Source organism: Anabaena sp. UHCC 0253 (genome assembly GCF_009712085.1).
Taxonomy (GTDB): domain Bacteria; phylum Cyanobacteriota; class Cyanobacteriia; order Cyanobacteriales; family Nostocaceae; genus Dolichospermum.
In genome coordinates, this window is record NZ_VILD01000004.1 from 379,274 (window position 1) to 436,944 (window position 57,671).

A 57,671-nucleotide genomic window follows, 5' to 3' on the forward strand; every position below is an offset into this window, starting at 1 on the left:
TCGTTACTAAAGCTACTAAGCAGGATATAGCTAAAAGACTCTAGCTATATCAATGCTAAATAATAAAAATTACTTATTCCGTTCGCGGGATAGGTAATTTTTTTTGGGTTTGTAGTCAGGACTTTAGTCCTAATTTAAGGGCTGAAGCCCTTACTACCAAATCATCTCAAGATATTTTTACTTTACTTAATCTATCAAAAACCTTGCACTCTTTGAACATCAAAAATTTTAGGGCTATTCAAGTTTATTAATAAGGGTTTTGTTGAATTTCTTTGACAACTATAAGTAGGCAGGTAAAATTAATTATATAAAAGATTTGGATTTAATGTAGGGGTAGCGCCCCTGTGCCTACCCCGGTATTTGGGGCAACCACAGGGGGTTTGCCCCTACAAAATTGATTGGTTTAGGGATTTTTAAAATGTTCAATTTATTTTGCACTACTACTTATTTAAATTTTTGATCATATTAATGCTGAAATAAAATTCAGAGTATACCAAATAAAAAAAATACTGAAAAAAAGATTACATTTGAATAGTTACAGAAAATTCAAATAATAAGACTTACTATATACAACAATTTTTAGCTAATAAGTCTCTACAAGGTTTACACCATCAAGAGAGTTGTAAGATAGAAGAAGTAACATAGCTCTTCACTCACCACCAATGACATCAACTCTGCTGAAATTTCCACTCCTGAATGCTCCCACGCTGCACCGTTTACCCAACGGTTTGACCATTATCGCCGAACAAATGCCCATAGACGCGGTTAATCTCAACTTATGGGTGAAAACAGGTTCAGCCATGGAGTCAGATGCTATCAATGGCATGGCTCACTTCTTAGAACACATGATTTTTAAAGGAACAGAGAAACTAATTAGTGGTGAATTTGAACGCCGGATTGAAGAGCGCGGTGCGGTAACTAATGCTGCTACCAGCCAAGATTATACTCACTATTATACCACAACTGCTCCTAAAGATTTTGCAGAATTAGCACCATTACAAATAGATGTTGTCTGTAATCCTAGTATTCCTGATGATGCTTTTGAGAGAGAACGGTTAGTAGTTTTAGAAGAAATTAGACGTTCTGAAGATAATCCCCGAAGACGGATTTATCGTCACATTATGGAAACCGCTTTTGATACCTTACCCTATCGTCGTGCTGTACTAGGACCAGAAGCAGTTATTTCTCAAGTTAAACCGCAACAAATGCGAGACTTTCATGCTCATTGGTATCAGCCTCAGTCAATTACAGCAGTAGCTGTGGGTAATTTACCAGTAGAAGAATTAGTAGAAATTATCGCCGAGGAATTTAATAAAAATCATCAACAAACAACAAGCAAGTTAACGCAAACAACAGTAATTCCTGAACCAGCATTTACGGAAATTGTGCGCCGAGAATTTGTTGATGAAACTCTCCAACAAGCAAGATTAGTGATGATTTGGCGAGTTCCTGGATTGATGGAATTAAATGAAACTTATGCACTTGATGTTGTAGCTGGAATTTTAGGACATGGAAGAACATCTAGATTAGTGCAGGACTTACGGGAAGAACGGGGATTAGTATCTTCAATTTCTGTGAGTAATATGAATAATGTGTTGCAAGGTGTATTTTCGATTTCTGCTAAATGTGATGTAGAAAATTTAGCTGCTGTAGAAGAAGCGATCGCTCAACATCTTCGCATATTACAAACAGAATTAGTCAAAGAATCAGAAATTGCTCGTGTTCGACAACGGGTAGCCAATCGGTTTATATTTGGGAATGAAACACCAAGCGATCGCGCGGGGTTGTATGGTTATTATCAGTCATTAATTGGTGACTTAGAACCAGCATTTAATTATCCCCAATATATTCAAGCACAAGAAGCAACTGATTTAATGCAAGCTGCTGCATACTATCTTTCTCCAGATGCTTACGCTGTCGTTGTCATCAAACCAGCCTAGTAGACGCGGGGTTTCCTCTTATTAGTCAGTTGTATAACCATCAACTGACAACTGACCACTAACAACTGACAAACCATGATTTGGACTGAAATTGATACCCATATTAGCCAGATTACTGGCGAAAAATTTTTAAGCCAGCAGCATTTATCTATCAGTGGCGGATGTATTAACCAAGGGTATGCTGTTAGTGATGGTAAATTGACTTACTTTGTTAAACTCAACCAAGCTACCAAAGCGGAGATGTTTGCCGCAGAAATGTTAGGTTTACAACAAATGTATACCACAGGAACTATCCGCGTTCCCAAACCCCTTTGTTGGGGAACTACAGGCAATTCTAGCTACATTGTTCTAGAATGGCTAGAAATGACAACTGGTAATAACAAATCGTGGCAAGAAATGGGGCGCAAATTAGCAGCCATGCACAAAATAACCAGTAATCAAGGTTTTGGCTGGGATATGAACAATACTATCGGTTCTACACCCCAAATCAACAATTTATCTAACTCTTGGATTGAATTTTATACTCAACACCGTTTAGGTTATCAATTTAAATTAGCAAAAAGACGTGGTGGCAATTTTCCTTTAGAAGATAAATTATTAACAGCTATTCCTGAATTATTAGCAAATCATCAAATCAAACCCTCATTAGTACATGGAGATTTATGGGGAGGAAATGCAGGTTTTACAGTTGAAAGTGAACCAGTAATTTTTGATCCAGCAACTTATTTTGGAGATAGAGAAGTTGATATTGCCATGACAGAATTATTTGGAGGTTTTCCGCCAACTTTCTATCAAGGTTACGAAGAAATATTTCCCTTAGATACAGGATATGAAAACAGGAAAATCCTATATAATCTATATCACGTTTTAAATCATTTTAACTTATTTGGTGGTAGTTATGGTTCTCAAGCAAATCGCATGATTGAGAAAATTTTAACTAAATCTAACTCTTAAATTCCTCTCTGCGACTCTGCGTCTCTGCGTGCAAAAAATAGTTCATTTATTCAGAACTTGCAGTAAATATTGTGTCAGTGTAAAAGCATCAACTCCTAATTCTGTTCTTGCTTGTGCTGCTAAAATTCCACCTTGAGAATGCCACCAAACCGCAGTTGCAACTATATCTTCTATCGCAATTTCTTGATTAGTAACTTGCGCTAATAATCCACCCAATAAGCCAGTTAACACATCACCACTGCCACCACGGGCTAAAGCTGGGGTACTTTCGGGATTTATCCAAACACCACCTTGAGGATTAGATATAGCCGTTCTTGCCCCTTTTAATAGGACTACAGCCCCACTTTCTTGGGCTGCTTTTTGTACTGCTTTAACTTTATCTGTATATTCAATATTCGGAAATAACCGTTTAAATTCTCCAGTATGAGGTGTGAGAATTGTGGTTGATTTGCGCTGTTTTAAGGTAGGGATAGTTCCCAATTGTGCCAAAATATTTAAAGCATCAGCATCAAGAACTAGAGGACATTCACATTTAATTATTTCGGGAATAATAGAAATATTATCTTTAGTTAAACCAGGTCCGCAAGCAATTGTGGTAAATGAATTTAAATCTGTATTTTCCGGTAATTGTAAATGAGAAATTGCTCCTGTTTCCGTTTCGGGACAACCAATAATTAAGGCTTCTGGTAAATGGGAAACTAACAACATCTTTAGAGATTCTGGTACAGCAATTGATAGCATTCCCACACCAGAAGCCCGCGCACCCAAACCTGTTAAAATTGCTCCACCTGCGTAACGTTTTGAACCACAAATTAATAATAAATGTCCTTGTTTATATTTGTGAGTAATTAGGGGACGGGGTAAAGGTAAAGTAGATAATGCTGTTGTTTTAGTAATGCGTTTTATTTGGGGAATATCACCTAAAACAGCATGAATATCTGCTAAGGGAATATCAAAATCAATTAATTCAGTTTTACCAACATAAGCTAATGCTTGTTCTTGCAATAAACCTTGTTTCCACAAACCTAAACACAATGTATAATTAGCCTGAATAGCTGTTCCTAAAACTTCTCCTGTATCTGTATGTAAACCTGAAGGTATATCAATACTAATAATGGGCTGATTTTTGGCATTAAAATGATTAATTGCAGCAGCAATAGAATCAGTTATTTCTCTCTCTAAACCAAAACCAAATAAACCATCAATTAAAAAATCACAATTTGGTAATTCGGAAATATCTTGATAACAAGGAATTCCCAAACTTTGAATATATCGAAAGTGTTGTGACGTTAATTCTTTTAACTTAGAAAAAGGTTGATAAATCCAAACTTCATAACCGCGAAAATGCAATTCACGAGCTACTACTAAAGCATCTCCACCATTATGACCGGGACCAACTAAAATTCCCACACTTTGCTTTTGAGAAATAATAGCCTGTAACCGTTGGGAAACTAATCCCGCTACCTTTTCCATTAAAGCAGCTACAGGCATTCCCGCAATAAATATCCGGGCTTCAATCTCCCGCATTTGGGCTGCGGTAACAACAAATTGTTCTTTAGTCATTAGGAAAATTTTACTCTATTACCTATTACCTTATCTTCCATAATAAATCCTCGCATTACCATAACCTGAATTCTTTAAATAGCTATTCCATTGTTCTGCTTCAGAGCGATCGCTAAATGGTCCTACAGCTATATGCGCTCCTCGTGGTTGATTTCTCCTAAATACATTAATATTACTGTTTACTTTTTGCCGAATTTCTGTACCCAAAGCAACTAAATTATTAGTATGATTGGGAATAACTACATAATAGAATTTTCCTCTTACCTGTTGATTATTAATTGGAGAGGATTGCTGATTATATTCATAAGGATTATAAGAAGCTACCTGCGTAGAATTATTAACTCTTACTTCTCCATTAGAAGAGTTAACAATACGAGCGCCATAAATACCTTGTGATTCTAATTCTCTCACTCGTCTTAGAGCATTTACTTGTCCATTGAAAACGCCAGATTGAATAATTTTACGTCCCTCATAATTGCGGATATAGGCACTACTTTCTATTTGCTTAACTCGCTGCAAGGTTTGGGAATCACTACTATCAACATAGACAAAATAGCGTTCAAAATTTTGGTTATTTGGATTATTATATTCTACTGGTTGCATTGGTTGTACCAGTGGTAATGACTGCTGACTGGTGGGAATCTCATAGATATATGGCTGCACCACTTGTGCTAAGAATAGACTATTGTTGGGTATTTGTGCTTGCACTTGACTATATTCAGACATCAAACCCCAAGATCCACTGATAAGTAAGGAAAATACAGATACAGTAGCAACCTGACTAACTCTTAAAGTAGGCATATTTGTAACCAGCTTTTTTGTGTTTTTACTAGATATTATTGTAATCAGTAAATTGAAAATTACGGTTATATATTCAAACTCCTCCAAGGTAAATTCTGGAAACAACTATTTCGTAGGTATGCTACAATTGGACAGTCTCGCACCTTGTGGTAAAATAAAAAGCTGCTTTGTCGCCAAAATAAGCCGCAAGCACTTTAAAAAGTGTGAATTATGAAAAAAGTTGTCGTTGGTCTTTCTGGTGGCGTTGATAGTTCCGTAGCCGCCGCTATCCTGCATAATCAGGGCTATGATGTAATTGGTTTAACCCTTTGGCTGATGAAAGGCAAAGGGCAATGTTGCTCTGAAGGAATGATCGACGCGGCTGATATTTGTGAACAATTGGGTATTCCCCATGAAGTTGTTGATATTCGGGATGTCTTTCAAACAGAAATTGTTGATTTTTTAGTAACTGGTTATAGTGTGGGAATTACGCCGTTGCCTTGTTCTCAGTGTAACAAGACGGTGAAGTTTGGTCCAATGGTGCAGTATGCACGGGAAAAATTGGAATGCGATAGCGCAAGCGCTGACTCGTCAGTTCGCATCGCTACAGGTCATTATGCCCAAGTTCGCTACGATGACGCTACTAATCGTTACCAATTGTTACGAGCCGTTGACCGCAACAAAGATCAATCTTATTTTCTCTATGACTTGTCTCAAGAATTATTAGGGGCTTCCATTTTTCCCCTTGGAGAACTAAATAAAACTGATACTCGCAGAATTGCCAGTGAATACAATTTGAAAACCGCCGATAAACCGGAAAGTCAAGATTTATGCTTAGTAGAAAGTAACGGCTCAATGCGGGCATTTTTAGATAAATATTTAGCTCCCAAACCCGGTGATATTGTTGATGCAACTGGTAAAGTGTTGGGACAACATGATGGTGTCCATCATTACACTATTGGTCAGCGAAAAGGCTTAGGAATTGCGGCGGCTGAACCCTTGTATGTGATTGAACTAGATGCAGCTAATAACAGGGTAATTGTAGGCGATCGCACCAAAGGAACTCAATCAGAATGTACAGTAAATCGGATCAATTGGGTTTCCATAGCTGAACCTATTACCCCCATTCGCGCCGAAGTCCAAATTCGTTATCGTTCTCAACCCGTACCCGTGACAGTAATTCCCTTAGAAGATTCCCGTGTGCGTTTAGTATTTGATGAACCCCAATTCAGCATCACACCTGGACAAGCTGCGGTTTGGTACGACGGAGATTACGTATTAGGTGGAGGAATTATTGAACAATTTAATTAAATTTAGTCGTATTCCTACGCACTAAATCCCAACCTGTGTTATGAGTTGTAAAGCATATCATGGTAAATGTACTGGGGCATCTCCAAAAATCCGTATGAAAAAACAACTTGTAACAGCAGGGTTTGTTCTCTTCTCTTTCATGCTACCTGCAAAAGCTTCCGCAATTAGTCAAGTTTATGTTTTCGGTGACAGCCTTGTTGACAATAGTAATGTCTTTACCGTCTCTGGTGGCACTTTTCCCCCATTTCCCTACTTTCCAGGACGTTTTTCCAATGGACCTGTCTGGACGGAATCTCTAGCAGATGATTTAGGATTAGGTAAAAAACTCAACAATTTCGCATTTGGTGGTGCTACTACAGGTGACACCAATAATATAAACGCTGCATACCCACAATTTCCACAATTACCTAATCTACCAGGACTAACTCAGCAAATTCAAGGTTTTGCAGGACTTAACCCCCAAGCGGATAAAAATGCAAATGCCCTTTACATAATATCAGCGGGGGCTAATGATTATTTGAGTATTCCAGATTTTACCAATAATGCCCTTATTGGACAAACAATTAATCATGCAGTTAGCAATTTAGCAAATGCAATATTATCTCTCTCTGTTGTCGGTGCTAAAAACTTCTTAATAGCTAATTTACCTAACTTAGGAGATATTCCTGCTAATAACAAGACTCCTCTAGCTAATAGTCTCAACTCTTTAACTGCATTTCATAATTCCAAATTGAGTCAAACTATCAATGGTTTGAATCAAGAAAAACCAAACCTCAATATCAAAATTTTCGATGTTAATTCTGTTGTCAATCAGATCATAGCATCACCAACAACATTCGGTTTCACAAATGTAACTGATGCTTGTTTAAACATTGTTGAAGAAACTATGTGTTCTAATCCCGATAAATATTTATTTTGGGATAACTTGCATCCCACAACTTATGCTCATAGTATAGTTGCCGAATCAGCACGAGCAATGATTCCTGAACCTTCAACTACCTTGAGTCTGTTAGGAATGGCTGCTTTAGGTGCAACAGGAGTTATCAAACGTAAACGCAAAACCCTTAATTCAGCAAATCTGGTTCTTGCTGGACAATCATCTCATACAAAGGTTGAAAGCTAAACCAACCCAACTCATGAGAACCAACTTGATCATGAGCTATCTTTGCATATTCCGGTTTAATCGGGCTAGGTGTTCCCGCGGCTTCCGCTAACAATTGGGCTTGACAAGAACGCTCCATTGTGATAAACCACCAAACAGCCTCATCAATAGTATTACCTACTGTCAGTAAGCCGTGATTTTTGAGAATAACGGCTTTATTTTTTCCCAGAGTTTGAGCAATGCGCTTTCCTTCTTCAGGGTCAAGAACAACCCCCGTATAATCAGTAAATATACTATGGTCTTCGTAAAAACTACAAGCATCTTGAGTCAGGGGGTCAAGGAGACGGCCAAGACTAGACCAGCTTTTACCATAGATAGAATGGGCGTGGGCTGCGGCTACCACGTCAGGACGGGCTGCATGAACTTGAGAATGAATAGCAAAAGCAGCACGATTTACTGGACGATTACCGTAAATTACATCACCTTGCTGATTAACTAATATTAGATCACTGACTCGAATTAAACCAAAGTGCATTCCAAAGGGATTTACCCAAAAATGTTCAGGATTTTCTGGGTCACGGGCTGTAATGTGTCCAGCGACACCTTCATCAAATCCAAATCGGGAAAATAGCCGTAATGCTGCTGCTAGTCGCTGTTGACGATGTAATCTCTCTTCGGTAATCGAAGTAAATGTGGGAATTTGGGGACTATTTGGTTTTGTTATCGGTTTTTCTGTCATAATTATACCCTTGCTTAGAATATTCTTTAAACAGGGAACAAGGTTGAAAGTCTTTTTGCAATCGTTTTATCATCTGACTGCCTAAAAGTCAGTTTAGGAATAGCTTTAACCGTTTTCACGAGATTTTTAATCGTTAGACTGACAACTGTAAGTATAACCTTAGGTTACAAAGCTAGTCGTATCAAGAATCATTATTCTTACATCAATCAACATGATTACTTCCCAAATTGATAAGCAAAAAAAAATATATTTTTATGCGCCCGATAAAAATACACATAGTTTATTTGAGCAAGAACGGGAAGAAATTATAAAAGCGCGTAGCGATAACTTTACAGCTTGGATTGTTAGTACGTATTTACAAATGAAAAAAGCAGGTATTGCTTGTGAAATTATAGATCATATCCCGCAAGAAGGAATAGTAATTGCCGATAGAGATACTTTAGGCAATAAGTACCCATATTTGGGTAAAGTAATGCTAATTTGCACAAAGGGTGATAGAGAGTTTCATCCATCAGCGCATTTACATATTGTTCATAATGCTGCAAATATCCAAAATACACAAAATTCTCTTTGGAAACCCTATCATATTCCTCATTGGTCGCAGGGGAAACGCATCTTATCAATAAGGACAATTGAATCTCAATAATGACCAAAATATTCGCATTAATGCTTACTTATTGACAATACTCTAGTCCATCACTATGACGCTAAAAAAATCAATCAAACGATAAATTGGATTTCTTTGTTTATACATTAAAACGGTATTTTGTCAATAAAATTTAGATGCGTTTCCCCTGCAACAAATCTTCATCAACGACGAATGATTTGTCAGTATACACAAAGAAAAAACCGCAAAATATTACATTTCACGGTTTTTAGTATGGTGTGAGGAGTTTAACTCCCTATCATCATAAAGTATCAGCAAGATAAAAACTCTCTCGTAACAGTTTTGGTAACAACATTTTTTATTTCCTCAGTTTCGTGACATACTCCACACACTCCCCTTCGGGTGAGTGTGAGCTTCTCAGCGACTCTTCTTTGAAGACATTGACTGAGCTTTAAGACCGTGTGTCCCACGGTTCTTTAGTTCTTTTAAAACAATTGATTTCTATTTAAATAGGCTGCTTTTCAGCATTTAATTGGACTACACCTATTCGATTGAATTCTATCATAAATTAGAAGAATCAGAAAATGTTCATTCGTCCCACGCTCCGTCTAGTGAGACGTGGGGCTTCTTGCTGTTAAGCTAAATTAATTTTTGCACTTGTTCCCACTCCTCTACACTTACCTTAAAATTAGTGGAATTGGGAGCGCGAAGTACCAATAAGTTTTTAACTATAGAGTCTTGTTGTAACCTGTTTTTTAGTAAAGCAGATTCTATCAGTTTATTCGTAAATCTAATTATCGCTTGTTGTTTTCCCAAAGCCCTTGTAGAGTCTACCCAATATTTCTTATCTGGTATTTGAGTCAAAAATTGAGCAGGTTCTATAACTTCTGCTGTTGCATAAATTCCTGCTTGCTTACCGGATATCCAAAGCATAACACCATCACCAGGTGCGATATCTTTAGTATAACGAGTTACTAACCAAGGTATTTGCTCTAATTCTTTAATAGCATCTAAAACTCGATAATACTTGGGATTACCCTGAAATAACCAGTAAGCCATATACGTTTACTTATAATTACCAAACTAAATTATACCATTATTGAGACGATTGATCTTACTGACATAATTAATTGTTATAACAATAGCTATAAAAATAAAAACCGTGAAAATAAATTCACGGCTTTAACAAAAATGTGGTGTGAGGAGACTTAACTTCCTTTATCATACTTCATCTCAAAAATAGAACTTAAATTACCGTAAATTTCTTTACAAAATAGTTATTTGATGACATATATATATTCTTAATATTTGTGACTTTATACCAAATTGTCACCGATTAAATCAACAATTGTAATTTTCGGAAATCAAAATCAATTCATTTTAATAGCCCTGTTTCTGGTTTAACTGTCACTTCACTGTAATCAAAAATGCCAAAAAGTTTCATCATTTTGAATTTTTAATTCCCAACGGGCTTGACTCGTACTGTCAGACATAGTATTATACATAACTAATAGAAGGGGAGTAGCTGCTGGCAGTAAATCAAGATTTTCTGCTCAGTATATCTAAGTCAACATACTGGTGATGAACCTGGTTTAGATAGCGAATAAATAAAGTATTTGAAAGCGAGACCTTCACTGACTACACATTTAAAAGTGTGGAGTTCAGTGAGGTTTTATGGCTCTCATTGATACTCCACACAGGTAAAAAATCCTTCAGGAGTTTAAGAGAGTGCTAACAGCTTTTACCGCAGGTTTATTACTAATTACCATTTCCGAACTAGGCGATAAAACATTTTTTATTGCTGTGATATTATCCATGCACCACTCGCGGCGCTTGGTATTTACAGGTGTCGTAGCTGCTTTAGCGGCTATGACTATTCTTTCTGTAATGTTTGGACAGGTAGTATCTTTTTTGCCCAAACAAATCATTCATTACGGCGAAATAACTTTATTTATTGCCTTTGGTTTGAAGTTAATTTATGATGCCAGTAAAATGCCTGTATCTGCGACTGAAGAAGTAGTAGAAGAGGCCAAAGAGGCGGTAGAAAAAGCCCATTTAGATAACTCCCAGCAAAAAAGTGTTTGGTCAATTTTACTCAAGTCCTTCATACTAACATTTATAGCAGAATGGGGCGATCGCACACAAATAGCTACCATAGCCCTAGCATCCAACAATAACCCCATTGGTGTGACACTGGGAGCAATATTAGGACACGCCATTTGTGCAGCGATCGCCGTTATCGGTGGTAAATTAATTTCAGGTAAAATTTCCGAACGGCAAATTACCTTCCTCGGCGGTTTCCTCTTCATCATCTTTGGTATAATCGCCGCCATAAAAGGAAAATGAACTGTAAACTACTGAGGTTAAAATAGCCTTTTCCTGTCAGTGAGGGTTGAGTTTGACGTTTATTCAATATCATTCCAAAACCCTCCGACATTCCAAACTTTATCAAAGTTTTCATTTTTAGCAGATGCTATACAAGGTGGCATTATAAAATTTTTAATAACAGCAACGACTTCATCAAACGTAAGTTGCGGTTTTCCTATGTTTGATTTCTTTAAAAAGGCTTTCCATTGTGTTTGTTTCTCTGGAGCATTACTAAATTCTTGGGTAAAAGCTAAAGGTTCTTTTGCTGGTATTTCTGTTTTGCGTCGTTTAAAAGTATTTCCTATAGCTTGGCAAAGTAAATCCCCTTGAAATTCAAAATCTTTACAAAGAAACCAAATATCATAAAAATCTTTCATGCGACTATTTTTTATACCTAAATCAACCATAGCTTGAAATTTCTCAGCTATTGCTGTTTCACGAGGATAGATTCTCAATATTGGCTTGGGAACATTTAGAATAGTATCAATTATCTGTTCTTTCGCATCGGGTGTAACAACATCACCAAATCCAATATCAACTTGAAGCGGACGGTGAATATTATTTAATTTTCCTATAATTTCAATTCTTACTCCTTCATACTGTTGATCTTCTTTTATGACTTGAGCTTTGATAGATTCTGGTAAGAAAATAATGCCATCTTCTTCACACTCTATTAAGCAAATTTCTTGAAAAACTTTTTCTATATGTTCGACTTCATTATTACCAAAACTCAGAAAATCTAAATCTTTCGTCGCTCTATGCGGTTCACCATTCCATACCTTAAAAAGTGTAGCTCCTTTCAAAATGAATTGTTGTTGATAGAGAGATTGACTAAGCCTATATAGTAGCCTTTCACCAAGATAAAGAATTAGTAAATAATTATAGTCTTCCCCTCTTTTTTTAGATAAGTTTAACAATCTAGAACGGATAGATGCTGCTATATTAGTAGACTTTTTCGATGTCATGGGAGTGATTCTAGATAAGGGCGCATTACATTATGAACTCGACAAATTTTAGCGTAATGCCATAGTTCATCCATTGAGCATCTTCTTTCTCTCCAACATTCTCTTAGTGCTTCAAGTGCTACATCTAGACCAATTTTGTTGCGAAATTTAAAACAATCCACAACTGTTTTAGCCAAAGAATATACCCGTACATTAACACCCTCTATTTGATGGTCTTCAATACCTTCTTCTAGAGATTGACCAGACATATAAACAATTCTCAGAGGTAGAAGATTATCTTTTGGTGGACGATGTTTGTGAGGAATAGCAAGCCATACTTCAAAAGGTGATTGCGTAGTTAGCTCATAAAAACTGAGTGCTGATAGAAGACAAACTACCCCACTAGGAACTCGTTTAGCAGTTTCAGCCAAAGTATGACTTTCTGTAATTTCAGCATCTGCAAAAGTATAAATACCACGAGCAGAATGTATGAGTAGTCCTTGCTGTTCAAGGCGTTTAATATACTCTCGGTGAATGCCTTGTTTTTCTATGTCTTTAGCTGTAATTATGCCTTTTTCACGAGCATAATCTAGCACTTGTTGTGTTTTTGACATAATTAAATCAATGGACTTAACTCCAACACTTTTGTTATCAAATGTGATAAAGTGCCAGCAGTAGTTAACAATTGCCTACAGTTTATCACAAATTTTTCTGTAACGCATCGTTAAAACTGAAAAGGTAAGTAAAAATAGAAGGAAAATAAATTCAGTAGGACTTACGCACAAGCAACGGAAAAACGAACCACGGAAACACGAAGGAAAGAGAGTTTGAAAGGTATTTTGCGTAAGTCCTATTCATGACTCGTAGGGGCGCAGAGTCCGCGCCCTTATCTTACGGAGTAGCCACAGGTGACGGCGTAGGTGACGAAGTAGCAGGAGGATTAGATACTGCTGCTGCCTTATTAATTTCGTCTTTATACTGAGCCGGCGCTAAAGCTGTGGCACTATCAAATAAAGGTTTTGCTTCATCAACCTTCCCTTGTTGCTTAAACAGCATTGCCTTTGCTAATACAGGACGAAAATCTTGAGGATCTTTCTTAATCGCTTGATCATATATAGAAACAGCCTGAGTATCGTTTTTTTGGAAAGCGTACACACTACCTAAAAGCACTTGTACAGCAACTACATCCACACTACCAGGCTGAATAGTATTAGCCTGATTAGCAGCAGCTAGACTTTCTTGTAATAAACCAATAGCTGCTTCCGGGCGCTTTTCACTTAATTGTAAATTCACCATTCCCTGTAAAGCCTTTAAATCACCGGGTTTTGTAGTTAAAATAGAGCGGTAAGTTTGGGCTGCTCCCTCCTTATCGCCAATTTGTTGTTTTGCTTGTGCTAATAAAACCCCATACTCTGACTGTTGAGGATTGAGTTTAGAGAGTTTTTCCAAAGGTTCAATCACACCTTGAATATCCGCCGGTTTAACTTCACCTTGGCTTTTTTGACTCAACAACTCCAGACGCGCTTGCAAAAGTCCTTTTAATGCAGTTTGATTTTCTGCATCTTTTTGTAAAACTAATTCATAACCCCGGACTTGATCTTCCAGTTTTGACTTTTGTTCGGGTGAAGATACATTATTGTCACCATTGCCCTGATTTTGTGGTGATGATTGGGGATTATTAAACGCTGTCAGTATAGGCATCACAGAAACACCCACAAAAGCCACAACAGCAAAAGCTAACACCACTCGAACTATCCACCGATTACGTGATTCAGACACAATATTATTTTGCTCCTAAATGGTCATGAGATGAATGGCAAAGTTAAAAATTTCCAAAACTTTGCGGAATACGGTCATTTGTCTGTGAATTTTATAACAAATAAATATCTATCCTGCTAAAGTAAGTGATGACTTTAGGAAGACCCGTCAGAATTATCGCTATGCTATGCTTCCGTTAGCGTAGCGTGGCGTTAGCCATAACTGGATTAAAGACGCTAAATTACACATTTAGTGTATAAATGTGATGTTTTGCGTCTTTATGTTCGTACAGGGCATTCTAAAGTGGCTAGATTAAAAGTGAATATACTTTGATCAACCATACACTTGCTCTTTTCATCTGTCTTTGTCAAATCCCACAATGGGATATGTCTTGTGCCGCAAGGAGTTTTTATGAATTCCGACCTGATGCCGTCTTCTGAATCTTCAAATTCTACCGCCTCTAAACCAGGTATAAAAGAGATTGAATCCGCTGTTAATGCTAATACATTAGCAGACCAATCCTCTAAACTGGAAAATTCTGTCATTGACCTGAACAAGCCTGAGTCTAATGGACATTTGGCTAATCGAGAACAACCAATTCCACCCCCCAGCGAACCCACTCAGTACCGAGCTATTGGGTTAATTAGGGGATGTTACCAAGCTAGTAGTGAACAGTTTACCCAAGGAACGCTGCTTACTACCGATGGGGTTGAACTCAACGCCGTCCTTTTAGGTCGGATTATGAGTTTGGTCAAAAATCACTTAGACCTAGAAAAAGAACATCTATGGGTAGTTTATCCCCGCACCAGACAAGAAAATGACGCATTGCATCTGCAAATTGTTGGCGTTTGGGAACCAGAAAATCTAGCGAAACATGAGCTAGATGATGACAGCCCAGATTCAACTACGCAAAAGTTACATAACTCCGAAGTAGTTGCTGATAGCGGTAGCGTAGCGTTAGCCATTCATCCAAAACCTTCATCAGCAATACCTGATGGTGGCTTTTCTGTGCGTGGTGAGGTAGTTTACCAGTCTTTTGACGAAAAGAGTTTAGTTGTGAAAATCAAACAAGCTCCCCGTAAACCTACCGATAAAGCTAAATATTTTAAGTTGAAACTTAAGGGCATATTAACCACCAAAGCTGTAGGTAAGTTCTGGGACTTCAACGTTAAACGAGAAGCTGACGCATTAGTAGTAGTCAATGCCGAAGCGATCGCTGATTTACCCAAAAAACGCAGACCACCATTCAAAGGCGCGCCTCGTGGTGGTGGCGGTGGCGGTGGTGGTAGTAGAAGACCATTTCTTCCCAGACGCAATGGAGAAGCCCCTCGTCCAATTAGAAAGACAGCGGGTGATCCCACGGTTATCACCAAACCCATACCAAAAACCCCCACTCCTATGCCCGTTAAAAAGCCTAAACCAACTGCGGATTAATTGTCAGTGGTCAGTGGTCAGTGGTCAGTGGTTAGTGGTAATTGAAAAAACTATTACCCATGACCCATGACCAATTACCCAAGGTCAAAATTCCGTCCAACGGTCTTGGGGTAGAAAAGAACGCTCCATAGGAATTGAAGCTACTGGTTCAGTCAGGGTAAATATCCCTTCTGTAATCCATTGTTTCAATTCCTGGGCTACTTTTCGGGAAAGAAATAGGCTGGCTAAAGATGCTACTCGTACCGTTCTCCCTTCAATAGTAATGCGCCCAGATTTAAGTTGAGCGTAACTTACTAAACCGAAGGTAGGACGGACACGACGGGGAATAGAAAAATCTACAATTGGCGCTACCAGGTCTTTGTCTTGCACAGCACAGCGTTCTACCACACCAGCATTTAAAACTGGTAATGGAACTCCTACACCCATCATCAAAGATGGTCCATAGCTTTTAAAATAACAGCCTCTGATCCATCGCGCGTCCATTTGTTTAGCATCACCAATTAAGGCTAAAGTTGCCGATGGTCCAATAGGTGTCCGATTTTCTAACCGTTTTTGCAGAGGGAAATGTTGTGTCCCTTCCCAAGCGACGTAACCAATACCCCCAGCTAAAAAAATCTTTGTCCCAATCCCAACAAGTTGTAAATCGGGGTCATTGAGTAAGGGTGACAGTGAACCAGGGTTAGAATAAACTGCATTTCCTAAGCGTGGTTGTAGTGGTCCTAAATAAGTATGAAGTGGGCGATCGCCTCCATTCACGCCAACAATAAAATTTTGATAAAGATTGCGCGGATTAAATAAATAAAACTGATTGATAGTGTCACGAGTAATAGTGGTTTCAAATGTGGCTCTAGGGTAGCAATCGGTAACTTGGCCAACAGCGCGAACTTGGATAGATTTTCCCGCAATTAGATCCTCAATGACATGGCCACCACCACGTTCTCGCACTTCTTCCCCATCTATAGAATCAACAGCACAACTAGCACCTAAGTATAAATCTACTGCCCCAAAACCAGCATAAGCTGGTACTCCATCTAACCAACAACGCCGAATTTTAATCGGTGGATCAGTATGTCCTAAGTTAATAATTGCACCACTTGATTCCATTGGCTCAAATGTGCCAGTAGTAATTACATCTACTTGCTTGGCAGCTTTATTGACACCAATTTCTGCAACTCGCGCTTTTAATTCTTCCGCAGTCCAGACTACAGCACGTTTCTGGCTGATTTTTTCATTAATTTCCGCAATTGTTCGCATTTTTTATTTCAGCGGAATCATAATTTCAACACTGTTCCCTATTCCCTATTCCCCGGTTTAATTTTTATCTGGTTTGACTACTAACACCGAACAGTTGGCCTCTTCCATTACTTGACTACTCACAGAACCCTGGACAATCTTCTTGATCCCAGTTAAACCGCGACTACCAATGAGAATCAACTCAGCTTTATAAATGTTAGCTAGGCAAATAATTTCCGCTGCTGGATCGCCACTCACTACTTCTAATTCACTTTTGAATGATAATCTCGATTGGTAAGTTTGCAACTGTTTTTCCAGTTGTAAATAGGAAGTCCTAGATGAGTCTGATTGCGGACGATCTGCCGGTTGTTCTATATCTTCCTCTGGGGTGGGAATCACGTGACAAAGAACAACTTTGGTATCGGGCGATAGTACCAAATTATCTAAAGTCTGAATGACTCTTTCAGTGATGTCCGAGCCATCCAGAGCTACCAAAACAGTATTTAGCACCACTCCTGTCTCCTCAAAAAAATGTTCTGTAAAGGACTATCGGCACGCTTGGTGAACACGCTTTTGAGACCGTACTTACAGAGTAGGAGAAAAATCATATCACGTTTTTACAAAATTTTAGTTTTTAGCTTACTTAGTAATGGCAATTACTCCTCTACTCTGAGTCTAACGGAATCAGCATGGGAAGGTAAACCCTCTGTAGTTGCTAATATGTCAATGGCAGATGCTACTTTTTGCAGTGCAGTTTGTGAGTATTGGATAATACTTGAGTGTTTTAAAAACGTTTCTACCCCCAAAGCCGAAGCATAACGGGCTGCACCGGAGGTCGGTAGGGTATGATTGGGACCAGCTAAATAGTCTCCTACTGCTTCTGGTGTGGAACTACCCAGGAAGATTGCCCCTGCATGGCGAATATGGTTAATTAAAGCCCAAGGATCGGCAACTTCTAATTCTAAGTGTTCTGGTGCAAACTCGTTGGAAAGTTCTGCTGCTGCTTCTAGGGATTCCACCACCACGATTAAACCATAATGGGCGATCGCCTTTTCCGTATCTATCCGTCGAGGGTGATCTACCAATTGTCTTTCCACCGCCATTTGCACTTTTTTGGCCAATCCAGCATCCGTTGTCAGTAAAATTGCTGCGGCCATGGGGTCATGTTCTGCTTGGGCTAACAAGTCAGCCGCCACATACACAGGATTGGCTGTTCCATCAGCAATTACTAATACTTCGCTAGGTCCGGCTAAAGAATCAATTCCTACAGTTCCATAAACTAATTTTTTGGCCAAGGTGACATAAATATTACCAGGTCCTGTAATGACATTGACTTTAGGAATTGTTTCTGTACCATAGGCTAAAGCAGCGATCGCTTGAGCGCCACCAATTCGGTAAATTTCCTGGACTCCCGCTTCTTGGGCAGCTACCAAAACCGCAGGATTAACCATTTTTCCGCCTCTAGCAGGTGTCACCATCACCACACGGGGGACACCTGCCACTTTCGCCGGAATGGCGTTCATTAACACTGTACTGGGATAACAAGCCCGACCACCTGGTATATATAAGCCGGCTCTGTCTACAGGGGTGTAGCGTTTGCCCAATACTACTTCATCATCGCCAAACTGTACCCAGCTTTTGGGAACTCGCTGACGGTGAAAAGTTTCTATTTTTTGGCAAGCTAGGCGAATAGACTGGAGCAAATCCTTAGATACCTGTTGGTATGCTGCATCTAGTTCTGATCCTGTCACCCTTAGCTCTTCTGCTTTGAGGGTTTGGTGATCAAATTCGGCTGTATAATGTAGTACAGCTTTGTCACCTTGGCGCTTCACCGCTTGCAACACTTCCCGCACTGTTGCTTCTTTGTGAAGTACCTGTTCGTCCTGGGTGCGTTCGCAGATTCGTTGAAGTTCTGCTCCAACGTCTGCCTGCTGAGTAATGATTCGCAGCATGGAGTAAAGACAATGCCAAATTTTACAATATCTTAGACAAGAACCAGTTGGGCTTTTTACCTGCTAGGGTATGAAGCTGAATATGGTTCTCTTCTCTAGCTTAACCTGGATTTTTTTTGATACTACTTTATAAAAGTCCTAAAGCTTAGAAATTTTATACCCTCTGTCCCTGAATTGCTGGGGATTGCATCTTATTTTTGGTCTGATACTCCATTTTAATCTATTTTTTCTCACCCAGACATCAGCTATTACGTCTAAAATAAAAAAATTTTTTTCAGAAATTATAACATCAGCAAGAATAATGCTATATTTATTAAACCTAGTAGTGTGTGTACATAATTAATAGTCTTTTTTGGAATTACTGTGGCGAATACAAAATCTGCTCTTAAACGCGCCCAAATCGCAGAACGTAATAGACTGCGTAATAAAGCATATAAATCAGCCGTTAAGACGCTGATGAAGAAATACTTTAGTTCTGTAGAAGCTTATGCTGCTAATCCGACAACAGAACTCAAGCAGGAAGTGGAAGTAAGAATGTCCGAGGCTTACAGCAAAATTGATAAAGCTGTGAAAAAAGGCGTGCTTCACTCCAACAATGGAGCAAGGAAGAAGTCAAGATTGGCTCAAAAACAGAAAACAATCACGGCTTAGTCAATAGTCAGTGGTTTGTTTACTAATCTGTAAAACTGTTAATTTGCCTATTTTCTGAAAGTAAAAGTATTGTGCAGTGGGCATCTTGCCCGCCTGACAATGCAAATTAAAAGTTTATTAGTTAAATAACCACTGGCAATGGATAACTAACAAGCTATGCAACTGATAGATACCCACGTACACATTAACTTTGATGTTTTTCAGCCAGATTTAGCAGCAGTCCGATCTCGATGGCAAGAGGCAGGAGTAGTACGATTAGTACACTCATGTGTTCACCCGCAAGAATTTGCGAGTATCAGCCAAATAGCAGAGCAGTTTCCTGAACTTAGCTTTGCTGTAGGGCTGCATCCCCTAGATGCTGATAAATGGGATCACTCCTGTGCCGCACAAATCAGGTCTTTGGCCAGTTCTCATTCCCAAGTTGTCGCAATTGGGGAAATGGGGTTGGATTTTTACAAAGCCGATAACTACGAGCATCAGCAAGAAGTGTTTGCATCACAATTAGCGATCGCTTGTGAACTCAATTTACCAGTGATCATCCATTGTCGTGATGCTGCACCGGCAGTCAGAGATGTATTGCAAAAATGGCGAGAAAATCAGGGGGAAAGGTTACGGGGTGTCATGCACTGTTGGGGAGGGACACCAGAAGAAACCCAATGGTTTCTAGATTTAGGTTTCTACATCAGCTTTAGCGGAACAGTGACATTCAAGAATGCTCAAACTATCCAAGCTTCAGCGGCAATGGTCAATAGCGATCGCTTGCTTATAGAAACAGATTGTCCCTTTTTATCACCCGTTCCTAAACGTGGTGAAAAACGCAATGAACCCTCCTATGTTCGTTATGTAGCGGAGCAACTAGCAAAACTACGAGGAGAAACATTAGAGGAAATTGCCCAGAAAACCACCCAAAATGCTTGTAAATTATTTGGTCTAGCATTATAGATGACAATCAAGTTCCTCATATTAGTGCTGATTTAATCAAGAGTAGACCTTTGGAGGATAAAAATGTGCTAAAATTATTCCCTCCAAAACATTTAGGTTAAGCCATAATGGTAAAGGAAGGATAATAACTCCTAAAACTCAATTTGTGCTGTTATCAACCTGATATTGGCCAGCTTGAGAATTTGTGGTTTTAGCCTGAGGATGAATTTAATCCTCATGCTCATTGAGCAGCTAAATCTAAAATCCAAAATTGTCTGTCCATCCACTTAAATCTCTACAAACGGATGCTCTCAATAAATAACAAACTGTGGCAACCTTGGTTGACTGAAAATTTTGAAAACAGCAATCCTTTGGTATATCAAACCTATAGAAAATCGTTAAAAGTAATTGTCTTATCCAGACAATCATAGCAATAACAAATCCATAATGCCATGGCTAACGCCACACTGCGCTATTCCATCCGAATCTCGCTGCAATCCTCAGTTTTGGAATCTCACAGCCAGGATGAAGTATTAGACATGAAGTGTGAAGTATGAAGAAGTGTGAAGTAAAAAAACTGTGAGCAAATAGCCAAACAGTATATAGCCTTCATCATCCACAATTCATATTTTAGCATGAAGCCTCAAGGCAAACTCCACCAACAGCGGACAGAAAGTTTAACCAGGTTGATAAAGGTAAAGGCATGAATAACGACGACAAATACATGGAATCCGCCTTTCTGTTACCCGACTTGATTGAAATCCAGCGTTCTAGTTTTCGCTGGTTTCTAGAAGAAGGGCTAATAGAAGAACTCAACTCCTTTAGTCCAATTACAGACTACACAGGTAAACTAGAACTGCACTTTTTAGGTAATAACTACAAACTCAAAGAACCTAAATACAGTGTTGAAGAATCCAAACGGAGAGATAGCACTTATGCAGTGCAAATGTACGTTCCCACGCGTCTACTAAACAAAGAAACAGGAGACATTAAAGAACAAGAAGTATTCATTGGCGATCTGCCCTTGATGACAGATAGAGGCACATTTATTATCAATGGAGCCGAGCGCGTCATTGTCAATCAGATAGTGCGATCGCCTGGAGTTTACTACAAATCAGAAATTGATAAAAACGGACGACGTACCTATTCAGCCAGCTTAATTCCTAACCGGGGTGCATGGCTCAAATTTGAAACAGATCGTAATGACCTTGTTTGGGTACGGATTGATAAAACCCGCAAACTATCAGCCCAGGTATTGCTGAAAGCTCTAGGATTATCAGACAACGAAATCTTTGATGCTCTCCGTCATCCAGAATACTTCCAGAAAACCATTGAAAAAGAAGGGCAATTTTCCGAAGAAGAAGCCCTAATGGAATTATACCGGAAACTGCGTCCAGGTGAACCACCCACCGTACTAGGTGGACAACAGCTTTTAGACTCACGTTTCTTCGACCCCAAACGCTATGATTTAGGTCGAGTTGGTCGTTATAAGCTCAACAAAAAACTCCGTCTTTCCGTCCCCGACACTATGCGCGTCCTCACAGCAGGGGACATTCTAGCCGCTATTGATTATCTAATTAACCTAGAATATGACATCGGTAGTATTGATGACATTGACCACCTCGGAAATCGCCGAGTCAGAAGCGTTGGTGAATTACTACAAAACCAAGTCAGAGTAGGTTTAAATCGGTTAGAAAGAATTATTCGCGAACGGATGACAGTATCCGATGCTGAAGTTCTCACCCCCGCATCTCTAGTCAATCCCAAACCCTTAGTAGCAGCCATCAAAGAATTCTTTGGTTCAAGCCAACTGAGTCAGTTTATGGATCAAACCAACCCCCTAGCAGAATTGACCCATAAACGTCGCCTCAGCGCCTTGGGACCGGGAGGTTTAACCAGAGAGAGAGCCGGTTTTGCAGTTCGAGATATTCACCCCAGCCACTACGGACGTATTTGCCCTATTGAAACACCAGAAGGACCAAACGCCGGATTGATTGGCTCATTGGCTACCCATGCCCGTGTTAACCTTTACGGCTTTTTAGAAACCCCCTTTAGACCAGTAGAAAACGGTAAAGTCCTATTTGACGTTCCCCCTGTCTACATGACAGCAGACGAAGAAGACGACCTCCGGACAGCTACAGGTGACGTTCCACTAGATGAAAACGGTTACATCAAAGGACCACAAGTTCCAGTCCGCTATCGCCAAGACTGGACTACTACTAGTCCCGAACAAGTGGATTATGTAGCAGTCTCCCCAGTGCAAATTGTCTCAGTTGCCACCAGCATGATTCCCTTCTTGGAACATGACGACGCTAACCGGGCGCTAATGGGTTCTAATATGCAGCGCCAAGCTGTCCCCCTCCTCAAACCAGAACGCCCTTTAGTGGGAACAGGTTTAGAAGCACAAGCCGCTAGAGACTCCGGAATGGTCATAGTTTCCCGGACACATGGCGATGTGGTTTATGTTGATGCTACAGAAATTCGTGTCCGCGTCAGTGGTCAGTTGTCCGCAGCCAGTGGCAGTCAAGTAATTGAGAAAGGTCAAGAAATTAGATACAACCTTTCCAAATACCAGCGTTCTAACCAAGACACCTGTTTAAACCAAAAACCACTAGTAAGAATTGGTGAAAAAGTTGTCGCCGGACAGGTATTGGCAGATGGTTCTTCTACCGAAGGTGGAGAACTGGCACTAGGACAAAACATCGTCGTCGCCTATATGCCCTGGGAAGGCTACAACTACGAAGATGCAATTCTAATTTCCGAGCGCCTAGTCCAGGATGATATCTATACTTCCATTCACATTGAAAAATATGAAATCGAAGCCAGACAGACAAAGCTAGGACCAGAGGAAATCACTAGAGAAATTCCTAACGTAGGGGAAGATTCCCTTCGTCAATTAGACGAACAAGGCATTATCCGCATTGGCGCATGGGTAGATGCTGGGGATATTTTGGTGGGTAAAGTTACTCCCAAAGGTGAGTCAGACCAACCCCCAGAAGAAAAACTCCTGAGAGCTATCTTTGGTGAAAAAGCCCGTGATGTCCGCGACAACTCCTTGCGAGTCCCCAATGGTGAAAAAGGTCGCGTTGTGGATGTGCGCCTATTCACCCGTGAACAAGGGGATGAACTCCCACCTGGTGCAAATATGGTGGTGCGGGTGTATGTTGCCCAAAAACGCAAAATCCAAGTCGGGGACAAAATGGCCGGGAGACATGGCAACAAAGGGATTATTTCTCGCATTCTCCCGGCGGAAGATATGCCCTATTTGGCTGATGGTTCACCGGTGGATATTGTCCTCAATCCCTTGGGTGTTCCCAGCCGGATGAATGTGGGTCAGGTGTTTGAATGTCTCCTTGGCTGGGCTGGACATAATCTCGGTGTCAGGTTCAAGATTACTCCTTTTGATGAAATGTATGGTGAGGAAACTTCCCGCCGCCTGGTACATGGCAAGCTCCAAGAAGCTAGGGACGAAACAGCTAAAGACTGGGTATATAATCCCGATGATGCGGGAAAAATCATGGTCTACGATGGTCGCACTGGTGAACCCTTTGACCGTCCTATTACTGTCGGTGTCGCCTATATGCTCAAACTGGTGCATTTGGTAGATGACAAAATTCACGCCCGTTCCACCGGACCATACTCTTTGGTAACTCAACAACCACTGGGCGGTAAAGCTCAACAAGGTGGACAAAGGTTTGGAGAAATGGAAGTTTGGGCGCTGGAGGCTTTCGGTGCTGCTTATACTCTGCAAGAATTGTTAACAGTCAAATCTGATGATATGCAAGGTAGAAATGAAGCCCTGAATGCCATTGTCAAAGGTAAGGCTATTCCCCGTCCCGGCACTCCAGAATCTTTCAAGGTGTTGATGCGCGAGTTGCAATCCTTGGGCTTGGATATTGCCGTCCATAAAGTAGAAACCCAAGCAGATGGTAGTTCTCTCGATGTGGAAGTAGACCTCATGGCGGACCAAGCCAACCGCCGGACACCACCCAGACCAACCTACGAATCCCTTTCCCGTGAATCTTTGGAAGAGGAAGAATAACAATTAACAATTGACAATTAACAATTGACAATGATCAGTTGTTAATTATCAATTATCAATTATCAATTATCAATTATCAATTATTATGAGATCCCCCCAAAATAATCAATTTGACTACGTAAAAATTGGCATAGCTTCACCAGAAAGGATTCGCCAGTGGGGTGAACGCACTTTACCTAATGGCCAGATGGTAGGTGAGGTGACAAAGCCAGAAACTATTAATTACCGGACTCTCAAACCGGAAATGGATGGTTTGTTTTGCGAGCGCATCTTTGGACCTGCTAAAGATTGGGAATGCCATTGTGGCAAATACAAACGAGTGCGCCATAGAGGTATTGTTTGCGAACGCTGTGGTGTGGAAGTTACCGAGTCTCGTGTCCGTCGTCACAGGATGGGTTTTATTAAACTAGCCGCTCCAGTTGCCCACGTTTGGTATCTCAAAGGGATTCCTAGCTATATTGCCATTCTCCTGGATATGCCCCTGCGGGATGTGGAACAAATTGTTTATTTCAATTCCTACTGTGTTTTAGCACCAGGAAATTATGAAACCCTCAGCTACAAGCAACTCCTCAGCGAAGACCAGTGGCTAGAAATTGAAGATGCTATCTACAGCGAAGATTCCCAACTGGTGGGGGTAGAAGTGGGCATTGGGGCTGAGGCACTGTTGCGACTGTTGGCTGATATCAATTTGGAACAAGAGGCGGAAACTCTGCGGGAAGATATTGGTAATGCCAAGGGACAAAAACGAGCGAAGTTAATTAAACGGCTGCGGGTGATTGATAACTTCATTGCCACTGGTTCGCAGCCAGAGTGGATGGTGATGGAAGTGATTCCTGTCATTCCTCCTGATTTGCGCCCTATGGTGCAGTTGGATGGGGGCAGATTTGCCACTAGCGATTTAAACGATTTGTACCGCCGGGTGATTAACCGCAACAATCGCCTCGCCAGACTCCAGGAAATCTTAGCACCAGAAATCATTGTCCGTAACGAAAAACGGATGCTGCAAGAAGCGGTGGATGCCCTGATTGACAATGGTCGTCGGGGTCGGACTGTGGTGGGGGCAAACAACCGCCCGCTCAAATCTTTGTCGGATATTATTGAGGGAAAACAAGGACGGTTCAGACAAAACCTGCTGGGGAAACGGGTGGACTATTCCGGGCGTTCGGTAATTGTGGTCGGTCCCAAGCTGAAAATCCACCAATGTGGACTGCCTAGAGAAATGGCTATTGAACTGTTTCAGCCCTTTGTGATTAACCGGTTGATTCGTTCTGGCATGGTGAACAATATCAAGGCGGCGAAGAAGTTGATTTCTCGCAATGACCCCAGTGTTTGGGATGTGTTGGAAGAGGTGATTGAGGGGCATCCGGTCATGTTAAACCGTGCGCCCACTCTACACCGTTTGGGAATTCAGGCTTTTGAGCCAATTTTGGTAGAAGGGAGAGCAATTCAACTCCATCCCCTGGTCTGTCCGGCTTTCAATGCTGACTTCGACGGTGACCAAATGGCGGTTCATGTGCCTTTGTCTTTGGAGAGTCAGGCGGAAGCGCGGTTGTTGATGTTGGCTTCTAATAATATTCTCTCACCAGCAACGGGTAAACCGATTGTCACCCCTAGCCAAGATATGGTCTTGGGGGCATATTACCTGACTGCGGAAAATCCCAATGCAACGAAGGGGGCTGGGGGCTATTTCTCATCTTTGGATGACGTGATTATGGCTTATGAGGCGAAGCAGGTTGATCTCCATGCCTATATCTATGTGCGATTTGATGGGGAAATTGACTCTGGTGAACCGGATACTGAGCCTTTGGAAGTCACCGAAGATAAGGATGATAAGGGCAAGCTGATTAGTCGGACGCTGAAGTATAAGTTCCGTCGTGTCCGGGAAGATGCCCAAGGCAATGTAATTTCTCAGTACATTTATACGACTCCTGGCAGAGCAATTTATAACAAGGCTATTCAGGAAGCGATAGAGGCGTAATTGGTCAGTGGTCATTGGTCAGTGGTCATTGGTCATTGGTCACTTGCCCTGAGCGAAGCCGAAGGGTTGGTCATTGGTTAGTGGCAAATTACAACTGACAACTGACAACCAACAACTGACAACGGGCGAAGCATTCGGGCGATTAATTATCGGTTTTTTCCTATGTTTGTCTTCCGAATGCTTCGCCCCTACTAAACAATCCTAAAAATTATTATGACTAAAGCAGTTTTTCGCAATCTTGTGGTTAATAAGGCTAAACTGAGAGATTTGATTTCTTGGTCATTTACTCACTATGGAACGGCGCGGACGGCGGTGATGGCGGATAAGCTCAAAGATTTGGGATTTCGTTATGCCACCAAAGCTGGGGTATCCATTAGCGTAGATGACTTGATGATTCCTCCTTCCAAAAAAGAACTCCTGGAAGCAGCCGAGACAGAGATATTGGCCACAGAAGAACGCTATCAACGGGGGGAAATTACCGAAGTTGAACGTTTCCAGAAGGTAATTGATACTTGGAACAGCACCTCAGAAGCTCTCAAAGATGAGGTGGTTGTCCACTTCAAAAAAACCAATCCCCTCAACTCCGTTTATATGATGGCGTTTTCCGGAGCGCGGGGAAATATTTCCCAAGTGCGGCAGTTGGTGGGAATGCGGGGACTAATGGCAGATCCCCAAGGGGAAATTATTGACTTGCCAATTAAGACCAACTTCCGGGAAGGATTGACCGTTACCGAATATATTATTTCTAGTTATGGGGCGCGCAAAGGACTGGTGGATACGGCATTGCGGACAGCAGACTCTGGTTATCTGACTCGCCGTTTAGTGGATGTGTCCCAGGATGTGATTGTCCGGGAATTTGACTGTGGCACTACTAGGGGTTTGAGCATCCGCGCCATGACCGAAGGTAGCAAAACCTTGATTAAACTCTCTACCCGGTTGATGGGGAGAGTGGTGGGAGAAGATGTGCTGCATCCCCAAACCAAAGCGATGATTGCCCCTCGGAATACACCCATAGACGATGATTTAGCGATCGCTATTCAAAAAGCCGGTGTCAAGGAAGTGATTGTCCGCAGTCCTTTGACCTGTGAAGCCGCGCGTTCAGTCTGTCAGCATTGCTATGGTTGGAGTTTGGCTCATGCCAAAATGGTGGATCTAGGGGAAGCAGTGGGGATTATTGCCGCGCAAAGTATTGGTGAACCAGGCACACAGCTAACCATGCGGACATTCCATACCGGGGGTGTGTTTACAGGCGAAGTTGCCCAACAGGTGCGATCGCAAGTTCCCGGAACTGTGAAAATTCCTCGCAAGCTGCAAACTCGTCCTTATCGTACCCGTCATGGTGAGGATGCGTTGTATGTGGAAGCCAACGGCACAATCATGATCGAGGGGGACAAGAAACATGGCGGTGCAAGTCAAGAAATAGCCGTTACCCAAGGTTCAACCCTATATATCCATGATGGTCAGCAGGTATTGGCAGAGCATTTGGTGGCAGAAGTAGCCTTGGGAGGCAGAACCACCAGAACCAATACAGAAAAAGCCGTCAAAGATGTGGCTTCTGACCTGGCTGGAGAGGTGAAATTTGCTGATGTGGTGGCTGAACAAAAGACCGATAGACAGGGCAACACCACCACCACAGCTTCCCGTGGGGGGCTGATTTGGATTCTGTCTGGGGATGTCTATAACTTGCCACCAGGGGCGGAATTGGTGGTGAAAAATGGTGATGGCATTGACACCAATGGGGTCTTGGCTCAAACCAAATTAACTACCATCCATGGGGGTGTGGTGCGGTTGCCGGAGGCCATACCAGGGAAGGCGACTAGGGAAATAGAAATTATTACGGCTTCGGTGATTTTGGATCAAGCCGCCATCACAGTCCACAGTTCCCAAGGTCGGAACAATTACCTAATTACCACTGCCAACAATCAAGAATTTAACCTCCGCGCCACACCAGGAACAAAGGTGCAGAATGGCCAGGTGGTAGCAGAATTGATTGATGACCACTACCGCACCACTACCGGGGGTTTGTTGAAATTTGCCGGGGTGGAAGTCCAGAAAAAAGGCAAGGCGAAATTGGGCTATGAGGTAGTGCAGGGGGGAACGCTGCTATGGATACCCGAAGAAACCCATGAGGTGAACAAAGATATTTCCCTGCTGTTGGTGGAAGATGGGCAGTTTGTGGAAGCAGGAACGGAAGTAGTCAAGGACATTTTCTGTCAGACTTCTGGGGTGGTGGAAGTTACCCAAAAGAACGACATTCTCCGGGAAGTGGTGGTCAAACCAGGGGAATTGCTGATGGTGGATGATCCAGAAGCTGCCATGGTTCATGACAATACTTTCTTGCAAGCTGGGGAAGAGTTGCAAGGGACGGTGGCGACGGAGTTGCGCTATATCCAATATGTGGAAACACCAGAAGGTCCAGGGTTGTTGAGTCGTCCGGTGGTGGAGTTTGCTGTGCCAACTACTCCCGATGTCCCCGCTACCACTTCTATTAGTCAGCATACGGGGCGGTCTATTCAGTTGCGAGCAGTGCAGCGGATTCCTTACAAAGATTCCGAGCGGGTGAAGTCGGTGGAAGGGGTGGAACTGCTGCGGACACAGATAGTCTTGGAGATTGACCAAGAAGAGTCGGCTGAACACGGTGCTTCACCTCTGGCAGCGGACATTGAGTTGATTGCCGATGCCGAAAATGAGGAAATCCAGAGATTGCAGTTGGTGATTTTGGAATCCTTGGTAGTGCGGCGCGATATTACTGCTGATGCCACCCAAGGCAGTACCCAAACGACCTTGGAAGTGACCGACGGTGACACTATTGCCCCTGGTGCTGTGGTAGCACGGACGAGTATTTTGTGTAAGGAAGGGGGCGTTGTCCGCGGTGTGCAGAAGGGGACAGAAACTGTGCGTCGTTGTTTGGTATTGCGATCGCATGATTTAATGACTGTCAGCACTACTGTTGCCCCTAAAATCAAAACTGGGGACTTGGTAGTGGAAGGCAGTGAAATTGCCCCTGGTGTATTGGCCAGTGATTCCGGTCAAGTAGTGGAAGTAAAAGCAGGTGACAGGTTACAGGTTACAGGTGACAGTAGTTCTTCTTCGCTGTCACCTGTAACCTCTGGCCTGTCACCTTCTTACACCATTACCCTGAGAGTTGGTCGTCCTTACCGGGTGAGTCCGGGGGCGGTGTTGCAGGTGGAAGATGGGGATTTGGTGCAGCGCGGTGACAATCTGGTGTTGTTGGTGTTTGAACGGGCAAAAACTGGGGACATTATTCAAGGTTTACCCCGGATTGAAGAACTGTTGGAAGCCCGCAAACCCAAGGAAGCTTGTATTTTGGCACGGCGACCGGGGGAAGTGAAGGTTGTCTATGGTGATGGGGATGAGGTGACATCCATTACCCGTGAGGCTTACTCTATTAAGGTGGTGGAAAGCAACGGCACAGTCACAGACTATCCCCTTGGTCCTGGACAAAATTGATTGTTCCGGACGGGGCGCAGATTGTAGCTGGTCAACCTTTGACCGATGGACCATCCAACCCCCATGAAATCCTGGAGATATTCTTCAGCTTGGGTTCGGAAGATGGGGTTTATGCCTGTGCGAGTCATGCTTTGCAGAAGGTACAAACCTTTTTGGTGAATGAGGTGCAGATGGTGTACCAATCTCAAGGGATTGAGATTTCTGACAAGCACATTGAGGTGATTGTCCGGCAGATGACCAACAAGGTGCGGATTGATGATGGTGGTGACACAACCATGTTACCGGGTGAATTGGTGGAACTGCGCCAAGTGGAGCAGGTGAATGAAGCCATGTCTATTACTGGTGGAGCAAGGGCAGAATATACACCCATGCTGCTGGGGATTACCAAGGCATCGTTGAATACCGACAGCTTCATTTCGGCGGCTTCGTTCCAGGAGACGACTAGGGTCTTGACTGAGGCAGCTATTGAGGGGAAATCGGATTGGTTGCGGGGTTTGAAGGAAAACGTGATCATTGGCCGCTTGATTCCTGCGGGTACTGGCTACAATACCTATGAGGAAGCGGGGGCAATTGAGGACTACGTGACAGATATGGGTAGTGGGGTATTGGATGAGGGCGATGACCCCTTGGATATGGTGTTGGATGACCGCACAGCCAAGCTCTATAATTTGGATGCGCCGGGGGCTGGAGACGGTGGTTTTGGTAGCAAGCTAGGGGAGCGGCTGATTTTGGATGATGACGATGATCTGATTGCTGATGAGATTATTGATCTTGTGGAAGATGATGATGAATATGAGGAAGATGAGGAAGAGGAAGACGACGACGATGATTTTGATGATGAGTAAAATTTAGTTGTAAAAGGGGTAGGAAATAATCTTACCCCCTTCGCCAGTTCTAGTTTTCACTGAACTATGATTATGAGTTTAATGATCAAAAATCACTAAGCTTGATATTAATCCCAGATTCAAGTGGAGGAACTTTGAGATACTCCACTGGTTCATACATTTTTCGATTTGAGTTATTTGTATCCTCACATGATTTGAAAAAAGACTCTGGGTTATTGATGTAATCCAGAGGATTTATTTTTTTACAGTCTGGATCTTTGATTGTAAAATATGATTTAGTATTTAATGTCGGTGTATAATCCCAATTGCTGTTAATTGTGGCAGGTTGTGTGATTAGATCCTCTGCTTGGTTACTTTTAACTGTAGTATTGGATACTGGCTGAGTATTGGCATGAGCATCATGACATTGTACTAATTCGCACAATATAAAACTCAGTATTAAAAGAGGTAATTTCATCATTAACTGTTTACTCGTATCATGTTTGTCTGTTCGCATCACTATCTCACTAGAAGTCAGTAACCCAGCCCTAAAGGGACTGGGTTTGCAAGAGTAATGACAAAACTTCTCTCTAGTTCGTAGTCCTCAATTTCCCCTAATATAACTTGAAGAATTGTATGAAAATTACAATCGGCTAGATGCAAGGTTAGATTAAACAAAGCAAAACCCAATAAATGCGATAGTTTATGCTTATTCACATTAAATAAGCGTGCTTTTACCTAAGCTGAAAATCAAGGCTTTTTTGAATTTGGCGAAGGTATTGTAATATTAAACCAGTTTCATAGGAGGATATAGTTCTTTATTGACACTTTTCTATATAAAAATTCCTGGCGGTATTGAAATATGAATTTAGGTGTAAATGTGTTTCCTAAAAATTGTTTATAGGGGTTTTGATATGATCATAAATCGTGTTTATACTTAAACTCAGTAACGTTGTTACTTTTGAATAAAAACTACAATATCACCAAAATTCTTAATTTTCATACCTGACAATTTTTTTTCAAAGTTCAAATAAGTAATGGAACATAATTAATTACACAACTGATTTTTCTGTTCCCTGTTCCCTCTCTCAACGAGTGAATGTAATTTTGTCCGACTACTTACTATGGCAATAGATTCGATGATCACTTACTATCTTTAACCGAAATGTCTTTAAAAATAGTTAAAAATTTCGATAGCAGTTTTACGCTAGAAAATCAAGCTCAGGAAACTCTGTTTAGTTTATTAACAGGTGAGGCTTTTCTCAAGCAAATATGCCAAAATCTGCAATGGCAAGAAATTGAATTTACACAATTGCTGTTTCAACCAGTTCCTTACAGTTTGCTAACTCCCAAAGGAATGCCAGCCGAATTTGAACAATACTATCAATCTGAAGACTATACCATTATTAACATACCACCAAATTTTATGTTTAATGCTAAAATATTTAAGCCAAGCCGTCTATGTGCGATTTACAAGAAAATTGGGTAATCAATAAGAGCTATAAACTGTTAATTCATTTATGACACAAGAAATAAGTTTACCAACATTAGCCAGTCTGGAATACTTTGCCTATATTGATGATAATGGTGAAGTAATAGCTGACTTTCAGGGAAAAATCGGGGTTTATGCTATTTTCGATCAAGATAAAAATCTCCAATTTGTGGGCTATTCCCGTGATATTTATCTAAGTTTAAAACAGCATTTAGTCCGTCAACCACAAAGCTGTTATTGGGTGAAAGTAGAAACAATAGAACGTCCTAACCGGACAATTTTAGAAAATATTGAAAATGCTTGGATAACTGAAAATGGGAATAATCCTATTACTAATACTGAGGATAAACAAAAATGGATTAATCCCATTGATATCAAAGAATTAATGACAGCAGAAGAACAAAATAATTATCAGAATATAGCTATTGATGAATTTGCGAAAAGCAAAGTTTTAAAAAATGTAGCCCGGCGCGTTGAAGAAGAAATTTTAGCAGTGATAGCAGCACGGGGGGTAAAAACACAAATCCGCTTTAACCCTAAATTAAAAGAAACAGGATTATTAGATTTGAAGTGAATGGGGTAAAAGAGACAAACCGTGATTTTTGTGGTTAATTAACCGTCTCGATCAAATTAATCAAGCAAAGCATTGTTGGTGATTTTTGCCTATACCCTGACGATTAGACATTAAAGCTGTACACTGTATAACAAAGTATCCTTTCCCTGACTGGCGCTAATTTATGCAAACCTTGCTAAATAATCGCTATCAAGTTATTCGTACACTAGGATCTGGTGGATTTGGCGAAACCTTTCTCGCTACGGATTCGTATATGCCATCTAAGCGTTTATGTGTTGTAAAACAGCTAAAACCAATCCAAAATAACCACCAGATTTATCAGTTAGTACAAGATAGATTCCAACGGGAAGCAGCTATTTTAGAAACACTTGGTGGTCATTGTGATCAAATTCCGGCTTTGTATGCTTATTTCTGTGCTGATGGACAATTTTACTTAGTACAAGAGTGGATTGAAGGTAATACGTTAACAAAAGAATTCCAAAAACAGGGATTATTTACAGAAACATTGGTTCGGGAAATATTAATAAATATCTTACCGGTGCTGGATTATATCCATTCAGAACATATTGTTCACCGCGACATTAAGCCAGATAATATTATTTTACGTCATCATGATGGTAAACCGGTATTAATTGATTTTGGTGCAGTGCGGGAGTCAATGGGAACAGTGATGAATTCCCAAGGTAATCCGACTAGTTCGATTGTGATTGGTACACCTGGATTTATGTCCAGTGAACAAGCAGCAGGTAGACCAATTTATTCTAGTGATTTATATAGTTTAGGGTTAACAGCAATTTTTTGTTAACAGGGAAAAGACCACAAAAATTAGAAACAGATTCTCAGACTGGTGAGGTGTTGTGGAGACATTATATTGGTAATTTAGATCCAACTATAGCGAGGGTAATTGATAAAGCGATCGCCTATCATCCACGCGATCGCTATCCGACTGCAAAAGCAATGTTGGCGGCTTTACAAAGTCCCATCAATTCCTCTTTCACAACCCCAGCACCATCTCTTATTACAAACTTTATATCTACACTACAGGAATCAACTATTTCTTACCCAGTCAATAGTCCAGTTAATACTCAGAAGACTATTCTCATTGGTAGTTTAATCGCTGGTGGTTTAGTTGGTGTATCAGTAATTATTAGTCAATTAATCACACAATCTTTCAAATCTACAACAAAAACTGAGGTGTCAATTTCGACAACAAGAACCATGACAACCCCATCGGTTCAAGATAGTCCTGTGACTTTACCAATTTTACAACCGCCATTAAATATAACACCCACAAATCCTGAATTAATCTCACCAATCCTACCCTCAGAAACTAATACAAATGTAGATAATTATGCTTGGTTATCTCAAAGGCCAGTCACGGATGTAGATTTATTTGGCAAAAATGGTTATCAATTAGATATTATGCGAAATACAATTTTTGCTATTTATGGTCGTCGTTTTGAAGACCCAAGTTTACAAGACTACTTTAATAAACAGTCTTGGTATATTCCCCAATATACACCAGAAGAATTTCCCATGAAATTATTATCAAAACTAGAAATGGACAATATTGCCTATATTGATCAATATCAAAACCGTTATCAATTAAGACATTTTCCGAATAAATTTTGAATTAGGAATGAGGTTTTCCCAGCATCACAATCGAACACTTCAAATTATTAATCACCTGAGTAGTTACCTCACTGACCGCTAATCCACCAGTGGTGCGATAGCGCACAGAGCGCAAAACCACCAAGTCAAATGCCTGAGCTTGCTCAATAATGGTTTTGGCAATATCATCACCAGCAATTGTGAGGATATTTGTATTTACTTTTAACTTGCTTTGATTAGCAATATCAGACAATTGAGCCATAAAATCTGTGATCTGATGAGAGAGAGTTTGGCGATCGCTGACGTGTAGAAGTACAACTTCAGCTTGATTAGCATCAGCTAAAATTTGGGCAAACCTCACAGTACCGATAGTCACTCTCCTTAAATCACCCACAGGTACAAGAATTCGTTTAATTTCTGTAGGACTTCTTAACAGCCGTGTTACTGCTACTGGGCAGTGAGAAGACCAAAAAACCTTATCAATGAGACTACCAAATAAACGAGCGCGTAAATTCCTCGTATTTCCCCAACCCATGATCACTAAACTAGCATTTTGTTCCCGACTGGCGTGACTAATCCCCAAAGCTATATCATCATCAATGCGAATTTTAGGTGATATTTGGACATTAAACTCTTGACTAATTTCTAAAGCCAATTTCAATCTTTGCTGACTTTGTTCTAATGCCGTTACTAATTGCGGATCATCCATATTCAGGTGGGCTTTGGTAATAGCTAATGGCATAATCTGTCCCGATTCATGCCGAGCCAAAAGTGCTGCCATTTCTAACAGATAACGTTGAGTAAGCGGATTATAAATGGGGACTACGACAATAAATGGCGGGTAATCTTGCTGCAATCGGTTGTCTGCTTTCTCTGCTGCTTCGGTTACTTGCTCATAAGATTCCCACCATACCGATAGACTATCTGTTTTCCAGTCCTTGGTGGGGACAAGTTGTAAAGACCTTGCCACCCTAGCTGTAATTATTGGACCAACAATAGCAGTAATCAACATCAAAACAATAACACTGTTTAAAACATCCTCACTGATTAGTCTCTCACCAGCAGGATTTAAAGATTTATAGGCAACTAATGTTGCTGCTAGTGTAGCTGCTACCTGCGGTAGTGACAATGACCACATTGTTAGCATCTCTGAAGTATTGTAGCGATACAATATTTTGGCTAAAAAAGCCGCTACAAATTTACTGCTAATCAACGCCACTACAATTGTCGCAGTCAGACTAATTGAACTGAGAGTTTGGATAAAAGCAGGTATATCAATTAGTAATCCCATATCCACAAAGAAACAAGGGATAAAAAGCACACTACCAACAAACTCCACTTTTTCTTTAACGGGGCTATTTCCCAAAACGCCGTTAACTGCTAAACCTGCTAGAAATGCACCAACAATTTTTTCTACTCCAATTATCTGCGCTCCTACAGATGCCAAAAATAAGGACAGCAAGATAAACAAAAACTGATAACCTTCTTCATCTCCAGAACGACGGAAAAACTCTTTTCCCACCCAATTAAAACCAAATAAAATCAACACCGAATAAATTGCTAGTCCACCCAATAAAGTAGCTAATTTAAAAGCTGTAAAATCTCCTCCATGAATACCAACACAAATTGCTAGTACCAACAACGCACCTGTATCAGTGAAAATTGTTGCCCCAATTGTCACAGTTACTGCTTCATTTGCTACGACTCCCAAGCGACTGATAATGGGATATGCCAACAGGGTATGGGAGGCAAGTAAAGAACCAATTAAAACAGAAGAATTCCAACTAAAATTGAATAGCCTGCCAGTCACAATACCAGCAATTAAAGGTACTAAAAATGTCAGAGTCCCAAACCCAATTGAGCGATTTTTGGTTTTGCGAAACTGCTCAATATCAATCTCTAATCCCGCTACAAACATTAAATAAACTTTCCCAATATCTGAGAGAAGTGTTATGGTTTCGGATTTAGAGTTTAGGAGATTAAGTGCATTTGGACCGAGGAGTACACCTGCTAGTAACAAACCCACTAATCCAGGTAATTTTAATCTCTCAAATAGCGGCGGAACAATAAAAATAGCTATAAGGAGAATTGTAAAAGAAATGATAGGTTCTCCGAGAAAATTTATTGGCATTTTTAATAATTGACAATGGACAATTGATAATTAACAATTACCTCGCTCTGGAAGTGTGAGGATTGAGAAAGAAGAATTTTGGTTTTTAGGTTATTTTTATGAAAAACCTGGTTGACACTCCCTGCTCCAAGGAGACGGGGATTTTTAAGACCAAATAAATGTCTACCACTTCCTCTAACATACCTTCAAGATCCAAGATTGGGTTGTTCGCGTTAGCGTTGCGAAGAAATGTTAAGTTCAAACCAACAAATGCCTTGGGTTTTGCTCTGTTCAAGCTAACCTATGAAAAAATGCCGCAGGTATTGTCAGTCATACAGATTTTTTGATTTTGCATTTTGAATCGGTGAATTTTGAATTAGTAGGTAAACAGAAAAAAACCGCAATATGTAACGAAAAGTAAAATCTCCCAACACCTGTTCCCTATTCCCTGGCCATAGGTTACTGAGCGAAGTCGAAGTAACGACAATTTTTAACGCCAACCTACTTTGTTTATTTGATATACATTTGGAAAGGTATCTCGCGTGTAACCTTTCATGACAAAAACGTTGCTAAACAATCGCTATCAAGTTATTCAGGTACTCGGTGTTGGTGGGTTTGGTGAAACTTTTCTCGCAGAAGATACTCATCTCCCTTCCCGTCGTCGTTGCGTAATCAAGCAACTGAAACCGATTAGTGATGATCCCAAAACCTACCAAATGATTCAAAAACGGTTTGAGAGGGAAGCGGCAATTTTAGAGTATTTAGGAGAAGGAAGTGATCAAATTCCCAAACTCTATGCTTATTTTTCTGAATCTGGACAATTTTACCTTGTACAAGAATGGATTCAGGGGCAAACATTGACTAATGTAATTCAATCCCAAGGCAATTTAGGTGAAACTATTGTCAGGGAAATTTTGCTCAGTTTGCTGTCAATCTTAGATTATGTCCATAGTAAAGGAATTATTCACAGAGATATTAAACCGGATAATATCATTCTGCGGACTCCAGATAATAAGCCAGTTTTAATTGATTTCGGTGCAGTGAAAGAAACTATCCGTACTGTTGCCAATTCCTCTGGTAATCCTACCCAATCTTTAGTCATAGGTACACCAGGCTATATGCCCATTGAACAAGCCATTGGCCGCCCAGTTTATGCTACTGATATTTATAGTTTAGGCTTGAGTGTGATTTATTTACTAACTGGCAAATATCCCCAAGAATTGGAAACTCATCCCCAAACTGGGCAAATACTCTGGCAACAATACGTACCTCATATTTCTCCACAGTTAGTAATGGTATTAAGTCAGGCAATTGAACCTCGCACAAGCGATCGCTATAGCACTGCTAGTAAAATGCTATACGCTCTACAGCCCGTAAACAACGCCACCATTAACTATACGCCCCTAGCAACTATCCCACCAACCAAAGCAAACCCTATACCTTCTAAAACTCTTGTTATTCCCCCAGTCAGTAATTCTGGAATCTGGCAAAATCCTACTATTATTTTTGGTAGTTTGTTAGTAGGTAGTTTAATTGGTGCAATCATAATTTCTGATTTTATCCGTCCAGAAGTAACAACTCCTATAGCGAGTACCTCCAATCCTGACACAGTACCCACTATTTTACCCACACCAGCTATTACCGCAGATCCTTCTCCAGTAGCTATTGCACCTACACCTGCAACCCAACAACGAATTAATTCTTATCCTTTACCCAATACCAATAATCCAGAGGAGTTGACATCTCTCACACTTCAAAAGCCTGTAATTGAAAATACTCCCTCACCCCCAGTTTTATCAACACCACAGCCAGAAGTTGAACCAACTCAAGAAGTTGTATTACCCGATACTCAAAAACAACAACCCCAGCCACAACCAAAAGTACCAGATTCATTAATTACCTCTAATCCGAGTTTAACAGTTCCCGCTTTTCCGACAGGAACATCTAGAAGTAGTGTAGAAGCCACACTGGGAAAACCAAGAAAAGATTTAAGAGGTTTATGGGGTAATACCCGTGCGGTTACTTACAAATTCGTTCCCAACCAAATTGACTTAGGCTATTTATTTGATCGTCAATCGGGGAAACTCCGCCAAACAGAGGTATCTTTTGCTGCTTCTGTAGATTTACAAGTAATGCAAACCACATTAAATCAACTGTTAGAGGGAAAAGCAACAGCAGAGATTCAAGAGGGATTAAAAAAAATCCAAAAAGGTCAAAAAGATAATTTTCAGTTTAGCCAAGGTGCTGTTAAAGGTCAGATAGTCAGACAAAATTGTAATTTTATTTACATCAGCATTTGGGACTCAGACTTACATGATTTTGTTAGTCCAGCCGCAGCTAAACAATGTTAAAAAAAAAGAGCCTAGCTTAGGCTCTTCATTAAAAAAAATGGGCGTTGCTGAATTGAAGTATGAAATTGAAAAATCAAAGATTTCAAACTCTTACTCTCTGTGACTCTGCGCCTCTGCGTGAAACAAAATCATACTCTTAATCAGCAACGCCAAAAAATGATTAGATATCTGGTAGAAATTAAATATGCCTTTCCCAGAACCCTTGTAGAGACGTTCCATGGAACGTCTTTACAATCTTTTTACTTAACTGTCACCTTACCACCAGCTTCTTCAATCCGCTTCTTGATATCTTCAGCAGCATCCTTAGTTACAGCTTCCTTAACTGCTTTAGGAGCAGCTTCTACTAAGTCTTTAGCTTCTTTTAGACCTAAACCTGTGATTTCACGAACAATTTTCAGTACAGCAATCTTCTTATCGGCTGGTACAGAGTCCAAAATTGCGTCAAATTCAGTCTTTTCTTCTGCTACTTCAGCAGCAGCAGCGCCAGGAGCAGCCATCATCATCATACCACCAGCAGGAGCAGCAGCAGTTACACCAAAGGCTTCTTCAATTTGCTTAACTAATTCAGAAGCTTCTAATAAGCTGAGAGATTTCAATTGTTCTAAAATTTGTTCGGTTGCAGCAGACATGGATATAACTCCTAAAGAATTTTTGATTTGTTAGTTGTTAGTCGTCATTTATTAGTGGTTAGCTTTCACTAACTACCTCTAACTCGGAAGCACTTTCAGGACTACCGCTATTTTCTTTTTCAGCGACAGCTTGCAAAGCGCGAGCCAAGGAACTGGGAACTTCGTTGATACCAACAGCCAGCTTGGTAGCTACAGCGTTGATAGCACCAGCAATTTGACCCATGAGTTGTTCCTTAGATGGCAAGTCTCCTAGAGCCTTGACATCAGATTCACTCAGGACACGACCTTCCATGACACCACCGCGAATTTCTGTTTTCTTGGTGGCTTTTTGGAATGCTTGATAAGCTTTGATCGCAGATAAATCTTCTTTAACTAGCAAAAATGCCGAAGAGCCATTGAGCAATTCTGACATTGGTTGCCATTGTTGCTGATCCTGAATGGCAATGCCCATCAAGGTGTTTTTTGTCACCTTACATACAGCACCACTAGGACGCAGTTGCCGACGCAAGTCCGTGATTTCAGCAACTGTCAGCCCCTGATAATCAATTACCAGAGCTAAAGTTGATGAACTCAAGGTTTCTTTGAGATCAGCTACTATCTCTTTTTTGTTTTCTAACGTTCTTCCCATACTTATCTCACCTCCAAGGGCAAAATTATCTTAGTTGTTGGTTATCAGTGAAGAGTTTTTACTCTATTCCCTATGACCTAATTGGCTGTCATCTTTTATCTGTAACCTTTTTTCTGACTAACCGAAAACAATTAACCCCAGCTATCTGAGCCGGGGTTTCCAGGTGGTATTTTAAATCCTATAGTTATAACGCTTTTGCGCTTTAAACTGTGGGTTCAAATTACAACCTCGGCAGGGTATTAAGTTATTAGCACCTGCTGTCTCCGGCTTTGCTTATTTAATTTTGATTATTGGTCATGGGGCATTGATGATATAAAACTATGACCAATTACCTGTGACCAATTATCCATGACCAAATTAGGCAACTTCAGTCAATTTTAACTCCCGTAGGGCGCTCACATCAATCGCAATTGATGGACCCATTGTAGAAGAGATATACAAGGAACGCCAATAACGACCTTTAGCTCCTGAAGGACGGTTACGGTCTATTGACTCTTGCAATGCCTTGAGGTTGATTAATAAATCTTCAGGTGAGAAAGAAGCTTTACCAAACATAACATGAACAATCCCAGTCCGATCAGCACGATATTCTAATTTACCTGCTTTGAATTCGGCGATCGCACTAGCAACATCAAATGTTACTGTTCCACCCTTGGGTGATGGCATTAAACCACGGGGACCTAGCAATTTACCAAGCTTTGCTACCTGTGGCATCACGTCTGGTGTAGCAATGAGCTTATCAAAGTCCATGAAGCCTTTCTGAATCTGCTCAATCAGTTCTTCTGAACCTGCTATATCCGCACCAGAATTACTTGCTTCTGTGACTTTTTCCCCTCTAGCAATCACTGCCACCCGCACTATCTGTCCTGTACCTTTAGGCAGTGCCACAGTTGTCCGCAACTGTTGGTCTGTATATTTGGGGTCAATCCCTAAACGGATATGAGCTTCAGCCGCTTCGGGAAATTTAGCAGTTGCTGTTTCTTTTAACAGAGCTAATGCTTCTGAGGGTATATAATCCCTATCTTCTACTTTTTCTAACAGCGCCTGTAACCGGCGTGATACTTTTTTTGCCATTTTTTTCTCCTGGGGTCATCTCGAAGCTGCGCCTCTCCCCCGATATGATTTTGTTATTGGTTAGTTGTCAGTTGTCAGTTTTTATTTACTGTCACCTGTCACCTAATCTGTCACTTAATCTGTGACAGTTACGCCCATATTTCTAGCAGTTCCTTCCACGATATTCATGGCTGCATCAATATCATTAGCGTTGAGATCAGGAAGTTTTGTTTGAGCAATTTCGCGTAATTGCGCTCTGCTAATGTTACCAACTTTCTTTTTGTTGGGTTCATTTGAGCCTCTTTCAATTTTCGCTGCCTTGCGAATCAACACTGATGCTGGTGGGGTTTTGAGTACAAATGTAAAACTTCTGTCTTCATAAACTGAAATTTCTACAGGAATCACCATTCCAGCTTGATCTGCTGTTTTGGCGTTGTACTCTTTGCAGAACATCATGATATTAACGCCATGTTGACCCAGCGCGGGACCAACTGGCGGTGCTGGGTTGGCTTTCCCAGCATTCAGGGCCAATTTAATGACCGCTACTACTTTCTTCGCCATTTGTATTTAGCTCTGTTTTTTAACCTGATTAAATTCCAATTCTACTGGTGTATCTCTTCCAAAGATTGAGAGTAGAGCTTTTAGTTTACTCCGTTCTGGGGAAACTTCAACCACCTCGCCTTCAAAATCCTTAAATGGACCAGAAAGTACAACTATCTTATCACCTGTAGCCATATCAATTTTGACTACTGGCTCTTGTTCTGTGGTTTGTTTGAATATGCGTTCAACTTCCGCTGGATTCAAAGGAACTGGCTTAACGTGACCACGGCCTCTACCGGTACCACGCTTTTGTTCCGCGCCCACAAAGTTAATGACGTGAGAGGTGTTTCTTACCACCTGCCATGTATCATCACTCATTACCATTCGTACTAGCACATAACCAGGAAAAACTTTTTCTTCTGCTGGCTGACGTTTACCATCCTTACGGATTTTCACCGTTGGTGTGTGGGGAATTTCCACTTGGATGATTTTGTCAGCTACATCAAAAGTTTGGATGCGCTGCTCTAAATTTGTCTTGACTCGTTTCTCACAGCCGGAGGCTACTTGCACTGCATACCAGCGTGCTTCTTTTATCGCTGTTTCCAGTGCTTCCTCTGACTGCAAATCCAAGTTGCGTGGTTCGTCTGTTGCAGAAGTCATCAGAACACCTGTTTTGCTGCCCAACCGAACAATCCATCGACCAAGTATATCAAAGATGCGGAGAGTGTAACCATTAACAGTACGGCGGCTGATTCGCTCACCAACTGTTTCCGACTGGGCCAAACCACTTTTTCAAGTTCTTCCTTCGTTCCTTGGAAAAAATTGTTTAAGCTAAACCCATTTTCGGTTTCTGGTATTTCTGCTTCATTTTTTTTGGCCACAGTCGTTATACCCCCGTTTCTTAAAATAGCCTCACCTTGTTATTTTTCTCAAGGTTTACAGCTTCGACCTCAATTAAATGACAACAAGAAAGCTGTAATCTAAAAAAATTATACCCGAAATAATTGACGTTTTCTGCCAATATGGCAGTCACGTTATTGTTTCGGGCTATATTTTTCTTTTCAGCGCGCCCTGGAGGACTTGAACCCCCGACATCAGGTTTTGGAGACCTGCGTTCTACCAACTGAACTAAGAGCGCACAAGCTTTTCTTGTTACAGTGATTGCGCTGAACTTTTTTTAGTTTAACGCAATTCGAGTTTTATTGTAACTTATTTTTTTTCTTTTGGCAAGTTAGCGGCAGATGCCGCTTGCAGCTTGGTTTTTTTCGATCAATTCACCATTTTGAATCACAGAGCGCGATCAAATCTTTGTTTAATCCGGGTGGCTTTGCCGACGCGATCGCGTAAGTAATAGAGTTTAGCACGTCTAACCTTACCACGACGTAATACTTTAATACTTTCAATGCGGGGAGAATGCAGCAAAAATACTCTTTCAACACCCACGCCTTGGAAAACTTTGCGGACTGTAATAGTTTCGTTAATACCACCATTCCGTCTGGCTATGACGACACCTTCATAAGGTTGGACACGTTCTTTTGCCCCTTCCTTAATTTTGACTCCGACTTTAACTGTGTCACCTACATAGATATCAGGTAAATCTGACTTTAATTGTTCCGCTTCGATTGAGCGAATAATTTCTTGTACGTTCATTTTTCTGTTTTTTGAAAAAACTCCCAATCGCTAATTATAAATCCATAATCGCCCGCGAGTCCAGTTATTTAACGCATTTAGGTAAAGAATATTAATTTTACCCATTACATGACGACTGACAACTGACAACTGACCAATGACCAATCCCTGTTGTAAAATAGACAGTGTAAGGATTCAGGGGGGGCCAGTTTACTGGTCATAAACGCCTATAGAGACCATCTTTGGAAATGTTCAAGGTTTAAAGTCCAGCCAGCTAAAACAACTCCAGCGGCTGTACCACCAAAGGATATCAGGCGATCGCATTACTACATCCGAGTTTGCCCAACGTCTGGCGGCAATTAGTACAGAAATTAATCAACCTATTTGTGCCTATCTCAACCGTCGCGGACAAGTGATTCGAGTAGGTGTAGGTACTCCACGTCAAACCCAAATTCCACCCCTGGAATTGCCACGTTATGGCGCAGAGCGTCTGAGCGGTATTCGTTGTTTATCCACCAATCTGAAGTCAGAACCACCGAATGAGTCAGCATTGACGGCGATGGCTTTACAAAGATTGGATGCCTTAGTAGTTTTAAATATTACTGGTACAGGATTTACAAAGCGTGGTGGTGGTTCAACTGGATACGTAAAAGAAGCTTACTTAGCGCATCTAGTAGCCAATAGCAGACAGTTAGTTGCAACTCAATCTTCTGGGATCAATATTCCAGAAGCGGGGATATATTCTCACACATCACCACCTTTGAGCTTAGATGCTTTAGCCGACCAGGATTTTCTAGACTTAGTAGAAAGTTTAGAAGAAGAATTTAGTCGGGAGTATGTAGCTCAAGAAGTAGACGCTGATCATGATCGGGTAGTGATTGTGGGAGTGCTAACAGAAAATACTACTCCTCAACAATTCCAAGACATCATCTCAGAATTGGGAAGGTTAGTAGATACTGCTGGAGGAGAAGTATTGCAGACGTTACAACAAAAGCGATCGCGCATTCATCCCCAAACAGTTATCGGTGAAGGTAAAGTCCAAGAAGTTGCCCTTACCGCCCAAACTCTAGGCGCTAATTTGGTAGTATTTGATCGTGATCTTTCACCAGCCCAAGTCCGCAATCTCGAAACACAAATTGGTGTGAGAGTTGTTGACCGCACCGAATTAATTTTAGATATCTTTGCCCAACGCGCTCAATCAGGTGCAGGTAAATTACAGGTGGAACTGGCACAATTAGAATATATGCTGCCACGACTCACAGGCAGAGGTCAAGCCATGTCCAGATTAGGAGGTGGTATTGGGACAAGAGGACCAGGTGAAACCAAATTAGAAACAGAACGCCGGACTATTCAAAAACGGATTTCTCGACTGCAACAAGAAGTTAATCAATTACAAGCTCATCGTTGTCGGTTACGTCTACGACGACAACATCGGGAAGTTCCCTCGGTAGCTTTGGTAGGTTATACAAATGCTGGTAAATCTACTCTACTCAACGCCCTCACCAATTCAGAAGTATACACGGCTGACCAACTGTTTGCCACCCTTGACCCTACTACCCGGCGTTTAATACTTCCCCACGCGGAGACAGGCGCACCCCAGGAAACTCTCATGACAGATACTGTAGGGTTTATCCATGAGTTACCTGAATCTCTAATGAATGCCTTTCGTGCCACTTTAGAGGAAGTCACAGAAGCGGATGCTTTACTACATTTAGTAGATTTATCTCACCCGGCATGGTTAAGTCATATTCGCTCAGTTCGGGACATACTCGCACAAATGCCAGTCACACCGGGACCTGCGTTAGTTGCTTTTAATAAAATTGATCAAGTTAGTAGTGAAACACTGGCTTTAGCACGAGAGGAGTTTCCTCTGGCAGTATTTATTTCTGCTACTGGGCGTTTAGGACTAGAAACTCTCCGTCAGCGTTTATCTTTACTAATTCAATACGCTGTGGATGGTGATTGATAATTGTCAAAATGGGCGGGGAAACCCTATTCCTGCTTCATTAAAGTGATTGATGATTGTCAAAATGGGCGGGGAAACCCCGCCCCTACTAATTCAATAAGCTGTGGATGGTGATTGATGATTGTCAAAATGGGCGGGGAAACCCTATTCCTGCTTCATTAAAGCTAGTTCAATGCAATCTTCGCTGGGCTGTTTGATGCTCACTTCTACGTCAGGACCAAAATATCTGGTCATTTTTTCCTGCTTTTGTTGCCAAGTATCCAGGGTAATTAGTGGTGAATAGAATTCTAAAATTAAGGTATAAGCCCCATTGACTTCGGTTTCTTGTAAACTAGTCACTACTGGTCTTTCTTCGTCAGTGGGACTCAAGCCTAGATACGCTAAAGCTACATCTAAATGGGACTTTTGCCCATAGCAGTAGCGTGTAATGTCTTTGCGAATTTTATTTTGCGTGACAGTTGCTTGTTGTTTTCTGAGTTCCAGAATTGATGGTGTGGTAGCTTGGCTGAAGGGTATGGGTTTAAGTTCATTAGCTTTCAGGGCTAAACCTCCCAATAGCAGCGGAAAACCATAGAAAAATCCGACTAGATTGAGAGTAGCATTATCCGCAAAGTAGGCAATAAAACCTATGATAGTCAGTATACTACCTATTGTTAAACCAAGTGTTCCCAGAGAAATTCCGCCGATCATAATTTGAGATTAGTATAATTTCTTTTCATCTTAAGCCTATTATGATCTCTGATCAGCGACAAATTGGGAAAAGAGTAAGTGAAATTTTTCCTTTTTGCGTTAACTTTAGATTTGAACTATTGAAAAGATGGGAAGCCAAAAAATGGATATTCAGACGATTAAAGAGCGAATTAGCACAGTTCAAGGTAAACGTGAATATTTGCTGAGTTTATTAGAACAACCCAATTTAGGGACTTTAAGAGTTGATGTCAATCAAGCTTTGGAAGAATTAGATGATTTAATTGATGAATTTAGACGGACTATTCCTGAAGCGAAAAATAATTAACTTCTAGCTGGTAATGGGTAATGGGAATTGATCTTGAGTTAGCTACTGTCTATTCCTAACAATGTATTGTTACATAAAAATGCGATCGCACTTTTAGTTTACGACTTCAGGAGCGATCGCATTTACTTTATCAGTAATTGCCTGACCTAACTCTCTCACTAAGGCAACAAGGTCTATAGTCGAAATATCTTTTTTGCAAAATCTATCAAACTTATGTCTGGTTTTGTTTTGCATAAAAGTTGCTTCATCTATGGAAGAATAAGCAAGAATCTGAGTATTTGGAGACATAGATTTAATGTAATCAGATGCTAACCAACCATCCATAATTGGCATTTGCAAATCGAGAATAATTACATCAGGTTTATAGCATTTAAACATTTCTATAGCCTCTTGACCATTACTAGCTAAACCAACAACATTAATATTTTCTTGGAGAGAAAAAACTAATTGTAGGCTTAAACGAGTGAGTTCATGATCATCAACTACTAGAATGCGTAAGTTAGAAGACTCACGGGACAACATTAACATTCCACGCCAATAATAAATATCAATTTATATCAATTTGAAAAATGATCATGATAATGAAAAAATTGTCAAACTTATGAAGTAAGTCTTGGACAATCCCATATCAAAAATCAAATATCAAAAATGATATGAATTCTTATAGTGTATGAGTATAGGTGAAATAATTCACTCTATCTTATGGATGAATTTGAGTGACTAAAAGATGATTTAAATGCAGAAAAATCATTGAGAAAATGTTCTTTTTGCATAATTATGTCCTGAGTGATTATTTCCAATATATATATCTATTGACTGAAGAAGAATTTACATAATAATTTGTCAATTCAAGTATAGCTAACGCCAAGCTTCCGCTATCAGAATCTAAAGTTATTATTCACTTTTGCTGCAACTAATGAGAGTTTAATTCATACCAACAGAGCGCAATGCCATAGACATCAGAGTTGTTTGGGAATTAGCTTCTGAACAGTTTTCACCGGGATATCTTTGGATATAACTACCATCAGGTTGTAAATCCCAAGCATGACGATTATCTGCCAACATAATGCCTAAAATTTCTTGCAAGTCCTTGGCAATATCTTGATCTTTGATGGGGGTAATTACTTCAACTCGACGATCTAAATTGCGACGCATCCAATCAGCACTGCCGATATATATTTCTTCTTGACTATTGTTGTAGAAGTAAAAGATCCGGGAGTGTTCTAAAAAGCGACCAATAATGCTGATGATCCGAATGTTGTCACTGAGATTTGGTAGCCCAGGACGCAAACAACAAATGCCGCGAATAATTAGGTCAATTTTTACACCAGCACGGGAAGCTTCGTATAGTGCAGAAATTATTTGTGGGTCGACTAGGGCGTTCATTTTGGCAACAATACGACCAGAAAATCCTTTTTGGACATTTTCGATTTCGCGTTTAATTAATTCGAGAAAGCGATCGCGCATATTCACAGGTGCAACCATAACTTCTCGATAAGATTTTTGGCGAGAGTAACCGGTTAAAAAATTAAACACATCTGTTAAATCTGCACCTAATTCTTCCCGACAACTAAATAATCCGATATCCGTATAGAGTCGTGCAGTTTTGGGGTTATAATTACCAGTACCAATATGGACATAACGGCGCATCCGGTCTTTTTCCCGACGGACGATGAGGACAATTTTGCTATGGGTTTTCAAACCAACTAAACCATAGACAACATGAACCCCAACTCTTTCTAAACGCCTTGCCCAGTAAATGTTATTTTCTTCATCAAACCGGGCTTTTAATTCTACTAATACGGAAACTTGTTTACCATTTTCTGCCGCAGCAATTAAAGCATTGACGATGGGTGAGTCTCCAGAAGTCCGGTAAAGAGTCATTTTGATGGCTAGGACGTTAGGATCATGGGCAGCGCTAGTAATAAAACGCTCCACTGTACCGGAGAAAGATTGATAAGGATGATGGACTAGCAAATCTTTTTCGCGGATTACGGAAAAAAAGTCTTTTCCTTCTTCTAGTTCTGGAACATCAATATCAATGCTTGGTTCTCTCAGCCGTTGTAAGCGGGGAGGAACGACAGATTGACGAGGGGAATCTTTTAGTTCTGGTAATGGTAGCGCCAGAAAATACATTAAATCCCGCAATCCTAACAAACCATCAACTTCGTAAATATCACTTTCCGTTAGTCCTAAATCCTGTAAAAGCCGGGAACGAACTGATACAGGGGTTTGGGAGCGAATTTCTAACCTGACGGTATTTCCCCCCATACGCCGTTTGCGGAGTTCTTGTTCAATAGCTAATAGGAGATCATCAGCTTCATCTTCTTCTAATTCCAGATCAGCATCACGGGTAATGCGGAAGGGGTGATATTCTTGGATATTCATCCCTGGAAAGAGGGATTCTAGATTATGAGCGATCGCTTGTTCTAAGGGAATCCCTGTCCAGTTAGCAATTTTTCCATCTTCCTGCATTCCCAACTCTGGGGGTAAAGGCAAAAATCGTGGTAAAACTCTAGGAACTTTAACTCTGGCAAAAAACTCCTCTTCCGTATCGGGATTTTTTAGCACCACTGCTAAATTTAAACTGAGATTAGAAATATACGGAAACGGATGACTAGGATCAACAGCAAGGGGTGTGAGAACTGGAAACACTTGTTCTTCAAAGTAATTATCTAAGTAATTTCTTTGTTTTTCATTCAGTTCTATGTAATCTAGGATATAAATCCCCTGTTGTGCTAACAGTGGTTGTAGAACTTTCTCAAATTCTGCATTTTGTCTTTGAACTTGGGGTCTGAGATTTCGGCGAATATCATCTAGTTGTTTTTGTGGTGTCCGTCCGTCTGGAGTTAATAAATTAACGGTGGCTTCTATCTGTTGCTTTAAACCTGCCACTCGCACCATAAAGAATTCATCTAAATTAGAACTAAAGATGGCCAAAAATTTTAGCCTTTCTAATAAAGGAGTTCTTGGATCACAGGCCTCATGCAACACCCGACTGTTAAATTCTAACCAACTTAATTCACGGTTAATGTAGTATTGTGGATCACTTAAATTAATAGAACTCGGATTTTTTTTTGGTTTCGGCATGATTACTTAGATTAAGGTAGACATTGTTATTAGAAGCAATGAATATACATATCTTAATTGCTAGTGATTAGATTTTTACACTTGTTGATGGAGAAAGCTGATTCAGTTGTAGACTTAGATTATATTTATGTATAAGACTTATGTTTAATTTTTTCAATATACGTAGAGTGGATGAGGCGATCGCGCAAGCGCTGACTTGTCAGTTCGCTAATCTTCTATCTCAAATCTGCTAAGTTCAAGACTTTTGTCTTAATACACCCTATAAATACTGAGATTTATGCAAATTTTATGCGGATTCATATACAGCAATTCCCATTTAAGTGAGGTACAAGAAGAACGAATTAACCGCAGATGGAAGAGGATAAACGCAGATGAACGCAGATAAGTTTGTACCTCGTTAGACAAGGAAATGTTATATGTTTCAAGCTACTCGTCGCCGTTTGGCTATTTGGTACACTGCTGTAACTGCAATTTTACTATTACTATTTGCTAGTGGGGTATATTTGTATGTTCGCAGTACATTAATTGAGCGAGTTGACGATACATTATATCATGTGGTGGAAGTTATAGAACGTTCTTTAGTAATTGAACCGCTCAAATTTCAACCAACTCAATTGCGAGTCAATATAGAAGCTAGTTTTCGTAATAATGCTGAAAATGCGGAAGATGATCGCATTGATTTAGAATGGTTTAATCCTAATGGTGAATTAGTGTGGTCAACTTTTTCGGAAATATTAGATATTCCTATTCATACTCATCATACAGGGGAAACTGTGCGCGTCGTTGGCATGGGAGGATGGGGAGAATCTGCACTATTATTAAGACAAGTTACCAAAAGAATAGAACTAGGAAGACAGGTTTTAGGCTATTTGCGAGTGAGTCATCCTTGGTTTGAGGTGACGAAACCCAGCCGGCAATTAATTTTCGATTTGGCTTTAGGTATCAGTTTAATGGTATTGTCCGTAGCTGCTAGTGGTTGGTTTTTATCGGGGAAAGCAATGGAACCAGTGGGGGAATCCTACCAACGCTTGAAACAATTTACTGCTGATGCTTCCCATGAGTTAAGAAGTCCTATTGCGTTAATTCAAACTAATGTCCAAGTGGCTTTATCTGATTTAGATTTAGTTGAAGAAACAGGAAACGATACAATTCAATATCGACAACAATTAAAAGTAGTAGAAAGACTTACTCAACGATTGGGAAAGTTAGTGAATGATTTACTTTTTTTAGCGAGACAAGATAGTGGCATTACCACAGATATATTTTCAGATTGTCCTCTTGATGCTCTATTGATGGAAGTTGTAGAAGAACAACAAATTGTAGCTAGGGAAAAACAAATTAATCTAGTTCTTCATTTGGTCGATCCTCCCCCGACAGAAGTTAATCCTGAGTTACTAGAAAACTGGTTTACTCTGATGGGAAATTGGGAGCAATTGGTAAGATTATTGACAAATTTGATTGGGAATGCTTTGCAACATACTCCGATATCAGGGGTAATAAAAGTAGAACTAGGCAGAATAGAAGGTATAAATCGAGTTTCTGGAATGCGTTACACCAATTCTTATTTACAAATTAAAGTCAGTGATACAGGAATTGGTATTCCAACAGAGGCGCTACCAAGATTATTTGACCGCTTTTATCGAGTTGATCCGGCACGGACTCATAGAACTGGCAAAACGGATAAAACCACAACTACTGGTTCAGGATTAGGATTAGCGATCGCTCAAGCCATTGTCGAACATCATCAAGGACAAATTCAAGTAACCAGCACACCAGGTGAAGGTACGACTTTCACCGTCACTCTACCAATTTTGTCCTCAACCCCCGACTGAAATCAAAAACTCTTACCAATCACCAAAGAGGCAGAGGGGCAGGGGAGCAGGGAGAATATGTTTTCAACTGACAACTGACAACTGACAATTGACCAATGACCAATCCATCTGATTTTGTTAAGCTATCGGAAATGATTCCTTGATTTGTGGTTTAAGAGGCGGTAGTGTGCCAAAACACATTCGGTTAATTTCTCTTTTCGTTGCTTGTAGTTTATGGAGTATGCCTAAAGCTGCTCATGCTCAAGCATTCATCCCTCATACAGTGCAGATTGATTATGCACAGTTAGAGAGGCAGGGTTTGAGCTTGGCACAGGAAGCAGCTATGTTAGCTCAGTTTCAGAGGGTTGAACCAGCTTTACTCAGAGCGCAGTTAGCGACAAAACTAGCTCCGCAGAATGATAAAGTCTGGTGGCTGCTGGGGAGTTTGTATTTACAAAATAAAGAATTTGATGAGGCTATTACCTCATTGAACAAAGCCCAAACACTCAACCCCAAAAATCCTGAAGTCCTATTTGCTTTGGGTTCAGCTAAGTTTCAAAAAAAAGATTACCAAGCATCACTCATCCATTATCAACAGGGGTTGAAATTAAAACCCGATTATGCTGGGGGGTTGTTTGATTTAGGCAACGCTTACTTTATGTTGAATAAATTCCCAGAAGCGATCGCCCAATTCAATTTGGCTGTTAAACAAGATCAAAAGTTTTGGCCAGCTATAAACAACATTGGTTTAATCAAATACGAGCAGGGCGATATTTCAGGAGCAATTCAGCAATGGCAAACAGCAGTCACCATTGATCAAAAAGCAGCAGAACCAATGCTTGCTTTAGCAGTAGCATCCTATAACAAAGGGGATAGACAAAAGGGTCTACAAATGGGAATATCCGCACTCCGTACAGATTACCGTTATGCTGATTTAGATTTTCTCAAAGAAAATCTTTGGGGTGAACGCTTGCTGTCAGATACCAAAAAATTCCTAGAATTACCAGAAATTAAATTAGCACTCGTGCAACAGGAGGAATTACCAACACCCTAATAGGGATTGGTGATTGGTGATTGGTCAGTTGTCAGTTGTCAGTTGTCAGTTGTCAGTTGTCAGTTGAAAACATATTCTCCCTGCTCCCTGCCTCTTCTCTGTCACCTGTCACCTGTCACCTGTCACCTTCCCTTGCTCCCCTGCCCCCTTGCCCCAACGACTATTTTCAACGCCAACCTACTTATCCTGGTGGTAGCAGGTTGAAAATTTGGTCTATAAACTGTTGATGATCAACCACAGGCTTAGAAATATAACCATCAGCACCGCTTTGTTTCAGGAAATTCTCGCGATCGCCTTCCATAGCGTGTGCTGTCACTAAAATAATCGGTAAGTGGGCTGTTTGTGGGTCAGATTTTAACATTTGTGTAATTTTGATACCATCAACAGACTTACCTTGATATACACTACGTGACAAAGAAACATCCATTAAAATCAAATCAATTTGACCCGCTTGGGCAATTTCCATGACCTCGTCTACATTTTCCGTATGTTTTACACCCAAGCCACCGCGTTTAGTGAGAATTTTAGAAAAAACGCGAGCATTAATTAAATCATCTTCGACAATTAAAACAGTTTTCATGAGACTTTATACTAATAGGGCTAACACCGGAGCAATCTCTGTTGTATTTTTAATAATCCATAAGCTTAGATCACATCAAGGATAATACTACTGCTTTTTATCTTAATGAGTATCAAGATTGTGTGAGTATTTCTATTTCATCCGTTATGCTGTGATTGCGAAGCGTGTTATCTTCTAGCGGCTGTTGTGTAGTGAAAATTCAGGGAAAAACCTCATGGCAAAACAGTTAAACCTTCTCTCCAAGGGACAGGTCATCACCACCGCCCTGCACACCGAAATGCAACGGTCATACCTAGAATATGCCATGAGTGTGATTGTGGGGCGAGCCTTACCAGATGTCCGTGATGGGTTAAAACCAGTGCATAGGCGCATCCTATATGCCATGCACGAACTGGGTTTAACACCAGATCGACCTTACCGAAAATGCGCCCGTGTGGTTGGAGATGTTCTCGGTAAATATCATCCTCACGGTGATCAATCAGTTTATGATGCTTTAGTTCGATTAGTCCAAGACTTTTCCAGCCGTTATCCCTTACTGGGGGGACATGGTAACTTTGGCAGTGTTGATAATGACCCACCAGCGGCGATGCGGTACACAGAAACCCGTCTTGCACCTGTGGGACATGAGGGAATGTTGGCGGAAATTGCCGAAGAGACGGTGGAATTTACTGGGAATTTCGACAATTCCCAACAAGAACCAACGGTACTACCTGCTCAATTACCATTTTTGTTGCTGAATGGTTGTGCCGGAATTGCCGTAGGAATGGCCACAAATGTTCCTCCCCACAACTTGGGAGAAATTGTGGATGGGTTAATTGCCTTAATTGATAACCCAGAGTTAACGGACGAAAAATTATTTCAATTAATTCCCGGACCAGACTTTCCGACTGGTGGGGAAATTGTTGATCATGGGGGAATTAAAGAGGCTTACACCACTGGTAAAGGTGGTATTGTCATGCGCGGCATAGTCACAATGGAAGAAATTCCTGCCACCAGAGGAAGTAAACGCCGCACAGCACTAATAGTCACAGAACTGCCCTATCAAGTCAATAAGGCTGGTTGGATTGAAAAAATCGCCGATTTAGTCAATCAAGGTCGTTTACACGGAATTTCTGATATTCGGGATGAGAGCGATCGCGATGGAATGCGCGTAGTTATTGAACTTAAACGTGATACCAACCCCCAAGAATTACTCCAGCATTTGTATCACCAAACTGCTTTACAAACGACCTTTGGGGCGATTCTTTTAGCTATAGTTGATGGACAACCCCGCCAATTAAGCTTACGGCAACTTTTAGAGGAATTTCTCAAGTTCCGAGAACATACCCTCAACCGTCGCTACAGTTATGAACTAGAGAAAGCAGAAAATCGGGTCAATATCCTCACTGGATTGCTAAAAGCTCTGTCAAATTTAGATGATGTTATTACAATTTTACGGCAAGCTCCCGATGGCAGTACAGCCAAGATGACACTTTGTAGCCATCTGGATTTAACTGAGGTACAAGCAGATGCAATTCTGTCTATGCCATTACGTCGTCTCACCAGTTTAGAACAGCAAAACTTACAAAAGGAATTTGACCAAATTAACCAGGAAATTACCCTCTTGCGGACATTACTGGAAGATAGACGGGAACTCCTCAAGGCTTTGAAAAAAGATTTGCGGACACTCAAACGCAAATACAATGATCCTCGTCGCACCAAAATTGTTCATAACCAAGAAAAACCAGTTCCAGAAGATAAAACTAAAACTAAAAAATCAGCAGTAGCACCAGAAGAAAATTCCCCATCTAAAATTCCCCATCCCAAATCGGAACAACCCTCAGAAGAAACTATTTTAGAAGTTACTCAACGGGGTTATGTGCGCCGCACTTCTCCCAACAGCAAAAAACCGAAAGGGGAAAACGGGTTATTGGATCATGATTTCATTATCCAAACTGAATTAACTAATACCCAGAAAGACCTATTAATCCTGACTAGCGGGGGTAAAGTCTATCCGATTACGGTGGGAGATATTCCCATGACTACTGGACGTAGTTCGACTTCGCTCACTACAAGTTCTGCGAGGGGAACGCCATTGATTACTATGCTTACCAGTACCGCCCAAGGTAATACCGAAGGTATAGTTACCCGGTTCTTGCTACCCGAAAATCCACAAAATCAAGAAATGGTGCTGGTGACGAAGGAAGGACGCATTAAACGTCTGTCTTTATCAGAATTTGTTAACCTCTCTCGAAGAGGAATTACAATTTTGAAACTCAAAGATGATGACGAATTAGCTTTTACCCAATTCACTACCAGCGGACAACATCTCATTTTGGCTAGTTCTAGCGGTCGTCTGTTAAGGTTTCCCGTCAATGATGAACAGCTACCAGTGATGGGTCGTGCTGCTATGGGATTACAAGCCTTCCGACTCTTGAAAAATCAGCAAATGGTTGGTTGTGTAAACGTCAGCAAAGATGGCCAATTATTGCTAGTCACAGAAGAGGGATATGCCAAAATCATGCCAGCCAGTACCTTAAGGGCTGCTAATCGTGGTGATTTAGGGATACAAGTTTTGAAATTTAATAACAAAACCGACAATTTAGCCGCAATGGTACGAGCAAATCCAGGAACAGAAGTCGCACTACTAACAAATAAAGAGCGAGTAATCCGCATATCAGTAGATACAGTTCCTCATCTCAGTAAGGACAGTAAAGGTGAAACTATTTGTCAACTCAACCGGGATGAGAGAATTATCTCTGTGGTGGAAGTAGAGTAGGATTTTGACACTCCCCGGTCTCAAGACACGGGGATTTTTAAGACTCACAATAAAAAAAATTATACCTCTTTAAACAGTTCGGTGTCTGAGTAATACTGAAAAAACAAAGTATTTGACATTAATTCCCGAATACTATAGTATTCAATCATGAACAACAAAATTATTGATTTATTTTCTGGTGCAGGTGGCTTAACTACAGGTTTTCATTTGGCTGGCTTTGAAGCCTTATGTGCCATTGATGCAAATAAAAAAGCCTTAGCAACTTATCAACATAATTACCCAAATACTAAAGTTATACATCAAGATATTCGTGAAGTTAATCCCTCAGAACTTCGTCACAATTTAGGATTAGAGAGAGAACAATTACAAGCGATAATTGGCGGTCCTCCTTGTCAGGGGTTTTCCAGAAATATACCTGCTGAATATCGCTATATAGATGATCCACAGAATCAATTATATAAAAGTTTTTTAGATTTTGTAAAAGAGTTTAAACCTCTTTACGTGATTATGGAAAATGTTCCAGAAATTTTGACAGCATATAAAGGGTTATTCAAATATCAAATTACAAATCAACTAGAATCACTTGGATATAAAGTTACATCATCATCGTTAAATGCTGCTAAGTATGGAGTACCACAAACAAGAAGTAGAGCTTTTTTTGTTGCTAGTTTAGAGCGTTTAATTGTCTTACCCAACCCTACACATAATGATGATATTAAAATTAATTCTAAAAATCAAGAATCATACTATCAAACAAACCTACTAAAATCCAATTCTTCTCCAATCGTCACAGTTAAAGATGCAATTGGAGATTTACCAGAATTAAATGCTGGACAAAAATATGATGAAGATAGATATCCCTCAGATCCTCAAACAAGTTATCAAACTTTAATTAGACATAACAGTAGTAAAATTACAAACCATATTGCGCGGGCTTTAAGTTCAATTCAAATGTCAAGAGTAAAGCTGTTAAAAGAAGGACAAGATGCGAGAGATTTACCACCAGAATTAGCACCTAAAAAACATTATAGTGGTGCTTATGGAAGGCTTTATTGGGATCAACCAGCGAAGACAATTACAAGATGGGTTTTTCATCCTGGTTCTGGGAGATTTTTTCATCCCACACAAAATAGAACTATTACAATACGTGAAGCAGCTAGACTTCATTCTTATCCAGATACTTTTCACTTTTTGGGAACATATACAGAAATGGCTTCTCAAATTGGTGAATCTGTACCTCCACTATTAGCTAAAACTATCGCTGAATGTATTCTCTAAAGTTAAGATTAGGAATTTTGGGCTTGTAAAGCTGCAAGAATAGTTTTCACATAATTATCAGGGTTAAGACGAGTTCTCTGAATATTTATTCTGACTGCTTCTAGAGGAATAATTCTAGCTTTAAAAAGTTGTTTTTGATTTTTATACCAAACTAACTGGACTTTATCTTCTACACTACCTTGTAAACCTGCACCACTTTTACCTGTTTTTTTGTTTATTGTCCAAGCCCAATTAAAAGTAGTAGGATCAAGTGGATATAAAGGATATTCACAATAAACATATTCATTACCTTTAATAGTTTTCAGAAGTATGCTTTCATAACTATTTTCAACTCTTTGTAATGACTGATTTGTAATCAATTTTTCATTCCAATGTTGAATAACAGCCGCACCTAGTTCTTCTGGTGCAGATAATTCTGTTAAACTAGGGAAACCAAGTTGATCAGCTTTACTAATAATATCGGCTCTTTGAATTACAAAGAAAAATGTACTCCCAACTTTTAAATTATTCAGTTGAAGAGATTTTAATGACCAACCTGTTTTAGTTAAAATATTAACGGCATCATAAAGTAGTTTACTACGTCCTAAAGCTGGATCTGTCAGAGGAATATCTTTAATATAATGAAAAATAGCTTCCCAAGCATAATCTTCTATTGACCCAATTACTGGGGATGCAATAGTAGCAAGAATAGCTTGTTTTAGCCTCTCAATCTCGTTTTCTGTCAACACTTAAAGATTCCTCTACAGCTTGCAAAAATTCACTCATTGTTACAGTTAAAGCATTTGTGATATGACTCAGAACTCTTACAGATGGGCTTTTTAAGCCTCGTTCTAATTGGCTAATATAGGTTCTATGCAGACCTGTAATTTCTGCTAGATACTCTTGGGAAAAGCCTTTCTCTAAACGACGACGTTGTATTTCTAGCCCTAAA

At 40.5% G+C, this 57,671-nt stretch carries 47 protein-coding genes, 1 tRNA gene, 1 pseudogene and 1 other annotated feature (1 of these 50 cut by a window edge); of the genes and pseudogenes, 23 read left to right on the forward strand and 26 right to left on the reverse strand.

What is annotated here, in order from left to right; translation table 11 throughout:
• The first annotated feature begins 662 nt into the window (after positions 1-662).
• Positions 663-1,940 carry a pitrilysin family protein gene (locus FJR38_RS13380; protein ID WP_168537533.1) on the forward strand — a complete coding sequence of 426 codons (1,278 nt, stop codon included), beginning with the start codon at positions 663-665 and terminating at the stop codon, positions 1,938-1,940.
• A 75-nt stretch (positions 1,941-2,015) separates the two neighbouring features.
• Entirely contained in the window at positions 2,016-2,894 is an 879-nt protein-coding gene (locus FJR38_RS13385; RefSeq protein ID WP_174763995.1) for a fructosamine kinase family protein, read from the forward strand.
• A gap of 42 nt (positions 2,895-2,936) precedes the next feature.
• Here FJR38_RS13385 and FJR38_RS13390 read toward each other — a convergent pair whose 3' ends face one another.
• Positions 2,937-4,457: an NAD(P)H-hydrate dehydratase gene (locus FJR38_RS13390; RefSeq protein ID WP_168537535.1), complete on the reverse strand. Its 1,521-nt coding sequence runs from the start codon at positions 4,455-4,457 to the stop codon at positions 2,937-2,939.
• 30 nt (positions 4,458-4,487) lie between these two features.
• Entirely contained in the window at positions 4,488-5,258 is a 771-nt protein-coding gene (locus FJR38_RS13395) for a hypothetical protein (RefSeq protein WP_168497888.1), read from the reverse strand.
• Positions 5,259-5,468: 210 nt separating this feature from the next.
• On the opposite strand from FJR38_RS13395, the gene mnmA reads away from it, so the two are divergent.
• Positions 5,469-6,548, forward strand: coding sequence for a tRNA 2-thiouridine(34) synthase MnmA (mnmA, locus tag FJR38_RS13400; protein ID WP_168537537.1), 1,080 nt, complete (start codon positions 5,469-5,471; stop codon positions 6,546-6,548).
• A gap of 40 nt (positions 6,549-6,588) precedes the next feature.
• The gene (locus tag FJR38_RS13405) at positions 6,589-7,671 is read left to right on the forward strand and encodes an SGNH/GDSL hydrolase family protein (RefSeq protein ID WP_254449457.1); all 1,083 of its coding nucleotides are present in this window, start codon (positions 6,589-6,591) and stop codon (positions 7,669-7,671) included.
• On the opposite strand, the gene FJR38_RS13410 is transcribed toward FJR38_RS13405, so the two are convergent.
• Positions 7,613-8,389 (reverse strand): class II aldolase/adducin family protein, encoded by a 777-nt coding sequence (locus FJR38_RS13410; protein WP_168537539.1) that lies wholly within the window; start codon positions 8,387-8,389, stop codon positions 7,613-7,615. The genes FJR38_RS13405 and FJR38_RS13410 overlap by 59 nt on opposite strands.
• Before the next feature lie 211 nt (positions 8,390-8,600).
• Here FJR38_RS13410 and FJR38_RS13415 point away from each other — a divergent pair, with 211 nt between their 5' ends.
• On the forward strand, positions 8,601-9,035 hold the full coding sequence (locus tag FJR38_RS13415; protein ID WP_168537541.1) for a hypothetical protein: 435 nt from the start codon (positions 8,601-8,603) through the stop codon (positions 9,033-9,035).
• Positions 9,036-9,635: 600 nt separating this feature from the next.
• On the opposite strand, the gene FJR38_RS13420 is transcribed toward FJR38_RS13415, so the two are convergent.
• Entirely contained in the window at positions 9,636-10,055 is a 420-nt protein-coding gene (locus FJR38_RS13420; protein ID WP_168537543.1) for an EVE domain-containing protein, read from the reverse strand.
• 669 nt (positions 10,056-10,724) lie between these two features.
• Between FJR38_RS13420 and FJR38_RS13425 the strand changes: the two genes are divergently transcribed.
• On the forward strand, positions 10,725-11,342 hold the full coding sequence (locus FJR38_RS13425; protein ID WP_168498010.1) for a TMEM165/GDT1 family protein: 618 nt from the start codon (positions 10,725-10,727) through the stop codon (positions 11,340-11,342).
• A gap of 59 nt (positions 11,343-11,401) precedes the next feature.
• On the opposite strand, the gene FJR38_RS13430 is transcribed toward FJR38_RS13425, so the two are convergent.
• The 3 genes from FJR38_RS13430 to FJR38_RS13440 form a co-directional block, all read right to left on the reverse strand.
• Positions 11,402-12,328 carry a nucleotidyl transferase AbiEii/AbiGii toxin family protein gene (locus FJR38_RS13430; protein ID WP_168498008.1) on the reverse strand — a complete coding sequence of 309 codons (927 nt, stop codon included), beginning with the start codon at positions 12,326-12,328 and terminating at the stop codon, positions 11,402-11,404.
• Complete coding sequence (locus FJR38_RS13435) at positions 12,325-12,921, reverse strand: type IV toxin-antitoxin system AbiEi family antitoxin domain-containing protein (RefSeq protein ID WP_168498006.1); 597 nt, start codon at positions 12,919-12,921, stop codon at positions 12,325-12,327. Before FJR38_RS13435 ends, FJR38_RS13430 begins: the two co-directional genes overlap by 4 nt.
• Positions 12,922-13,198: 277 nt before the next feature.
• Positions 13,199-14,086 (reverse strand): tetratricopeptide repeat protein, encoded by an 888-nt coding sequence (locus FJR38_RS13440; protein ID WP_168498004.1) that lies wholly within the window; start codon positions 14,084-14,086, stop codon positions 13,199-13,201.
• Between the two features lie 390 nt (positions 14,087-14,476).
• Between FJR38_RS13440 and FJR38_RS13445 the strand changes: the two genes are divergently transcribed.
• The gene (locus FJR38_RS13445; RefSeq protein WP_168498001.1) at positions 14,477-15,499 is read left to right on the forward strand and encodes a hypothetical protein; all 1,023 of its coding nucleotides are present in this window, start codon (positions 14,477-14,479) and stop codon (positions 15,497-15,499) included.
• Between the two features lie 84 nt (positions 15,500-15,583).
• Here FJR38_RS13445 and FJR38_RS13450 read toward each other — a convergent pair whose 3' ends face one another.
• The 3 genes from FJR38_RS13450 to hisD all read right to left on the reverse strand — a co-directional run bounded on the left by FJR38_RS13450 (position 15,584) and on the right by hisD (position 18,684).
• Positions 15,584-16,753, reverse strand: coding sequence for a homocysteine biosynthesis protein (locus tag FJR38_RS13450; protein WP_168497999.1), 1,170 nt, complete (start codon positions 16,751-16,753; stop codon positions 15,584-15,586).
• Between the two features lie 57 nt (positions 16,754-16,810).
• Complete coding sequence (locus FJR38_RS13455; RefSeq protein WP_168497997.1) at positions 16,811-17,242, reverse strand: universal stress protein; 432 nt, start codon at positions 17,240-17,242, stop codon at positions 16,811-16,813.
• A 146-nt stretch (positions 17,243-17,388) separates the two neighbouring features.
• Positions 17,389-18,684 carry a histidinol dehydrogenase gene (hisD, locus tag FJR38_RS13460; RefSeq protein ID WP_168497994.1) on the reverse strand — a complete coding sequence of 432 codons (1,296 nt, stop codon included), beginning with the start codon at positions 18,682-18,684 and terminating at the stop codon, positions 17,389-17,391.
• A 363-nt stretch (positions 18,685-19,047) separates the two neighbouring features.
• On the opposite strand from hisD, the gene rpsT reads away from it, so the two are divergent.
• The 6 genes from rpsT to FJR38_RS29335 all read left to right on the forward strand — a co-directional run bounded on the left by rpsT (position 19,048) and on the right by FJR38_RS29335 (position 30,592).
• The gene (rpsT, locus tag FJR38_RS13465) at positions 19,048-19,335 is read left to right on the forward strand and encodes a 30S ribosomal protein S20 (RefSeq protein ID WP_168497991.1); all 288 of its coding nucleotides are present in this window, start codon (positions 19,048-19,050) and stop codon (positions 19,333-19,335) included.
• Positions 19,336-19,491: 156 nt separating this feature from the next.
• Positions 19,492-20,277, forward strand: coding sequence for a TatD family hydrolase (locus FJR38_RS13470; protein ID WP_168497989.1), 786 nt, complete (start codon positions 19,492-19,494; stop codon positions 20,275-20,277).
• Positions 20,278-20,959: 682 nt separating this feature from the next.
• On the forward strand, positions 20,960-24,298 hold the full coding sequence (gene rpoB / locus FJR38_RS13475; RefSeq protein ID WP_168497987.1) for a DNA-directed RNA polymerase subunit beta: 3,339 nt from the start codon (positions 20,960-20,962) through the stop codon (positions 24,296-24,298).
• A gap of 85 nt (positions 24,299-24,383) precedes the next feature.
• On the forward strand, positions 24,384-26,276 hold the full coding sequence (locus FJR38_RS13480; protein WP_168497985.1) for a DNA-directed RNA polymerase subunit gamma: 1,893 nt from the start codon (positions 24,384-24,386) through the stop codon (positions 26,274-26,276).
• Between the two features lie 213 nt (positions 26,277-26,489).
• Positions 26,490-29,747: a DNA-directed RNA polymerase subunit beta'' gene (locus FJR38_RS13485; protein ID WP_371418198.1), complete on the forward strand. Its 3,258-nt coding sequence runs from the start codon at positions 26,490-26,492 to the stop codon at positions 29,745-29,747.
• On the forward strand, positions 29,744-30,592 hold the full coding sequence (locus FJR38_RS29335) for a hypothetical protein (protein ID WP_371418199.1): 849 nt from the start codon (positions 29,744-29,746) through the stop codon (positions 30,590-30,592). Before FJR38_RS13485 ends, FJR38_RS29335 begins: the two co-directional genes overlap by 4 nt.
• Positions 30,593-30,677: 85 nt before the next feature.
• Here the strand turns inward: FJR38_RS29335 and FJR38_RS13490 are convergent, their stop codons facing one another.
• Positions 30,678-31,088: a hypothetical protein gene (locus FJR38_RS13490; RefSeq protein ID WP_217360021.1), complete on the reverse strand. Its 411-nt coding sequence runs from the start codon at positions 31,086-31,088 to the stop codon at positions 30,678-30,680.
• 648 nt (positions 31,089-31,736) lie between these two features.
• Between FJR38_RS13490 and FJR38_RS13495 the strand changes: the two genes are divergently transcribed.
• From FJR38_RS13495 to FJR38_RS13505, 3 genes and pseudogenes are all read left to right on the forward strand, one after another.
• Complete coding sequence (locus FJR38_RS13495; protein ID WP_168537547.1) at positions 31,737-32,060, forward strand: hypothetical protein; 324 nt, start codon at positions 31,737-31,739, stop codon at positions 32,058-32,060.
• A 31-nt stretch (positions 32,061-32,091) separates the two neighbouring features.
• Positions 32,092-32,637 carry a GIY-YIG nuclease family protein gene (locus FJR38_RS13500; RefSeq protein WP_168537549.1) on the forward strand — a complete coding sequence of 182 codons (546 nt, stop codon included), beginning with the start codon at positions 32,092-32,094 and terminating at the stop codon, positions 32,635-32,637.
• Between the two features lie 163 nt (positions 32,638-32,800).
• Positions 32,801-34,269, forward strand: a pseudogene (locus tag FJR38_RS13505) (YARHG domain-containing protein).
• Between the two features lies 1 nt (position 34,270).
• On the opposite strand, the gene FJR38_RS13510 reads toward FJR38_RS13505, so the two are convergent.
• Positions 34,271-36,379 carry a cation:proton antiporter gene (locus FJR38_RS13510; RefSeq protein WP_168537551.1) on the reverse strand — a complete coding sequence of 703 codons (2,109 nt, stop codon included), beginning with the start codon at positions 36,377-36,379 and terminating at the stop codon, positions 34,271-34,273.
• A 533-nt stretch (positions 36,380-36,912) separates the two neighbouring features.
• Between FJR38_RS13510 and FJR38_RS13515 the strand changes: the two genes are divergently transcribed.
• Positions 36,913-38,709, forward strand: coding sequence for a protein kinase (locus tag FJR38_RS13515; protein ID WP_168537553.1), 1,797 nt, complete (start codon positions 36,913-36,915; stop codon positions 38,707-38,709).
• Positions 38,710-38,948: 239 nt separating this feature from the next.
• Here the strand turns inward: FJR38_RS13515 and rplL are convergent, their stop codons facing one another.
• The 8 genes from rplL to rplS form a co-directional block, all read right to left on the reverse strand.
• Positions 38,949-39,338 carry a 50S ribosomal protein L7/L12 gene (rplL, locus tag FJR38_RS13520; RefSeq protein WP_168497969.1) on the reverse strand — a complete coding sequence of 130 codons (390 nt, stop codon included), beginning with the start codon at positions 39,336-39,338 and terminating at the stop codon, positions 38,949-38,951.
• A gap of 58 nt (positions 39,339-39,396) precedes the next feature.
• Entirely contained in the window at positions 39,397-39,966 is a 570-nt protein-coding gene (gene rplJ, locus FJR38_RS13525) for a 50S ribosomal protein L10 (protein ID WP_168537555.1), read from the reverse strand.
• Between the two features lie 120 nt (positions 39,967-40,086).
• Positions 40,087-40,251 (reverse strand) — a sequence feature (ribosomal protein L10 leader region).
• Positions 40,252-40,323: 72 nt separating this feature from the next.
• Positions 40,324-41,040, reverse strand: coding sequence for a 50S ribosomal protein L1 (rplA, locus tag FJR38_RS13530; protein WP_168537557.1), 717 nt, complete (start codon positions 41,038-41,040; stop codon positions 40,324-40,326).
• A 114-nt stretch (positions 41,041-41,154) separates the two neighbouring features.
• Positions 41,155-41,580: a 50S ribosomal protein L11 gene (gene rplK, locus FJR38_RS13535; RefSeq protein ID WP_168497963.1), complete on the reverse strand. Its 426-nt coding sequence runs from the start codon at positions 41,578-41,580 to the stop codon at positions 41,155-41,157.
• 6 nt (positions 41,581-41,586) lie between these two features.
• On the reverse strand, positions 41,587-42,219 hold the full coding sequence (gene nusG / locus FJR38_RS13540; protein ID WP_168537559.1) for a transcription termination/antitermination protein NusG: 633 nt from the start codon (positions 42,217-42,219) through the stop codon (positions 41,587-41,589).
• Positions 42,219-42,440 (reverse strand): preprotein translocase subunit SecE, encoded by a 222-nt coding sequence (gene secE, locus FJR38_RS13545; RefSeq protein WP_168537561.1) that lies wholly within the window; start codon positions 42,438-42,440, stop codon positions 42,219-42,221. Before secE ends, nusG begins: the two co-directional genes overlap by 1 nt.
• A gap of 184 nt (positions 42,441-42,624) precedes the next feature.
• A tRNA-Trp gene (locus FJR38_RS13550) sits at positions 42,625-42,697 on the reverse strand.
• Between the two features lie 149 nt (positions 42,698-42,846).
• Positions 42,847-43,209: a 50S ribosomal protein L19 gene (gene rplS / locus FJR38_RS13555; protein WP_168497957.1), complete on the reverse strand. Its 363-nt coding sequence runs from the start codon at positions 43,207-43,209 to the stop codon at positions 42,847-42,849.
• Positions 43,210-43,417: 208 nt separating this feature from the next.
• Here rplS and hflX point away from each other — a divergent pair, with 208 nt between their 5' ends.
• Positions 43,418-45,154 carry a GTPase HflX gene (gene hflX, locus FJR38_RS13560; RefSeq protein ID WP_168537740.1) on the forward strand — a complete coding sequence of 579 codons (1,737 nt, stop codon included), beginning with the start codon at positions 43,418-43,420 and terminating at the stop codon, positions 45,152-45,154.
• Between the two features lie 144 nt (positions 45,155-45,298).
• On the opposite strand, the gene FJR38_RS13565 is transcribed toward hflX, so the two are convergent.
• Complete coding sequence (locus FJR38_RS13565) at positions 45,299-45,844, reverse strand: DUF2854 domain-containing protein (protein ID WP_168537563.1); 546 nt, start codon at positions 45,842-45,844, stop codon at positions 45,299-45,301.
• 142 nt (positions 45,845-45,986) lie between these two features.
• Here FJR38_RS13565 and FJR38_RS13570 point away from each other — a divergent pair, with 142 nt between their 5' ends.
• Positions 45,987-46,169, forward strand: coding sequence for a hypothetical protein (locus FJR38_RS13570; protein ID WP_168537742.1), 183 nt, complete (start codon positions 45,987-45,989; stop codon positions 46,167-46,169).
• A gap of 93 nt (positions 46,170-46,262) precedes the next feature.
• On the opposite strand, the gene FJR38_RS13575 is transcribed toward FJR38_RS13570, so the two are convergent.
• Positions 46,263-46,697 (reverse strand): response regulator transcription factor, encoded by a 435-nt coding sequence (locus tag FJR38_RS13575; RefSeq protein WP_168537565.1) that lies wholly within the window; start codon positions 46,695-46,697, stop codon positions 46,263-46,265.
• Between the two features lie 396 nt (positions 46,698-47,093).
• Positions 47,094-49,259, reverse strand: a complete 2,166-nt coding sequence (ppk1, locus tag FJR38_RS13580) for a polyphosphate kinase 1 (protein WP_168537567.1) — start codon at positions 49,257-49,259, stop codon at positions 47,094-47,096.
• A 416-nt stretch (positions 49,260-49,675) separates the two neighbouring features.
• Here ppk1 and FJR38_RS13585 point away from each other — a divergent pair, with 416 nt between their 5' ends.
• Together FJR38_RS13585 and FJR38_RS13590 are read left to right on the forward strand one after the other, a co-directional pair.
• Complete coding sequence (locus FJR38_RS13585) at positions 49,676-51,091, forward strand: cell wall metabolism sensor histidine kinase WalK (RefSeq protein WP_168537569.1); 1,416 nt, start codon at positions 49,676-49,678, stop codon at positions 51,089-51,091.
• A 166-nt stretch (positions 51,092-51,257) separates the two neighbouring features.
• The gene (locus FJR38_RS13590; RefSeq protein WP_168537571.1) at positions 51,258-52,124 is read left to right on the forward strand and encodes a tetratricopeptide repeat protein; all 867 of its coding nucleotides are present in this window, start codon (positions 51,258-51,260) and stop codon (positions 52,122-52,124) included.
• Positions 52,125-52,305: 181 nt separating this feature from the next.
• Here FJR38_RS13590 and FJR38_RS13595 read toward each other — a convergent pair whose 3' ends face one another.
• A complete protein-coding gene (locus tag FJR38_RS13595) occupies positions 52,306-52,704 on the reverse strand; it encodes a response regulator (protein WP_168497946.1) in 399 nt (132 codons plus the stop codon).
• Between the two features lie 214 nt (positions 52,705-52,918).
• Between FJR38_RS13595 and FJR38_RS13600 the strand changes: the two genes are divergently transcribed.
• Together FJR38_RS13600 and FJR38_RS13605 are read left to right on the forward strand one after the other, a co-directional pair.
• Complete coding sequence (locus FJR38_RS13600) at positions 52,919-55,462, forward strand: DNA topoisomerase (ATP-hydrolyzing) subunit A (RefSeq protein WP_168537573.1); 2,544 nt, start codon at positions 52,919-52,921, stop codon at positions 55,460-55,462.
• A gap of 147 nt (positions 55,463-55,609) precedes the next feature.
• The gene (locus FJR38_RS13605) at positions 55,610-56,740 is read left to right on the forward strand and encodes a DNA cytosine methyltransferase (protein ID WP_168537575.1); all 1,131 of its coding nucleotides are present in this window, start codon (positions 55,610-55,612) and stop codon (positions 56,738-56,740) included.
• 8 nt (positions 56,741-56,748) lie between these two features.
• On the opposite strand, the gene FJR38_RS13610 is transcribed toward FJR38_RS13605, so the two are convergent.
• Entirely contained in the window at positions 56,749-57,468 is a 720-nt protein-coding gene (locus FJR38_RS13610; RefSeq protein WP_168497941.1) for a hypothetical protein, read from the reverse strand.
• Positions 57,446-57,671 carry the 3' portion of a helix-turn-helix domain-containing protein gene (locus FJR38_RS13615; protein ID WP_168497939.1) on the reverse strand. The gene runs 26 nt beyond the window's last position, so the window shows 226 of its 252 coding nt (coding positions 27-252); the start codon falls outside the window, past its right edge; its stop codon occupies positions 57,446-57,448. The genes FJR38_RS13610 and FJR38_RS13615 overlap by 23 nt, the downstream gene beginning before the upstream one ends.

Excerpts from the sequence above, each read along its gene's own strand:
- FJR38_RS13380 (WP_168537533.1), top strand. The coding sequence starts at position 663 with ATGACATCAACTCTGCTGAAATTTCCACTCCTGAATGCTCCCACGCTG.
- FJR38_RS13385 (WP_174763995.1), top strand. The coding sequence starts at position 2,016 with ATGATTTGGACTGAAATTGATACCCATATTAGCCAGATTACTGGCGAA.
- FJR38_RS13390 (WP_168537535.1), bottom strand. The coding sequence starts at position 4,457 with ATGACTAAAGAACAATTTGTTGTTACCGCAGCCCAAATGCGGGAGATT.
- FJR38_RS13395 (WP_168497888.1), bottom strand. The coding sequence starts at position 5,258 with ATGCCTACTTTAAGAGTTAGTCAGGTTGCTACTGTATCTGTATTTTCC.
- mnmA (WP_168537537.1), top strand. The coding sequence starts at position 5,469 with ATGAAAAAAGTTGTCGTTGGTCTTTCTGGTGGCGTTGATAGTTCCGTA.
- FJR38_RS13405 (WP_254449457.1), top strand. The coding sequence starts at position 6,589 with ATGAGTTGTAAAGCATATCATGGTAAATGTACTGGGGCATCTCCAAAA.
- FJR38_RS13410 (WP_168537539.1), bottom strand. The coding sequence starts at position 8,389 with ATGACAGAAAAACCGATAACAAAACCAAATAGTCCCCAAATTCCCACA.
- FJR38_RS13415 (WP_168537541.1), top strand. The coding sequence starts at position 8,601 with ATGATTACTTCCCAAATTGATAAGCAAAAAAAAATATATTTTTATGCG.
- FJR38_RS13420 (WP_168537543.1), bottom strand. The coding sequence starts at position 10,055 with ATGGCTTACTGGTTATTTCAGGGTAATCCCAAGTATTATCGAGTTTTA.
- FJR38_RS13430 (WP_168498008.1), bottom strand. The coding sequence starts at position 12,328 with ATGACATCGAAAAAGTCTACTAATATAGCAGCATCTATCCGTTCTAGA.
- FJR38_RS13435 (WP_168498006.1), bottom strand. The coding sequence starts at position 12,921 with ATGTCAAAAACACAACAAGTGCTAGATTATGCTCGTGAAAAAGGCATA.
- FJR38_RS13445 (WP_168498001.1), top strand. The coding sequence starts at position 14,477 with ATGAATTCCGACCTGATGCCGTCTTCTGAATCTTCAAATTCTACCGCC.
- FJR38_RS13450 (WP_168497999.1), bottom strand. The coding sequence starts at position 16,753 with ATGCGAACAATTGCGGAAATTAATGAAAAAATCAGCCAGAAACGTGCT.
- hisD (WP_168497994.1), bottom strand. The coding sequence starts at position 18,684 with ATGCTGCGAATCATTACTCAGCAGGCAGACGTTGGAGCAGAACTTCAA.
- FJR38_RS13470 (WP_168497989.1), top strand. The coding sequence starts at position 19,492 with ATGCAACTGATAGATACCCACGTACACATTAACTTTGATGTTTTTCAG.
- rpoB (WP_168497987.1), top strand. The coding sequence starts at position 20,960 with ATGAATAACGACGACAAATACATGGAATCCGCCTTTCTGTTACCCGAC.
- FJR38_RS13480 (WP_168497985.1), top strand. The coding sequence starts at position 24,384 with ATGAGATCCCCCCAAAATAATCAATTTGACTACGTAAAAATTGGCATA.
- FJR38_RS13485 (WP_371418198.1), top strand. The coding sequence starts at position 26,490 with ATGACTAAAGCAGTTTTTCGCAATCTTGTGGTTAATAAGGCTAAACTG.
- FJR38_RS13490 (WP_217360021.1), bottom strand. The coding sequence starts at position 31,088 with ATGCGAACAGACAAACATGATACGAGTAAACAGTTAATGATGAAATTA.
- FJR38_RS13495 (WP_168537547.1), top strand. The coding sequence starts at position 31,737 with ATGTCTTTAAAAATAGTTAAAAATTTCGATAGCAGTTTTACGCTAGAA.
- FJR38_RS13500 (WP_168537549.1), top strand. The coding sequence starts at position 32,092 with ATGACACAAGAAATAAGTTTACCAACATTAGCCAGTCTGGAATACTTT.
- FJR38_RS13510 (WP_168537551.1), bottom strand. The coding sequence starts at position 36,379 with ATGCCAATAAATTTTCTCGGAGAACCTATCATTTCTTTTACAATTCTC.
- FJR38_RS13515 (WP_168537553.1), top strand. The coding sequence starts at position 36,913 with ATGACAAAAACGTTGCTAAACAATCGCTATCAAGTTATTCAGGTACTC.
- rplL (WP_168497969.1), bottom strand. The coding sequence starts at position 39,338 with ATGTCTGCTGCAACCGAACAAATTTTAGAACAATTGAAATCTCTCAGC.
- rplJ (WP_168537555.1), bottom strand. The coding sequence starts at position 39,966 with ATGGGAAGAACGTTAGAAAACAAAAAAGAGATAGTAGCTGATCTCAAA.
- rplA (WP_168537557.1), bottom strand. The coding sequence starts at position 41,040 with ATGGCAAAAAAAGTATCACGCCGGTTACAGGCGCTGTTAGAAAAAGTA.
- rplK (WP_168497963.1), bottom strand. The coding sequence starts at position 41,580 with ATGGCGAAGAAAGTAGTAGCGGTCATTAAATTGGCCCTGAATGCTGGG.
- nusG (WP_168537559.1), bottom strand. The coding sequence starts at position 42,219 with ATGACTTCTGCAACAGACGAACCACGCAACTTGGATTTGCAGTCAGAG.
- rplS (WP_168497957.1), bottom strand. The coding sequence starts at position 43,209 with ATGAACGTACAAGAAATTATTCGCTCAATCGAAGCGGAACAATTAAAG.
- FJR38_RS13565 (WP_168537563.1), bottom strand. The coding sequence starts at position 45,844 with ATGATCGGCGGAATTTCTCTGGGAACACTTGGTTTAACAATAGGTAGT.
- FJR38_RS13570 (WP_168537742.1), top strand. The coding sequence starts at position 45,987 with ATGGATATTCAGACGATTAAAGAGCGAATTAGCACAGTTCAAGGTAAA.
- FJR38_RS13575 (WP_168537565.1), bottom strand. The coding sequence starts at position 46,697 with ATGTTAATGTTGTCCCGTGAGTCTTCTAACTTACGCATTCTAGTAGTT.
- ppk1 (WP_168537567.1), bottom strand. The coding sequence starts at position 49,259 with ATGCCGAAACCAAAAAAAAATCCGAGTTCTATTAATTTAAGTGATCCA.
- FJR38_RS13585 (WP_168537569.1), top strand. The coding sequence starts at position 49,676 with ATGTTTCAAGCTACTCGTCGCCGTTTGGCTATTTGGTACACTGCTGTA.
- FJR38_RS13595 (WP_168497946.1), bottom strand. The coding sequence starts at position 52,704 with ATGAAAACTGTTTTAATTGTCGAAGATGATTTAATTAATGCTCGCGTT.
- FJR38_RS13600 (WP_168537573.1), top strand. The coding sequence starts at position 52,919 with ATGGCAAAACAGTTAAACCTTCTCTCCAAGGGACAGGTCATCACCACC.
- FJR38_RS13605 (WP_168537575.1), top strand. The coding sequence starts at position 55,610 with ATGAACAACAAAATTATTGATTTATTTTCTGGTGCAGGTGGCTTAACT.